The sequence below is a fragment of the Exiguobacterium sp. FSL W8-0210 genome (assembly GCF_038006045.1).
Lineage (GTDB): Bacteria > Bacillota > Bacilli > Exiguobacteriales > Exiguobacteriaceae > Exiguobacterium_A.
Map to the genome: position 1 here is coordinate 1 of NZ_JBBOUK010000003.1, position 55,298 is coordinate 55,298.

A 55,298-nucleotide genomic window follows, 5' to 3' on the forward strand; every position below is an offset into this window, starting at 1 on the left:
CAGTAGAGCATGCTCTTTTTTTATGTGACCACAATTCGTCTGAATGTCTTTGGAGATAGTACTACTTTGTTGGGTGTTCAGCCATACTGATCTAATATAGATGAATGTTGAAAAACGGTATACATGTATACATGTATACAAATCTACATGCATACAAATCTACATGTATACAAATCTACATGTATACATGTATACATGTATACAAATCTACATGTATACATGTATACATCGGAAATGGAAACATCTGAAATATGGCTTTAAACCAACGTTTGTAGTGAATCATCAATTCTTAATTTGTATACATGTATACAAATCTACATGTATACAAATCTACATGTATACAAATCTACATGTATACAAATCTACATGTATACGCGTATACAAATCTACATGTATACATTTCTTTTAATGAGCATAAACGCGAAAAAAAGCTGTTGTTAAGCGGTTTCTTTTATGAAAACATAGGATTATGAAGTTCTTTCCCGTAGGAAAAAACGGCATAAAAAAATCTGATAACCTGCCCGTTATCAGATCCAAATCATCTGACTTAGTAGTCAGACTGTGTATTTAACAACGCTTCACCCTAAACCAGCCATCATGAATAGATTTGTAGAAACCTAGATTCCTAAAAACATAATACGATGAACTGATCCTTTTTCATGCGTTGTTCAAAAGAAAAACGTGACGAACAAAGGCGTCTTTCTTATGCAATCATTTTAGCATTGTTCTTTCTTCTCGACAATGTTCATCGTATTTCAGATAAATGGATACGCAACAATTTACGATGAGCCATAGAACAGAAGGGAGGAGGATGTGGCATGGAAGTATTGAGAAATCTTTATCGAGACCAATTGACGGAAGCTCCGAAACGGGCCTCTCAGGTCGAGAGAACCGGATACAGCAAAGACCTGGGATGGATTTTTGTCTGTCAGGAGTTCACACAACCACGTGCCATCCGTACATACCGCTCACTCTTTGGGGCAAAAGAAAAGTATACATATTTCACACCGAACACTTTTTATCGCAATGACCAACGTCATGCGGGCTCTTTGCGTTGGCTGAACGCCATGGTGATTGACATCGATGTCAAGACGTCGCAGAATGCAGGGATGATTTTTCCGGACGTTATGGACCGGGTGACGAGCGCAGGCCTGCCGACACCATCACTCGTCGTCAAGACGCCGTCAGGTGGTTTTCATGTGTATTGGTACTTGAGAGAGCCAAGACGCGCATTCCCAAAAGTAGTGGACCATTATAAACGCGTCCAACGAATGATAGCTGAGGAGATGAACGCGGATCTTCAAGCGATAGGTGCTGAACGTTGGTTCCGATTACCGACAGAAGAGAACACCGTTTTTCGTTCGGGAGAACGCGTGTCTTTTGACGACCTTTGCGAATGGTTGACCGAGCAGCAAGAGAATCAGTCAAAGAGAGGTAATGTGGCTTTAGGCTCGACGGATTTATTATCTCACCCAGCAATCCTAAAGCTATTAGAAGGAGTGGAAGAGGGCCAACGTGACAATACTTGTTATACCCTTGCTCTCGCTTACAAGGCTGCAGGATACGAAGAAAACCTAACCCTGTCGTTACTTTATCAATGGAATGAAAAGAATAGGCCCTCACTTCGCCAAATTGAAGTTAAACGTAAAGTAAAGAGCGCTTTCAAATCTGGTTCTCCGCTCGGTCCTTCATCATATTGGATCGAGACATTGTCTGGGATCGAGTTCAAGTACCAAGTCTGGGAAGGTGCAAAACCGCGTGAAGAACGTACATATAGTCATCTAGATGAATGGAAAGAAGACGTCCTTGCAGTTTTACGCAAAAACGGAGGGTGTATTTGTGGTGCGCAACGAACGCTTGTTTCTTTAATCACATCATCAGTAGACCCTTCCAAGTGCTTGTCATACGCAACATTCAAACGCCTTGTTGCTGTTATGGTGGAAGAAGGACTAATAACAAAGGAAGTAGAAGGAAGGGGAAGATGTGCCAAGACAACGATAATGTTGGTTAAGAAAGATAATGTAGTTCTTTTCCCTGGTGCAATCGAATTTAATGAGCTCAACTCCAATACATTTATAGATACGGTGGTGGGTGGGTCTCTACTCCCCCTTGCAGTACTTGAAATAACTACGCTTAGGAGTGATTAGATGTCTTTGATGTTATCTGCTGTTCGTATTCGTAATTTTCGATCTTTATTATCTGCTGACTTTTCTTGTACTTCCTCTTCTGAAAGTGTATTGATTGGTGCCAATAATGCTGGTAAGACGGCTTTTTTATCTGCTATTAGAGCGGTTTTTGATTCAAGATTTCCTGTATCATCAGAAGATATTTACCGTGCTTCAGGTGATCGTCTTTCTGATGTAGGAGTCTAGGAAAGCAATTATTGACGTTTTGATTCTTCCTTCTGTTGATTCTTTCGTGGATAGCGATAGAATTTCTCAGATGCCAGTTGAGTTTAGCGCTGAATGGCAAACGCACTTTGGCAAGTTTATTTCCGTGGATGATGATTTTAATCAATCCGTTTCTATTAGAGCCACGATTATGTTTAATCGTTCTAAAGGTGAGTTTGAAGTAGAGAGAAAAACCCTGTTGGATTGGCCTGAGAATGAAAATATTGAGGAGTATAATGATTATTTTAGAGATGTTCCTAGAGAGAACTTTTTTGAAGCATTACCCGTTTTTTATTTAGATGCTCGAAGAGATATTGTCGCGGACATGAGAGATAAGTTTTCTTACTTTGCTAAGTTGGTTAAAGACATTAAAATCGATCCAGATTCATTACTTAGATTTGAGGAAGAGCTACAATCAATTAATTCTCAAATCGTTAATGAAAGTGATGTATTGCAGCACTTATCTGAAAAGCTTGGGATGGTCTCTCAGACTTTGGATGCCGATGCTTCAAAAATTCTTATCCATCCTGTAACTCAAAAAATGAATGACTTAGGAAGAAATTTGGTAATCAATTTTCAAGATGAATCTTCAGACGTATTTCCTATGAATAGTCATGGTATGGGTACACGAAGTTGGGTTACATTTTTAACTTTACTATCTTATGTAGACGGGCAGATAAAGTTGAGAGGTTCTGAGGATAAATGTTACCATCCAATTATTTTGTTAGAGGAGCCGGAGGCACACTTACATCCCAATTCTCAACGAAATATCTATAAACAAATCAAGTCTGATATGCTACCCAATAGGTAGACAGATGAAATAACAAATCTGTTTATTCTATTGGGGAGTGTTTTTTTATGGCGAGAAGTCGGCATTCAATCGAACAAAAACTGGTTGCACTGCGCATGATGGAAGAAGAAACGCATACATGGAAGGAAATCATGGAGACTCATCACGTTTCCGAGAATACCCTCCGGGTGTGGAAAGTGAAATTCGATACCGGCGAGAGTGACGCATTGAAGGAATCGAAGACATGGAAACTGTACACCAATGAACAGAAAATCGCGGCCGTCCGTGACTACCTCGACGGGGCCACCACGATGGAAGTCCTCTCCAACTATCAAATCAGTGATGGATCTGTTCTTCGAAAATGGATTAAGAAGTATACTAGTCATAGCGAGTTAACAGATTCGAGAAAAGGGATGGATCGAGCTATGACAAAAGGGAGAAAGACCACATTCGAGGAACGCATGGAGATAGTCAGGTATTGCCTGGACAACGGACGGCCGAGGTATTCGCCGTGTCGTACCAACAGGTCTATGGGTGGACGAAAAAATATGACGCCGACGGCGTGCACGGGCTCGAGGACCGGCGCGGACGGACGAAGCAAGAAGAGGAACTGACCAACGAGGAGAAGCTCGAACGTCGCATTCAACAGATCGAGCGGGAGAACGAGCGCCTTCGTGCCGAGAACCTGTTCCTAAAAAAGTTGGAGGAAATCGAGAGGAGAGGTTGATCAGCCAGATCAGGCTACAATTGCGATACATGGTCATCGAGGAAATGTCGACGACCGACACGTTCCCGGTCGTGCTCCTGTGCGAGATCGCGCAGGTCTCACGGGCCGCCTACTATAAATGGTTGAAGCGTACCGTCTCGGTACGCGAAGAAGAGAACTTGAGCCTATTGGAAGACATCCGCCTCCTCTACGACCAGGTGAACGGGACCTACGGTTATCGACGGATCACCATGACGGTCAATCGCAGACGACGCCAGCATGGCCTGCCGGCATACAATGAGAAGCGCATCTATCGTCTCATGCGTATCCATGAGATCCGTTCGGTCATCCGCCAGAAGCGAAAACGGCACAAAAAGTCGTCACCACAACATGTGGCAGAGAACCTGATGAATCGGGAATTCAGCGCGTCCCGACCTGACGAGAAATGGTGTACCGACGTCACCGAGTTCAAATTTGGTGACGGGAAGAAGGCGTATCTGAGCGCGATCATCGACCTGTATGACGGCTCGATCGTCGCCTATCGCATCGGGAAGTCTAACAACAACGGGCTCGTCTTCCAAACGATGATGCCAGCAATCGCGGGGCTCCGTACAGGAGCGAGTCCGATGATCCATAGCGACCGAGGATATCAATACACATCGAAAGGGTTCAAACGCATGGTAGAAGACGCGGGGCTGACCCACAGCATGTCCCGGGTCGGACATTGCATCGACAACGCCCCGATCGAGAGCTTTTGGGGTACCCTGAAAGTCGAGATGTACTACCTGCGTGAGTTTCAGGCCTATAGCGAACTCACATCGGCCATCGAGACCTACATATCGTTCTACAACCATGACCGTTTCCAGAAACGGCTAAACGGCTTGAGCCCTGTCGAATACAGGTCTCAAGCCGCCTAGTTTGGTTTTCATTATTTGCCCTGTCTACTTGACGGGGAGCAGTTCACTTTTGTTTTCTGTTTATAAAAATTTTCTAATGAAATTACTTCGCTAACCCTTCTGAAATTAATGCTTGAACATCAGAAGTTAATTTTTCCCCGTTTGACTTGATGATTTCTTTATACCAATAGAAGCTATCCTTTTTTATACGCTCCATTGATGCGTTATCATCAAAATCTCTGTCAATATATATAAATCCATATCGTTTTTGATAACCATTTAACCAGCTGAGTAAATCTGTTAAAGACCAAGGTGTATAGCCAATCACCTCGGAACCATCCGCAATAGCGTTTTGAATCGCCTTCGCATGATCACGCAAATATTTAATTCGATAGTCATCATGAATTCTGCCATCTTCAACCGTATCGAATTCCCCTAATCCATTCTCTGTAATAAGAACCGGAAGATTGTATCGACTTGTAATTCTGGTAATTGCTACTTGTAAACCAGTTGGATCAATGGTCCAGTCCCAATTTGTTGCATCTGTAAACGGATTTTTTACTATTTTGTACAGGCCAGGAACCCCTTTCTCAGGAGTTGTTCCCTTTTCACCCGTGTTATTAAATGCATGGTTCATTTGAACTCCATCAAGTGGATTGGCAACAACTGTTTCTGTCCGGTAGTAGTTTACTCCCATAAAGTCTGGTTTCGCTTTCTCAAGTAACTGCCAATCACTTTCTTCAAATTCAGGCAGTAAATCATTTTCCTCCAAGTATCGCCACATTCTCTTAGGATATCTGCCAAACGCATAGACATCCATCCAAAAATAATTGTTATAATCATTCGCTTCATCTGCTGCTAATACATTTTCTGGCTTAGAATCTAATGGATAGTATGGCGAGTAAGCAAAACTTGGACCAATCTTTCCATCTGGTACATAATCATGAAATACACTAATAGCAGCTGCGCTAGCAAGATTCGCGATATGGTTAGCCTGATACATTCGTTTTCTGTCCTGTACACCCGGCGGATGGATGCCGGCCTCATATCCGTGACCAATAAAGACATTTTGTTCGTTTAATGTAACCCAATATTTAACCCGGTCTCCATACCGTTTAAATAAGGTAATGGAGAAGTTCTTAAAATCCTCAATGACCCTTCTTGATTCCCATGCTCCATATTCCTCCATTAGAGCTTGAGGGATATCCCAGTGATAGATGGTTAATACAGGTTCAATTTTATTGGCGATTAATTCATTAATAATATCATCGTAAAATTGAAGTCCTTTCTCATTCACTTCACCGTACCCTTTAGGATAAATCCGGCTCCATGCTACAGAGAATCGATACGCTTTCAGACCCATTTCAGCCATTAAACGAATATCTTCTTTATATCTGTGATAATGGTCAACTGCAACATCACCGTTTGTTCCTTTTAGTGTCTTGCCGGGAATATGAGAAAAGACATCCCAAACTGAAGGACCTTTCCCATCCTCATTCCATGCACCTTCTATTTCATAAGCTGCAGAAGCCGCTCCCCATAAAAAGTCTTTAGGAAATGCTTGTTTTTTGATATGTTCCAATTTAATATCCTCCTCTTATGATGCTAATTGGCTTAATACGAAAGCTAATGCCTTTTCAGGATTCCTAGTCAAATCTATATATTCTTTACCACCTGTAGATACCAATTTGATTCCTAAACGATCTGTATCCTTTTTTAGCACTTCATAGTTTGATGCAACCTGTGGAGCTAAAATAACTAAATCATAATCTTTCAAAATATCATTATGTGATCCATAGGCTCCTGCCGCAGCTGAAATAGAAACATTACATTCTTTTGCACCCTTTGTTAAGGCATTAGCTAATAATCCGCTTGTACCACCGCCTGCACAAAGGACTAAAACATTTTTCTCATCTGTTATTATGTCTTGTTTAACTTCAAGTACAACTGTTTCGCTTTTCGGAGCAATTACTTCTTTGACAGGATGATTATTTTCTTCAAGTTCTTGTTGAATCTTTTGCTTGTCGTAAACTTTGAAGAATGGATAATAAATAAGAAAGTCTACCACTAATAATAGAATGGCCAAGAGAAAGGCAAAACCGGCAAATCCAGTACCCATGATGATTCCAAGTGGACCAGGAGTTGTCCAAGGCAAGACATACATGAATGAATTCATACCTAAAACATCAACAAAGAATTTAAAAAGCCAAACGTTTACAATCGGTGCAAGTATAAATGGTACAAAGAAAACGGGATTTAGAACGATCGGTGCACCAAATAATACTGGTTCATTGACACCAAAAAGAACCGGGATGGAAGAAGCTTTACCAACAGCTTTTAGTTGTTTTGACTTTGCTAAGAAAGCGAACATTAAAGTAATAACTAAAGTTGCGCCAGTTCCGCCTAAAGTAGCAACGAATTGTTGAACACCAGGTGTTAAAATATTTACTGCTTGTTCCCCGTTTTGATACATTTGTAGGTTTGCTTGAATATTAACGTAATAAATTGCCGCAACAGCTGGTTCTACAATTGAAGGGCCATGTATGCCGATAAACCAGAATAATGCTATCGCACCATAAACAATCGTGAGACCTAAATAACCATCGGCTGCTGAAAAGAGAGGTTTGAAGAGTTCTATAACTGCCTGTGCAAAGTTTATTTCGAAAAAGCTTCTAAATGCCAGGTCAAAAAGCCAGAAGAGGATCGTTGTAACTGCAAATGGAATTAAATCCTTGAACGTTTGGGCAATATTTGGCGGAACTTCTTCAGGTAATTTGATTGTCACGTTATTTTTGATACATACTTTATAAATATTAGCTACAGTAAAAGCAGTAATAAATGCTGTAAGTAATCCGGTTGATCCCATATATCCACTTGCAAAACCACCGTCAATTGGATTAGCAGCTAACAGCAAAAATCCAACAATAGCCGCTAGCATCGTAGATATATTACTTATCTGATTATTCTTTGGCAATTCCCGATTAAATGAGTCAGTTAAATGTTTTGCTGTAGTAGCCGCGACAACTAAGCCCAATATTCCCATTGAATATGCATACGGTTTCATTAATATTGTTTCAATTTCTTTGCTCCAATAAAAACCAAAAATATTCGGCACGTATGCTACCAGTAAAAAGATACTTGAGAATAAGACAATCGGCATTCCAGAAATGAAGCCATCTCTAACCGCTCTTAAATAGATATTCCGAGAAACCTTTTCGAAAAAAGGTTTCATTTTTTCTATTTGTGTAATTAAGGAATTCATCATGGAGTTCATAGATAATCATCCCTTCGTATAAATGTCAATTAAATGTTCAACAATATCACTTAATAGTAAGGTAGTCATTAAATGATCCTGGGCATGTACCATAATAAAGCCTAACTCAATGGATTCCCCGCCAGCCTCTGCTGCTAGTATTTGGGTTTGGGAATTATGTGCTTCTGTTAAGCTTTCCTTCGCCTCTTTCACTAGTCCTTCTGCAGCAGCTAGGTTGCCTTTTTTTGCTTCATTAACAGCTTGTAATAATTTGGAACGTGCTTCACCGGCGAATGCAACAATTTCGAAACCTACCATGCTCACTTCTTCTTTATTCATATCTAATCCTCCTTAGTGAAAATAATAGAAATGTTTTGTTTTTGTTCTATTATGTTCTTTTTTGTTTATTTTTGTTTACATTCAAACTATATATCAGGGATTATTTTTTTGTCAAGCGCTTTCATTGGCTGTTAATACATTATTCACACATTGCATCACCCTATTATTTTGTTTGACATTTATCGTTTCAGGTGATAAATTCTAGGAAAAGGAACAAAATCAAACATTTTAGAACAAATCGAGAAGGGAGTGACAGTGTGCTTAAAGAGCAACGCCTAGAAGCCATATTAAATTTAATTAATACTCATGGAATGGTACGCGTTTCAGAAATCACTGAATTATTAAATGTAACAGAAATGACTGTTCGACGAGATTTACAGCTGCTTGAGGATCAAGGTCAAGTTGAGAGAATTCATGGCGGAGCAAAGGCTGTCAATGGATTTTCGGATAAAGAGCTGACTCATATTGAGAAGCAAGGCATCAATATAGAAGAAAAACAACAAATTGCTAGAACGATTGCCTCCTTAGTCGAAGAAAATGACACAATTTTTCTCGGTCCAGGTACAACGATTGAGTATGTGTATGACTTCTTGACGGTATTTCCTGCAAGAATCGTGACCAATTCCATTCATGTTTTCAACCGTTTTAATAAAAACGAAGGTTATGATCTTATTTTAATTGGTGGAAGCTATCGAGCTCGAACTGGAGCCTTTGTCGGAAGCTTCGCGAATAATACATTAAAAAAGATTAATGTAAAAAAAGCCTTTATAGGCTCAAATGGCGTCCATGGGAATGAAGTTTACACATCTAATGAAGAGGAAGGAATTACACAGAGCATTATTTTAGATAATGCCCACGAAAAATACATTGTTGCTGATCATAGCAAAATCTGGGGACAGGACTTTTTTAGCTTCTATCATTTGGATGGGATAACTGCTTTAATAACCGATGATCAAATTCCCGAAGAAAAGAAGCTTAAGCTAGAAGAGTTTGTAAAAGTAATTTATTAAATATGAGGTGAATGGACATGAACATATTATTAGGATCAGATAAAGCTGGGTTAGAGTTGAAAAATCATATAAAAACTTTCTTAGAAGAAAAAAACATCGATGTAATAGATAAAACACCAAATGGAGCCGTTGACTTTGTAGATTCAACTGTTTTAGTCGCAAATGAAGTAAAAAAAGGCAGCGATTCAATTGCTATTCTGATCGATTCCTATGGAGCGGGTTCTTTTATGGCAGCAACCAAAATAAAAGGCATCGTTTGTGCGGAAGTCTCTGATGAACGATCAGCAAGAATGACAAGGGACCATAATAACACTTCTATTATTACGATGGGGGCCGAAGTTGTAGGTAAAGGCTTGGCTGAAAGTATTGTGATGGCCTTTATTAACTCAAAGTACTCAGGGGGACGCCATCAAATCCGAGTAGATATGTTAAACAAAATGATGTAAATCGTATAAACCATTTAGAGGGATTACATTAAAAAAATGAGGGAGAGTATAAGATGATTATTTCATTAGGTTGTGACCATATTGTAACAGATGTAAAAATGGCAGTTTCTGACCATTTAAAATCTAAAGGACATACGGTTGTTGATATGGGGACGTATGATTTTACAAGAACACATTATCCTATCTATGGGAAAAAGGTGGCAGAAGCGGTTACGACCGGAGAAGCTGATTTAGGTGTAGTGATTTGCGGTACAGGTGTAGGAATTACAAATTCAGCCGCTAAAGTACTAGGAGCAAGAGCAGCATTGGTAAGAGACGTTGCCACGGCCAAATATGCTAAAGAAAAACTAAATGCAAATGTCATTGGCGTTGGAGGCAAAATTACTGGAGAACATTTAATCCTAGAGATTGTCGATCACTTTATCGAAGCAAAATATGATGAAACAGAGGAAAACAACCAATTAGTGGAAAAAATTATGTCCCTTGAACCAGAAAATGATCATCAAACAGGAGACATTCACTTTTTTGACGAGTTCCTAGAAAAATGGGATGGGGGCGAATATCACGATTGATGATAAGCAATGAAATGAAAGGCTTTGTTAAACATCCTTGTTGATGCTGCAATTGCCTTCGGGGCATACGTTCAGCCATTTTTTAGGCAGAAAAATGCTGATCACATGGACCAAAGGCAATTTATCAACATTCATCATAAACAGAGCTAAAAAAAGAAAAAACACGAGAAAGAGGCAGTGAAATGATTTTATCAGTCACAATGAATCCCTCAGTTGATATTTCTTACCCTCTTAAACAATTTAAATTAAATGAGATTAATAGAATAGAACATGTGAGTAAAACCGCAGGCGGAAAGGGATTAAATGTTACACGGGTTATTTCACAATTAGAAGAAGATGTTCTGGCTACTGGTGTTATTGGCGGCACCCTTGGTGATTTTATCAACCAAGAATTAAAAAAAGCTGGTATTAAAAATGACTTTTTAAAGACTGAAAAAGAATCACGAAATTGTATTGCCATTCTTCACGAAGGAATGCAAACAGAGATCCTCGAATCGGGTCCAACCCTATCCCTAAAAGAAGGCAAAGCATTTTTAGATAAATTTGAAGGTCTATTATCAAAGACCTCATTTGTTACGATTTCAGGAAGTCTGCCAAAAGGGTTACCCGATGATTTCTACCATCAAATGCTAGTCATCAGTCATAAAAAAGACGTTCCTGTGATACTTGACTCCTCGGGAGAATCCTTAAAACAAGTACTTCTTCATAAGGAAAAGCCCTTTGCCATTAAACCAAACCATACTGAATTGTCTCAGCTTATTGGGAAAGAGGTCAATAATGATAGAAATCTCTTAAAAGAAGTATTATCGCATGAATTATTTAACGATATTGAATGCGTGATGGTTTCAATGGGAAGTAAAGGTGCTTTGGTTAAATATAAGGATCGATTCTATAACGCAATTATACCAAAAATTAATGTGGTAAATCCAGTAGGATCAGGTGATGCGACAGTTGCGGGGTTAGCTGTTTCTTTAAATAGAGGGGAACCCATTGAAACCGCCATCAAAACCTCGATGACGGCAGGGATGCTGAACACAATAGAAGCTGGGACCGGAAGCGTTAATCTGAACCACTTTATGCACTATTTTAATTTAGTTGAGATAAACGAAATCTACTAAAAAGGGAGACTACTACTATGCTATCATTAAAAAAGAATAAATTAGAAGCATTGAAACGATTATCAAATGAAAACGGAGTAATCGGGGCACTTGCGATTGACCAACGTGGATCTCTTAAGAAAATGATTGCTAATGCAAGTGATCAGGAGATTGGAGATGAAGGAATCATTACGTATAAAAAAATGGTATCGGAGGAACTGACACCTTTTGCTTCATCGATCTTACTTGATCCTGAATATGGCTTACCCGCTTCGAAAATAAGACATCAAGATGCCGGACTCATCATGGCTTATGAAAAAACAGGCTATGATGCATCAGAGCCAGGACGCCTGCCTGATTTATTGGAGGAATGGTCTGTTAAACGGCTAAAAGACATTGGTGCCGATGCTATTAAATTTTTACTCTACTATGATGTAGATGAAGAAGAAAAAATTAATGAGTATAAACATGTATATATGGAGCGAATTGGTTCAGAATGTGAGGCTGAAGAAATCCCCTTCTTTTTAGAAATTGTGACTTATGATGTCAATAACGATGATGTAAAAGGAAAAGAATATGCCAAGGTGAAACCTCATAAAGTGATTGATGCAATGAAGGAATTCTCAAAACCACAATACAAAGTGGACGTCCTGAAAGTCGAGGTTCCTGTTAATATGAAATTCGTAGAAGGATATGGAGATGAAGTTATCCATTCTAGGGAAGAAGCGCTTCAATTATTTAAAGAACAAAGTGATGCTACGACGTTACCATTCATCTTTTTAAGTGCGGGTGTTTCAGCGCAGTTATTCCAAGATACATTAACATTTGCAAAAGAGGCGGGATCTACCTTTAATGGTGTATTATGCGGACGAGCAACCTGGAAGAATGGTGTTAATGTTTTCGGTGAAAAAGGTGAACAAGATGGCCGAGAATGGCTAAGATCAGAAGGCAGACAAAACATCGAAGAACTTAATGCCGTTTTAAAAGAAACAGCAAGTCCATGGTTTGATAAAGTAGAAAATATTTAATTAAAAACTCATTGAGTAAAGCAGAGTATATGATATTACTCTGCTTTTACCATTTTTCAATATGGCTAAAAGAAGTATCTAGACATACAAGTACTTAAAAACAATCACTTGAGGGTTTTTAAGTACTTGTAAAAAGTTGATCTTGAGATATCTAGAGTTTTGGTAATATCCTCGACTGTCATTCTTGCTTCATACATCATTATGGCTCTGGCCATGACCTGTTCATCAATCGGTTTTCTTCCACCCATTCTTCCTCTGGCTCGGGCAGCCTGAAGTCCAGCGTTTGTACGTTCGCGAATCAGCTCACGTTCCATTTCTGCCAATCCAGCCATCATGGTGAAGAATAGTCGGCCGGCAGCCGTAGAAGTATCGACCCCTAACGTAATGATTTGAAGATTGATTCCGCGATCTTTCAAATCATCAATCAATTCAAGAAGCTTCTTTGTGGTTCTCCCCAACCGATCTAGCTTCCAGACGACCAGGGTATCACCTTCTCGTAAATAATCTAAGCACTTCTCAAATTCTGGTCTCTTTTTTACACTGGAGGCCTTCTCTTGAAAGATTTTAGTACAACCGGCTTTCTTAAGTTCATCTAGCTGCGAGTCCAAGTTCTGATCAAAGGTTGATACTCGTGCATATCCAATTTTCGTCATGAATAACCTCCGTTCATTTGTTTGTTTACTCATCAATCATAACAGAAAACAAACATTGATAAAAAGATAAGTTAAAAGACAATGGGGGCAAAATGAAAAGGGCTGTTTATAGCCCTTTTCATTTTAATGTGTACTAACTATCAAAAATGTCTTTTTAACGTTCGTTATTAAGACCGATATTTTTTCTAGAGTACTTTTTAACTTAGTTATATCGTTGCTTGATTTCAGCAATAAGCTCTGGGAGTTTCCCAGTTAATTTCATGACATGCATTAATCGATTGTTACCCGCTTGTTTGTTGGCTGCGTCAAAATCAACACTTTTGATGAGTTCATCGATATAGGGTACAACGTCTGGTTGCGAAGGCGAATAGGAACGAACTGATTTTTCAAAAAGATCGCTATCTAGACCCCACTCCATAGCTAACGCATTCACGGCCGTTTGCAGTTGAGTGGATTTCCACAGCTCAAATGACTCATCAAAATTCATATTACTAGATAAGTTCCCAGGTACCAACTCGGTATCGACGAACTCCCTTAATAGTTGGGCTTGCTCGTTATCTCCCATGTTACTCAATTCCTGAATCTGTTGATAAATGATACGGAGGGTTTCGCTATCTACCGTTTGGACACCATTTGACGTGGTGATCTTTGAATCAATCAAACTAAGAATGTGAGCGGCATCAATCACTTGGGTACCTGCTAGTTTGGTTTTGCCAACTAACACATTTACAGGTGAAGGTGGAGGAGGACCGCCAGGCTTCCACGTTAAGTTTTTATATGCCCCAACATATTGTAGCCACGTATGTTCATCGATACCAAAAGCATGATCATCCCACTGGAATTCATAGTATTGCTCGACTAAATTCAACTGCTCTGCAGCGTCTTTAAAGGCGAGTAAGAAGGCTTCTTTTTTCACTTCGTCATGTTCAATCGTTTGCCAGTCTGTAGGATCAGGCAAGGTTGGAGTCATTTCGGCAATTTTTATCGCGAACTTCTGTACAGACGTCTCGTAAGGTTCGACAATGGCTTTGCTACTTTTGCCGCCACTACCATACAACCGTAACGCGTCATTAACTAATTCTTGAGTAATACGAGGGTACTGAAAGTTAACGATTGTCCCGAATTCTTTGGCTGGACCAAACAATCGATTGGTTCTCGAGTAGGCTTGAATCAACCCTTGGAGTTCAAGCGGGCGATCAATATAGAGCGTGTTCAGTCGCTTGGAATCGTAACCAGTCAAGAGCTGATCTGCAACAATCACAAGATCTATGTTCTTAGGGTTTCTTCCGCTTCCGCCTCGAGTGGCACGTTCTACAAGATCTTCAAAATAAGCATCTTCCCCATGCTTCTTATCACCGGCTACAAACGAAATTCCGGTGAATGAAGCGTAGTCCTTAAACATCTCTTTCACAATTTCGGGATCGAGGGGAGAAGGGTCATTTTCATTGCCAAAACTAAACGTCATGGCGATGTTCAAATGTTCACCACGTATTGCCATCTGTTTTTGGAATTCTTCATAATAGGCAATAACACGATTTTTATAGGCAACAGTTAAAATCGCGTTAAATTCTCTTCCTTGTGACTGTAAGTCCCAATTTTTTAGAATTTCTTCTACAACGCGTGGAATATGTGTCTCGTCATGGTAAGTGAGAACTCCTAACTTTTTCGCCTGTTTTTCCACGTCGACCTCGGACAACTCTTGAACTTCGCGTTCGATATCTCTGTCCGCTAAGTCAGGTTTTTCTTCTTTTATTTTTTCGACCAGTTGCTCTCTCAAATCGTCATAGCTTCTAAATTCACCGGTGTTGATATAGTCCACATGGAACCCCAATACGTTTTTATCCGCGATGGCTTCATCAATCGTATACTGGTGCAATTTAGGACCGAACAATTTTTCCGTCGTATTGATCACTTCACTTTTTTCATTTACCTTACCTTTGATTTTGTTTTCATCAAATAGTGGCGTCCCGGTAAATCCAAAGAAGAGTCCATTTTTCTTGAAGTGTCGTTGAATCGTCCCCATCATCTGACCCATTGTCGTTCGATGGGCTTCATCGATAATAAAGATGACTTTTTTATCGGTCAAGCTCGCATCTTGTGCCTCTTCTAATTCTTTCACCAGAGCGTTCAGCTTGAACGTTGTCGTCACGACAATGCCATTTTTAGGAGACTTCAGTATCTTTCTAAGTTGATAGGTATGCTTGGTATCATCGACAGACACCGATTCATACGCTGCATACGCTTTAAAGTTTTCACTGGTACGATTATCAAGCTCACGCCGATCAACGAGAAAGACGACTTTATCGAACCCCGCTCGTGTAGACAAGAATAGAGCGGTTTTAAAACTTGTGATTGTTTTACCAGATCCTGTCGTGTGCCACACAAATCCTCCATGAGGGATCTTTTCTTTATTGTCCCAGCCAAAAGCTGCACCTTCCACGGCTTGCAACGCATGCACTTGATACGGACGCATGAGCATATGCCGTCTGTTTTCTTCAAGACGCGCTTCGTCAATGACCAAGTAATCGCCGACCATTTGATGCGCCATCGGAATCATCAGAAACTGTGCGACGACCTGTTCCCATGCGTTCACGACGTGGTTTTCTTTATCAGCCCAATGGAAGACAAAACTCAGGTTAAAGTCATCAATTGACTTCGGTGTGGCGAAATAACGAGTAGCGATTTCAGAAGTAATCACCATCATCTGCGAAAACGCCATGAAATTATGAGTATATTCACCATCGCGATAATAGCGCATGAACTGACCATATGCTTCATCTAGCGTTTTGTCAGTGCGCTTTTGTTCGATATTGATGAGAGGAAGACCATTAATCAGTAACACCAGGTCAAAACGATTGTTATTCGGTGTCTGTACTTCTCTCGCGATTCGGTAGCTTGAATCGCCACCACGTACTTCAGCTTTTTTGAAGATGGTCAAGGTAATTTGTTTTCTCGTTACACTTGGGTTGTTGTCACGATAAATTCCGTCGATCTTACCTTTTGATTCTTCAATGGCCAACAGTTTGGCAGCTTCGTAGCTATTACTGATTTGACTCACTTTTGCCATGATCTGCTTGAACTCGTTATCCGTCAACTCGACACCTTCAAGTTGGTCGGCATTGATACGATTCAGTTCCTTACGCCAATGTTGAATGAGATCAGCAACCGTAACTTGTTGCTGATTCCCATCTAAGAAATCAGGGGCTTCCCACTTATATTTCTGTAGTTCTTTCACAAAGTTCTCTTGAAATGTTTTTTCTGCTGCACTTTTCGGTGCTTTGCTCATGACATCCGCTCCTCTTTAAACAAACATCTCATGTAGGTATGCTTTTTTTAGATTTTGTAATTTTTCGAGCTTATGTTCGTGAAGAGTAATAAGGCGATTGATTTCATTTAAAAGTGTGCCAATTTTAAATTGCTCTTCAAGGTTTTTTGGAACTTTAACCTTTAATTGGGACAATGTTTTTTGACTTACCCCTTTAGCTGTTCCACCACTAGATAGAGCAGATAACTCTGCAAAAACTTTTGGGGAACATAAAAGTGAAGCAAGAAAATCATTGGTAATCTTCTCGGGATTCACTTCAAAAGCAATAGTTCTTTGACTGAGTATATAGCCTTTATTATCCGGAACTTGTGCTACATTTCCCATTGGTGCTTCAGTAGTAAATAATACTTGCCCTTTTTTTAACTCTCGTCCAGTCATCCATTTATCATATAGTTCTTGGTTTCCGTAGTGATTGTCGACGCTGAAATCTATATATCCATTTTTTACATTTAATGCAGATAAAGCGAGGTATCCAGTCGTGCTCCACTCTAAGCCTAGTTTTTTTGGAGTTCTACCGCGGAAGTCAATAGTATTTTTGACATTTTCAAAGAAAGAGCGTTCTTCCCAATCTTCAGTAAATCCTGCAAATCTCCGTTTAGGTACGACCTCATCTTCAGCAGGAAACATTTCTGTAAGATAAGCAGCTTTTAGGGCTTTTGTTTTTTCTAGTTTGCGCTGTTGAAGGGTGATGAAGTGATCTAGAGTTTCGAAAAAATCCCCTATTTTAGTCTGTTCAAAACTAGCAGTTGGAACCATAAAATCAGTTCCACCAACAATGTTCCAGTCAGAACGTGGCATTTTTGTACCCGCTGAAAGATTAGCGACCGTTTGATATTTATTGCTTTGAATAAGACTATAGATAAAACTACTTTTTATTCCATTAGGTCTCAAAACCCACCAGTCGCCTACTGCAATACCTTTAAAATCAGCTAATAGCCAGTTTTGAAGATATGGCCGCAGTTTTCCATAAAGTACATCGCCGGGTTCAAACTCAATTCCTTTTTTCTGACTTTCCTTTAGAAAGATATTTTTATTTAGTTTTCCAAATCCAGATACAACATCCTCATACTCTAATCGCGGCAAGATATTTTCTTCCCCTGTCGTTGATACTCTCGTCACTATTGCGGAGAATATTTGTTGTTCCCAATGTCCAGAGTTTTGAAATTCTTTGAATCGCCGCTTTGGTAATAGATTTGTTTGCTCTGTCATGATTTCACCACCAGTTCACTCATCAATGCTTCAAACGCTGATTCTAAGTCGCGACTTTCTTCATCGATGGCTGACAGCGTATCAGCATAGCGATCATGCAACATCTGAAGCGTGTCTAATTCCTTTTTTAATGGTATTTCTATGAGACGAACTAAGGAATTAACTGTATTGCCAAACCACTTTTCATACATCAAGGTGTCAATTTCGTCGTCTGTCAAAGTCAAGATTCGTTCTTGTGCTACTTCCTTGAGCGTTTTTTCATGTGCTTTTACTTCTCTACCAAGCGAAGCTTTCTCAGAAAGTAACTGTTCAACATGTTTAAGTTGTTTATATTCACTTGAGTTTTTGACCACTTGTTTCAACTCCGCTTTGAGCGCCTTACTATCAAAAGCTTCACCGGCTTCATTCAATGTATCACCTAATGCACTGGATTCCTCACTATCCTCAGCCTTCGCAGCTTCGACTAAATCAGCTAGCTCCGCTTCAATTTCTTGCATACGTGATTTCTTGGATTCAATTTCTTCTAGCTCATCGCGATATAGCTGTTTTTCAACCAATGCATTCGGTACGATGCTGCCGATCCAGCCGTCGCGCTCGACTCGTTTTGTTTTACCAGAGCCCTTCGTCACCATATTCGGTTCACGTGTACGACCAGCTTTATAGAAATCACTTAAAGCAATAACTTCTGTGTCGTGAGACAAGGATTCTTTCCAGATTTCTGCGATGATTTGATAGCCGTCATAGACATTAATATTGTCAAATGCTGAAAGGATTTCTTTGATTTCGATCAACATGTTTTCCATCAACTGCGGCAACGTACTGATACTCTCTACACTTCGAATTGTATCGAAATATTTATGGATATAATTCGTTATTTCAGCTTCAAGTTCTTTTGATTTTTCAAGGACATATGGATCATCGAATACAAGAGTAGAGATCTCCTTAACGGGTTTCACCAACTCCACGTAACCCTTACGAACTTCTTGTAAAGACGCATTCAATATATCTGGTACTGTGGACTGCAGTACTTTCAAGCCATCAATGTTCTGTTGAGGAATTCCACCAAATAAGTGTGCGTCTACGTCTTGTGGGATTTCCTCGTCAATCGCTTCGACATAACGTGGGATGTTCATATTGTATTGATTTTTAAGAATTTCTTCGCGCTTCACTAATCGGCTATAGCCCGTTTCTTCTCTACGTTCAACGTACGTATCGACGATTTTAGCGATATCTTTCTCGAGTAGAACGTTCTGTTTTCCGACCTTAGTGAAACCGCGAGAAGCATCTATAACGAGTACAGGTTCGCCGGTTTCTCGATTTTTTTTCAAGATTAAAATGGCTACAGGGATTCCTGTATTGGTAAATAAGTGACTTGGTAACCCGATAATGGTATCAATGTAGTTTTTCTCGAGTAAACGTTCCCGAATCTCACCTTCTGCGCCTCCCCGGAAGAGAACACCGTGAGGCAATACAATCGCCATCGTCCCATTTTGACCTAAGTGAAACAGCCCATGTAATAGGAAAGCAAAATCTCCTTTGGAGTCTGGCGGAAGTGCACCTGCGACCTCAAAGCGAGGATCACTTACCTTAAGACCCGCTGCGTTCCAGTTCTTCACAGAATAGGGTGGGTTCATGACGACAGCATCAAACTGTACACCTTCATTCGGACGTTCAGGATCTTCTGGCCAGTCTCGCGAGAGAGTATCGCCATTATTGATGACCATTTTTTCTGGACGGACTCCATGAAGTAATAAGTTCATACGAGTCAAATTATAGGTCGCTGTATTTTTTTCCTGTCCGTAATAAGCGAGATCTTTTTGAACCTCTTCACTTAAATGTTTCTTGACCGTGAGGAGAAGTGAGCCTGAACCGACGGTAGGGTCATAGATTGACTTTATATCGGTCTTTTTGGCGATGATTTGGGCCATGACTTCACTGACTTGTCGTGGGGTATAGAATTCTCCTGCTTTCTTTCCTGACTCCATGGCAAACTGACCGATGAGATACTCATACGCATCTCCTAATACATCACCTTTTTGTAGAGCGACCATGTTTAAGTCTGCAAATAGCAAAATCAATGCTTTGATGTTTTTACTGCGTTCGTTTAAGTTGCTACCTAGCGCGGTATTCGTTAAATCTAGCGTAGAACTTGAGAACAACCCTTTGAAGTCACTCGCATCATCAGATACGGCAATCGTGCGCTCAAAGTTATTTAAGCTATCCGTTACTTTTTGAACTTCAAAGTCCCCGGAATTGATGTCTTTAATCCAAGTTTGATAGAGGTATTCTGGCGCAACATAGTAGCCGAGAACGTTTTGAATCATTGTATCTAACTGTTCTCCAAATTCGGTGTGCGCCTTTGAGTACTCTTCTACTAATTCAGTTTGACTCATGTTATCTAAACCACTCGTTACTTTGAATGTTTCTAAAGTCTTGTCACTCAAGAACTTATAGAACATCAATCCGAGCATGTAATCTTTATAACGACTGGCGTCCATTGAGCCGCGCAGTTCGTTTGCACCGTCCCATAATCTACGCTTTATTTCCTCTGATGTGATCACTTTATATCCTCCAATATGTTTTAAATTTTTTCTTTATTTATAAAAAGATGGCGCTTATAGGTGCCCAAGCCTTCTTTTTTATTATAGCAGTCTAGTTTAGATGCGATAAAACTATATTAATGATGCTTTTTACTTTGGAAAGTCGAGGAGCGACACTTCGTTTCGTAACGCAGACTTCGAACAACCGCCAGGGCGTTAGTCCATCGATTGTTCCACGTGAATGATTGCCTCGAATGGAACATGGATGACTCCGTCCCGCTGATTGGCCAGTTCGACGGTCCGCTCCATGTAGTTCGTCCGGTGCACGAACCCCTTGAATCGTTTCATCTCCCGCTCCTCCATATATCTCACCTCCACTATATCCCCACTGAAGATTGCGTCATTCAGCACATTCTCATAGACCGATAGGACCTGTTCGTCGATATCGGGCATCTCAATCTTTTGAATTTCCTTATAATACTTCGTCAGTAGGGCTCTGTGTTCGGGCATGAGAAATGGGATCCATTTCAGTTCGCCTCTATCGCGATACATCGTCATAAAAATCATCCTCCCAATAAAACGAACATTTGTTCTTATTTTATACCCGGTTTGTCTCGTTTGAACAGCCTTTTTCATGATCGGTGATCCGTGCGTCCTGTTTCCGTACTCTAGCTCGCTGGTCGTCGGTGCAAGGGACGTCAAAAAAATGACGCGCCCTCCGGCCCGTCTTCCTTCGCTTTTGGCTCAAAGCAAGGCTTTTCGCTCCTTGGCTACGGAAGCCTGTCCCTTAGTTCGCTCTACGCATTTTTTTGAGGCTCTCCCTGCGGTCGCCCTTGCACCGTCTCCCGACGCTCGCTGCGTTCCCGTCAACAGGACGCACAACGGTGTTCGTTCTGAGGTCGGCTTATCCGAAAGGGGACAAACCATCATGGAACTATCGTCAATCATCGAGGTCATCCGTATCAAGCAAGAGGTTCGAGAGGAAATGGTTGCCCTCGAGCATGCCGTCATCCAATCACCCGACAACGCCCGACAAATCGGGGCATCCTTTATCGGGGATGATGACCGTGAGGTGTTCCTCGTCATCATGTTGAACACGAAAAATCGGGTCATCGGCGTCCATCGGGCGCACGTCGGGAGCGTCAATTCGAGCGTCGTCCATCCGAGAGAAATCTTCAAATGCGCCATCTTGAACAATGCCTCGTGCATCATCGCCTGTCACCAACATCCGAGCGGGGACCCGAGCCCGAGCCGGGAGGACATACTCGTCTCCGAACGCTTACATGAGGCGGGCGACCTCATCGGTATCCCGGTGCTCGACCATCTCATCCTCGGTGCGGACGAATCATATGTCAGCATGAAACAGCGAGGTTACATGGGTTGAATGGAAAGGAGCGGGGCCGGTGAACCGGTCCTGGTCCGTCCGGAAAGGGCAAGGAGGAAAAACATACGTTTTTCTTTGACGGGACCAGCGACTCGCGTTGCTGTCGCCTGGATCCATAGAGCGGGATCAGGGAAAAGGTCCGTTTTCGCATGACGAAAACGAGATGGTTCGTGTGTGAAGGTTGGACGTTGTTTTGGTCTGTCTCGTAAGAAGATTGTTTGATGAAATAGTAGAAGTGAAAACACGGTTTGTTTATTGAAAATGACCATGTTTTCTAAACAAGCCCTAGGGCTTGTTTGAAACAACACCAGGGCTTACGTGAAATTAGGCGAGATGTTGCCTGCTTGGATGCGAGATATCATTAGGCTATCAAATGGAGAGGATGATTCAGATGGATAATTTCCAACTAGACCAACAGACGATGGACGAGATGACGGAGGTGTTGCTTCGACGCCTTCCTGACCGGCTTCAAGAAGATTTTGACGACTTAAAACTTGTGAGCATGGATCTTCTTTGTGATGTGAAGGAAGGAGAACGCTTGACCCACCTCACCGTCTTTTTCAATACCAATATGATTCGACGGAATCGTCGTACATAAGAAAAAGGAATGGTTGTATACATGTAGATTTGTATACGTGTATACATGTATATGTGTATACAGTTTTAAAAAGTCTTCATTTCTGTAGGTTCATGAACAAGGACTGAACTGGCTCTGGACGGGGAATCGTTCTATAAAGAACCGGAAGGGGGGAGACGTTGTGAATAAGATGCTACTTGATGACTATGCATTCGAGGGATTGGATCCGTTCGTCCGGACCGTGTTCTCGGAACTGATGGAACATCCCAAGTGGATGCGTGTCGTCGACAGGGAACATGGCGTCGAAAAGGTCGTCCGGTTCGATGAAGGACGGAATTCACCTTACTTCCGGGTGGTGATCTATCTGGATGCAGAAGAGCGTCCGATCAAGATCGTGTATCTATATGGGACATGGGTGGTGGCGGATGGGGACGTCAGTTTCGTCGTCTCAGAGCTATCCAAGGGTGTATTCGAATATGAAGTGATGCATGTCCATTGGCTCATCAAGTATCGCTTCGAGGATTGGGGAGTCTCCGAGGACGGCGCATGGGAGAAGGAATGGTGATCCGGGCTCATGCGTGAGCGTCTAGCGCCAGGAGGCGAAGTCGCTCATCGCACCGCTGCCTCCCTGACGGCCCGATAACAAGAGCTGCTTTAAAACGCATCTCTATGTTCCTGGCCCTTTCTGACGGGAGGCACGGAGCGTAAGGACAACGTCAAAACCAAGAGCATGGGCGCGTCTAATGCCACGCGAGGAACACCATTCGGCCGAATGGTGTTTTTGTTTGGTATCCATTCAGTAAATTGTGATCGATTCGAAATTGATTAAAGTAACAGCTTACTTTAATACAATGTTCATGGTATTATTTAATGAAATCATCGTTGTGTTAAAGGGGGATATGTATGTATACGATTGACGAAGCATTTGAAATCTTATCGAAGAACAAGCTCACAAGCCATAAGGAGACGGTCCGCAACTGGGTACGAAAAGGCGTGATCCAGGCAGAACCGCTCGAGTCGCGTAAAAAAGGCTATCGGATCAGTGAGGATTCGCTCGAACAGTTCATCAAAGAACGGATGCCCGAAGGGTGGGAGATGTATCCGGAGTCGGTGAAAGAGGAAGTACGGGATGTCATCAAGAATGAAGAAGAGGCCCCGTATCACGTTGAAGTCGATGTAGAAGCGATTAAAGAACGGGCCCGCGAGGAGATGTGGTATGAGCTTCTGGATAAATTCGTCTTTGAAGACTATTTTGTCCTGAAGAAATCGGAGGTCAAGGCTGCCGTCGAGCATATGCGTTATTCAAAAGAGTTCGAAGCCGAGGTGTGGGAACGTTGCTCGAAGCACACGTGGGGTCACGCGACACCGCGTGTCCCATACCTGCTTGACTACTTCATGTTCGAAGGAGAGCGAGTCCCTTTCAACAAAGATTTCGGTGGAAGAGATGAACAGATCATCCACGCGTTGATCGAGAAAATTCGGATCGATAAAGTGAAAGGACGGAATAAATAAAAACGAAAGAGCAGTCTCTCCTGTTTCGAGACTGCTCTTTCGACATGGTCGATACACAATATAAAATACAGATAGAGGTTTAACATCACATATCTAAGTATTTAGTCAATTGAAGGCTACATTCACCCGATTATATTGATTAAGGCATGATGTTTCCTTCGACTGGAATCGGATGCTCCTTTAACATTTTCGCAAAATGGTAGAGGTTGTAGGCCAAAAAGCGTCCATTCTTTTTGGTGAAGGCGTTTTCGCGACCGGCGTCGAGATACGATTCGCCTGGACCAGCTTCTCCGACCCAGTATGCATCGACATTCGGTGGGACGGTGAAACCAATATGGGAAAGACCATAAAGAACCGAGGCGCAGGCGTGCTTTGCCCCGTCTTCGTTCCCCGTCACGACGACTCCGCCGACTTTATTATAGTAGATGGCTTGACCGTGTTCATTTTTCAAGCCGCTCCCACCGTATAACCGTTCGATGACTTGAGTGGCGATGCTACTCTTCTCCCCGAGCCAAAGCGGTGTCCCGATAACGAGGATATCAGCAGCCTTCACCTTTTCGAAAATGCTTGGCCATTCGTCACCGTCACCCTCATCTTCCGTCACACCGAACGCAACGTTATAGTCGACGACGCGAACGATTTCGGAATCGACACCTAGTTTGTCAAAGTGGGGGATGATGTCTTTCATCAAGCCTTCCGTATGCGAAATCGTGTCCCCGCCTTTTAGCGAACAGTTCAAAAATAGTGCTTTCATGTAACATTCCCCTTCCATGATGTTTAGACTTCACAAATCCCTTCACTGTTTTCCAGTTTTGACACGAATTCTAATTTATTTTGGAAGATGATGATCATGCCAAATCATCTGTTCATCCTGCGTTTCAAGACTACATGATTATGCTACCCGAAATTTAGGTGAATATAACATGTGTCCTCACCTATCGAGGACGATTAGATGGTAGTCACACTCTTCTGTTTTGAACAAGCAAATTTTATCATGTGAGCAAAGAAAAAAAGTGTTAGCTCTCTTACATTCATTTACAGATAGAACGGGTAATCTAAAAAGAAAGAAAAAGTTCTATATCCTCTGAAAAGGAAGTGAAGCGTCATGTCGATCTCAACCCAACAACATTTGATTGAAAAATTTAACTCGGTACGTACCGCTACGATGAATCTAGTGTCAAACATGGAAACCGAAGATTTTGTCATTCAAGGCTCTTCGTTCGTCAGTCCTACAAAATGGCATTTGGCGCATACTACATGGTTCTTCGAACAATTTGTTTTGAAAGAATACATTGAAGATTACATTCCTTTTGATTCAACCTTTTTTCATCTGTTCAACTCTTACTATGAGTCGGTCGGTAAGCCGCATCCACAGGCGAAGCGGGGAAACATATCAAGACCAACCGTTTCCGAGACATTGTCATATCGTCGACATGTTGATGCTCAGATGGAGTTGCTTTTTAAGAATGATAAGTTGCAAGGAGAAGTTTTTGAATTGGTCGAGATTGGACTTCAACATGAGCAACAGCATCAGGAACTCATTCTCATGGATATTCTTTATAATTTTTCATTTAACCCTATCCGTCCCGTCTTCAATCGAGTAACTGTTCGGGAACGTGGGCAAGCACCGGTGCTCGAGTTCCATACGTTTGACGGGGGGATGGCTGAGATCGGGCATGATGATGCGGGCTTCTCTTTCGATAATGAACGGCCACGACATAAAATCTATCTACATCCATTCAAATTGGCCAATCGTCCAGTGACCAATGCGGAATACCAGTTATTTATTGAAGCCGGTGGTTATAAGAAAGCAGAATTCTGGTTGTCGGACGGTTGGAATTTCGTGAAAGAAAACAAAATAGAGGCACCCGCCTATTGGCAGCAAGACGATGCGGAATGGAGTACTTTTACATTGAACGGACTTCAACCGCTCGACCCATCCGCTCCGGTATGTCATGTGAGCTTTTATGAAGCGGACGCTTATGCGAGGTGGGCCGGCTATCGACTTCCCACGGAGCAAGAATGGGAAGTGGCGCTTGGGGACCTTCCGACAGAAGGGCAGTTCATGGAGGACGGCTATTTCCATCCGGATTCTCAGTATGAAAGCAACAAGTTCATGAAAGCATTCGGAGACGTGTGGGAGTGGACACAGAGTCCATATATGTCGTATCCGCGAAGCAAACCACTTGAAGGTGCTCTTGGAGAGTACAATGCGAAATTCATGTCGAATCAGATCGTCTTAAAAGGTGGGGCTTGTGTCACGCCTCGTACACATATCCGAGCGACTTACCGTAACTTCTTTTATCCTCATATGCGTTGGCAATTCAGTGGTATCAGATTGGCGGACAACGTATGAATCGACGCCTAGGCAATGAAATTACCGTACAATGGCAAGCGCCAGTGACGGAGTTGGTGGCAGGGTTGATACGTCACCCTAAAACAATCTCATCTAAATTCCTATACGACGAAACAGGGTCACGATTGTTCGAAGACATCACACGTCTTCCCGAATACTATCAAACGAGAACAGAGACGGAAATTCTAAGGTCTTCGGTTGATACACTTCGCCTATTTTTTGATCGACCGACGACGTTAGTCGAGCTGGGAAGTGGAAGTAGCACCAAAACGAAAATTTTACTCGATGAAATGAATGCGATTAAAGCCTATGTGCCAATTGATATCTCAACAGATTTTTTAATGGAGACGGTACGAAAGTTGAGTCAAGATTACCCGCACATCGATATGGCAGGGGTTAGCGCAGACTACACAAAATCGTTTGAGATTCCGAAGCTCGATACAGAACGGACAGTCGTCTTCTTCCCTGGTTCAACGATTGGTAATTTTGAGCCTGCAGCTGCCGTTGATTTTCTTTGTCACATTCGGACGCACCTTTCGAATGGTGACTTATTGATCATCGGAGTAGATCGAAAAAAAGAGCGATTAATCATCGAGGCCGCATATAATGATTCGTCTGGTGTGACGTCAGCGTTCAATAAAAATTTATTAACGCGTATCAATCGTGAGTATGGATGCAGAATTGATGAGACGACTTTCGAGCACGTGTCATTTTACAATGATAAGGCTGGAAGGATTGAGATGCATCTTCAAAGTATGATTGACCAGACAGTAGAACTTGCTGGAGAAATAATCACGTTTGAAGAGGGGGAGACGATTCACACAGAGAATTCATATAAATTCGATATGAACGATATTGAAACAATGAGTGTGAAAAGTGGACTTCAATTGAAACGTGTTATCTCGGACGAGTTGAACTACTTCAGTGTTTGTATAATGGAAGTGGTCCATCAATAGAAGAAGCGGGGTGCGAGCGCTATGAAGCAGTATGATTTGATTGTGGTTGGAACCGGATCTGGTGGTTCTGTCGCTGCTACAAAATGTAGACAAGCAGGCTGGAAAGTCGCGATTATCGATGAGTTACCTTACGGAGGAACGTGTGCCTTACGTGGATGCGACCCAAAAAAAGTACTGGTCGGGGTGGCTGAGTTGATTGATTGGAGTCGACGTATGGACGGACATGGCTTCAGTGGGGATTTCTCGATAGACTGGGCTACCTTATTGGAATTTAAGCGTTCTTTTACTATTCCTGTGCCTGAAAAGCGGGAACAAGGGTTAAAGAGACGAGGGATTGATACGTTCTTTGGAAAAGCTACATTTGTGAGCGAATCAATGATCCAGGTCGGAGATGTAATTCTTGAGGGGAAACACATCCTACTGGCTACAGGAGCTAAACCGATGCAGTTAGGCATTAAGGGAGAAGAGTTACTTCTTCATAGCGATCATTTCTTAGAAATTGAAGACTTGCCAAAACGGATTGCGTTCGTAGGAGGTGGATATATCTCGTTTGAGTTCGCTCATATTGCTGCGAGAGCAGGTTCAGAAGTCCATATTTTTCACAAAGGAGAATCTCCACTCGGGCAGTTCGACTCAGACTTGGTCGACTTGCTAGTAAAGGCGTCGGAAGAAATCGGCGTGAACGTGCATTTGGATACAAAAGTGGCAGAAATTGAACGAAGTGACAATGAATTCAATATTAGAACGATTCGTGCGGACCAAGAAGAGAGATGGACAACTGATCTCATCGTGCACGGTGCCGGTCGAGAACCAGCGCTTGATATGGAGCTTGAGAGAGGGAGCGTAGGATGGGGAAGCGAGGGCGTGATTGTCAACGAATACCTTCAAAGCGTCACCAATCCACGGGTGTATGCGGCAGGAGATGTAGCAGCAACAATGTCTCTTCCTTTGACTCCAATGGCGAGCAGGGAGTCTCATCTTGTAGCATCGAATTTATTAAAAGGTAATCACAAGAAATTAGAGGAAATCGTTACGCCGACGATTGTTTTTACAATTCCCAAACTCGCTAGAGTAGGAATGAGTGAACTCGAAGCGAAAGCTTCGGGAAGAAATGTGACAATCAATTATAAAGAAACGACCGACTGGTATACGTATAAACGAACGAATGAGAAAGTGGCGGCGTTCAAAGTGATCATTGACGAAGAAGAAGATGTGATTCTTGGGGCGCATGTCATCGGTAGTGGAGCGGATGAACTAATCAACGTATTGGCGATGGCGATTCGATTCAAACTATCGGTTAAAGAAGTCAAACGAATGGTTTTTGCGTATCCTACTTCATCTTCCGACATCGCCTATATGCTATAAAAAGAGAAAACAACCAATTTGTTGGTCGTTTTCTCTTTTTATCTGTCATCTTGACTGTCAAATCGATTCCAAAATCCCGGTCAAGTCGTCATAGATCGCATCTGGTCGCACATCCATCGCTTCAATCGGCTTGCCATCCCGATTGATCCAGGCTGTCCGGAAGCCAAAGTTTTTGGCACCGATGATGTCCCACCCGTTCGAGGACATGAACAGCACCTCGTCTCGTTTCAAGTCGGTCGTTTTGAACCAATGCATGTAGGCGGCCGGAGATGGCTTGTATTGTTTGACCCCGTCGATACTGACGAGTTCGTCGAACAACTCGGTGAACGACGCGTTCGCGATCAATTGCTCAAGCATATCAGCGGTCCCGTTCGACAACACGACCGTCTGTTTGTCTTGCAGTTGTTTCAACACGTCTTCGACCTCTTCGTACGGAGACAGCTCCGCATAGGTGGCAATCAACGCGTCTTCGGTCTCGGTCGTCCATGTCACTTCGGCCGCCGACAAGGCGTACCGGAGCGCGTCGCGCGTGACGTCGGAGAAGTCTTCATAACGGCCCGAAATCTGACGAATAAAGAAATATTCGAGTTGTTTCGTCCGCCATATTTGACTGATTTGGTCACCTTTTCCAGGGAACTGTTCGTCACACGCCGCCTTGACCGAATGGACGTCGAACAGCGTCCCGTATACATCGAACACGAACGCTTGAATCGTCGGTTTCATCGAATCCCTCCTAAAGGTCGTCTAGCGCCTGCTTCACTTTGTCGGCGTGAATCGATAGGCGCAGTCCCTTTTTGATATACCCTTCTTTCTTCAAGTTAGACATGATGACGCTGGTCGTCTCGCGTGTCGTCCCGACCATGGCCGCGATATCGGCATGGGTCAGTTTGATGTTGATTGTCTGCCAGTCTTTCTTTCGCACCCCGCTCTTCTCGCTCAGTTTGAGCAAAAGGTAGAGGATTCGGTACTTCACGTCGGTCAAGGCAATCTTTTCACTGAGCGCGTATAAGTCTTTCAGCCGCTCAGAGAGGATATTGATCAGCTTCAAGGCGATTTTCGGACTCTTCTCGATCAACTGCTCGAACTCATCGACTCCGATCGTACACAAGTACGTGTCGGTCATCGCCTCGGCGTACAAGTCGTCATCGGTCAACGAGAGCGTCGCCGTCTCGCCGAAGATGTTGCCGCTCGTCAAAATATCGACGGTGAACTGCTTGCCGTGTTGGTTCATCCGGTAGAGTCGGACCTGGCCTTCTTTCAACAAGAACAGCGCCGGGATCGGGGCATCTGGTGAGACGATGATCTTCCCTTTTTTGACCGGGCGCATCTGGCTCATCGCGTCAATCACTTTCAACTCTTGCATCGGTAGCTCGTCGAACAAACTGATGTGCGAGAGCAATGTTAATTTGTCCATCGGTGTCACCTCACTTTTTAGTAATCTGTCTTACCGTCTCCTTAGATTGTAAACTATATAATGAAGAAAAGGGGGGAGTCCCATGCTTCAACTGTACACGATCGACGGCTGTTCACGTTGCCATCGGGCCAAGCAACGCCTGAACGAATTGGCCATCCCGTTCATTGAGAAGAACCTATTCGAGGAGCCCCGTTATGTCGAGGAGCTGCTGCGTCTAAACGGTGAGTTCGTGACGCCGGCGCTCGTCGACGGGGCGCGCGTCTTCACCGGACAAGCGTTATGGGACGAGCTGGAGTTGATTAAATGAACAGGTCAAAAAGGGAGCGACAGGGCTCCCTTTTGTCATGATGTGACGAATGCGGCCAAGAACTCGGTGACTTCCCCTGGCGTCTTCGCATTCGCACTATGAAGATGTCCAATCTTTTCACCGTTCTTATACACGAGCAGGCTCGGGATACCCATCACTTGCTCACGTTCGGAGAGGGCGGGCAGCTCGTCCTTATTGAGCGTATGGAGCGGCACATCACCGAGTGTCGAGGTGACATCCGGCATGAAGGCGTCGAGCCGTCTGCAGTCCGGGCACCAGTCCGTGTAGAATTTGACGATCGTATGGTCCTTCGATGAGACGAGTTGTTCGAATTGTTGTTCTGTTGTGATGTTCATCTGTGTTCCCCCATTAGCGTATTGCCGCTTTCGGTGCGACTTGTTTTTCAGTGCGTAGTTTGAAGACGATGGCTAAGACGAATGAGAAGAATAGATGCGTGACGAGGCTCATCAATTGATCCGGGGCGAACGCGTTCGCAAGGTTCGTCCCCATGCCCATCATGAGCGGCATGACGACGAGCGGTCCAACGATCCAGATACCGATGCCGAACAAGACGGCGAGCGTCCAAAGGTTCGAGATGACCAAATGCCCGAGTCCGAACGTGACCCCGAAGATGACGCTGATCATCATATGGACGATCCAACCGACGACGAGGCTCTCACTGCCGACCATGCCCGCAATCATGCCAATCATGCCCATCATCTGCATGAATAGCCCGAACAAAATTCCGCCGATCACTCCACCGATCACGCCGTTTATTACATATCGTTTCATTTTCCTCACTCCTTTAGGTTTAATATAATAAGTGTATAGCGAATTGTTTCATATTTCTGTAACCGGTCTTACAATCGTAAAAAAAGACGCCGGATCGGCGCCATCTCGTCATTTGAGATTCTTTTTGATGTACTGGACGATTTTCCGGAGCTCGGTCGCGGTCGGGCGGCCGAATGGGCTCGTCTGGATCTGTTGATACAACAGGCGGCCGTTCTCGTCGATGAGGAAGTAGGCCGGTTCCCCATGCTCGCCGTGGTCGTTATATGGAGCATCGGGGCCATGATACTTCACTCCGTAATCGCTTAACGATTGAAGTGAATCATCATGGAGAACAGGGAAACTGAGCGCATTATCTTCCACCATTTTTTTCAAATCTTCTATGCGATCAGTCGAAATTGTTACGAGTCGAATTCCTTTCTTCTGAAAGTACCCGTGTTGACTTTCTAGCTCTTTTAAGTCTTGGACACAGACCGAACACCAAGAACCACGGAAGAAAATGATTAAATGCCAATCAGTGCTTTGGGACATCGAGTCTTTCAAGGAGAAGTCTCCCCCTGTGACTCGAGAGAGAGTTATCTCTGGAGTTTTGTTTAACAATTCAAGTGAACTTGCCATTATAAAGCACCCCTTTACTGAATAGATTATCCATTTAAAAATATAACATATGTACTGACATAAATAAAGTAAGCTGAATCACACATGCTTCTTACCTCTTCGAAAGGATCTTTCGAGGCTCGAGGCGTTGCACAAAAATAGTAAATCTAATTTTATATCGTTTGTTTGTGGTGCCTAAGTGTTTATTTTCGTAACTACATAGGGTCTACTTTTCCTTTTTCATATGCTAAATCTCTTTCTAATCAAATTCATAATGTAAGATAGATTACACTTATAAACTTTCTAATTGAAGTACTAATTATCAACATGATAAGGTACGGTCAATATCAAATGGTGGTATTGATTTTAATTTAAGTTTAGGAGTGGTTTAACGTGGTCGAACAAATCAGAGCAGTATCTAAAGGGATGTACACAGAAGGGATTTCTCACAATCATGAAGTAATTATTGATGAGCCAAAGAATATGGGAGGTACTGATCAAGGTGCAAATCCGTTGGCAACACTTTTGATTTCGTTGACAGGTTGTGAGAATGCGATTGCAAACTTTGTGGCGAAGGAAATCGATTTTGACTTACAAGGGATTGAGTTCGAAGTGAAAGGCGACATTGATCCAAGAGGAATGATGGGGGAAGAAGGAATCCGTCCGTATTTCCAAAAAATCACTGTGGATGCCAAGGTAAGCACTAGTGAAACAGAAGCACGTGTACAAGAACTTCAAAAGATAGTAGACGCTCGTTGTCCGATCTATACCACTATGGTGGCAGCGGATGTGGAAATGGTCGCCAACTGGTCAAAGGCTTAAATAACAAGCAGGGAGAGACTTCGAACGAAGTCTCTCCCTTTTTTAAAACAATCTTTATTTATAGAGAACATTGTCTGGAATAGTCTACAATTGTCGTTCGGTGACGAATTTTATTGTTTTTGAAAGCGACTTTTTTTCTTCAACGAGCAGGACATCATGCCAACGCTCCTCAAGAGACCTTAAAATTGGGTTCTCTAATCGATTGTTTTTTTCAAGGTCATGTAATGGGTGAACGGTCCTCTCGGGATCGAAGTGACCGCTGATCAACAGCTGGTTGGGTAGTGCGACAGTATAGGCGACGAGTGCATCTTCACTGAAGTCATGATTGTTGGCGACACCGAATGACTGGAACCCGAACCCTTTATCATGAATATACATGAGCGGCTCATCGACACGATCCACCTTCAGGTTCGTCTCGAGGGCCGCTTTTGCGTTCAAGTAAGGTTCTACTTCTTCTGGAAACACGTTTTGTAATGCATGCAATCGTTCATAGAGACTGAGGTCGACGTCTTTCCATCCCATGCGTCGGTCCAGTTGTTTAAGATATTCGAGTGGCGTCTGTTCTTTCTCCTGCTCCAAGGTGTGAGCTTTCTCGAGATGAGACTCGATGTGATCGAGGAAAGCTGCGGATGTCTGGTGGACTTCCTGCAACAGTTGTTCCTTGTCGAGGAGTTCCTTGTCTTTCGTCCAACCGGCCAGATAGGAGAGCGAGAAGTCGTCCGTCGGGAACCCGAGCTGATGTGAGACGACATAGGCGACCATCTCGGCTTGGAACTCCTTCTCGGGTGCCGTGAGTGGTTTGTTCCGCTCAAAGTTCCGCTCTTGGTTGTGTAGCTCTGCGTGGGCGAGTTCGTGAATCAGGACGTTGACGTCCTCAATCGATGTGTTCCGCGGGTTCAAGGCGATCGCATGTAGCTCCGGATAGTAACAACCCTTCGCAGTCCCGATCTCATCGAGCGGTTCCTCCAATAGCGTCACATTCCGGGCATCCGCGAGCGTCGTTAAGGCGTCACGGATGTCTTGTTCGTTCTCAATCCCGCCGTCCCGGTGATACCGTTTGAAAATGTCCGAGACCTCGATTCCTTTTTCGCGCGCGTCGGTCTGCGTGTACTCGAACACGTGACCGATTTTGAAGTACATCATCTTGCGTGACGGGATGCGTCCTTGCTTCACGCCGTCCTTGATTGGCTTCGATGCCTTGCTGAGCGGCACCCACTCATCTTTATGCAGGGCGTACGTCACTGGACTTGGGACGAATACTTTGATGCCACGTTCACCTTTTTGAACCTGTGCGCCTTGCTTCTCCCAGAACAGATAAGAGCCGACCGCGACTGCTCCGGGGAATTGGGACTCGATCAAGATCGCGTTTCGCATCGAGTACTGATGAAACTTGCCGAGAAACTGGAGATGTTCCCGAATTTTCTCCGGACTCTCGAAGTAGCTGTCAATCTGTTTTCCCATCTGTTCTGTCAAGGCCTCGAGATCGGCTTTCCGTTCTTCGTTCGTCTTCATCTTGGCCATCGTGTCAGACTCCTTCCTTCAACAAGTCGGTGACAGATTCATCACTATCCACAAATTCGTTCAGTTCATGTTCAAGTTGTGGTGACGTTTCCGGGATATCGAGTAACAGCCGTGTCCGTTCGAAATTGACGGGAAGCAAGACGATCTCGTCTTTTGCAATGGCAGTTAAAAGCTGCTGCTCAGATATTGATATCGGGATGTCGTACTGTTTTCCATAGATGAGGACCGTGACGGTTTTCGGTTGAAGCGTCAACAGTTGTCCCATCGTGAAGGGACGGTCAAGTGGTCGCATAAGGTTCATCCTCTCCCAAAAGTTAAAGTGTCCTTCTTCTGTTTTTGATGCTCGATGCGTTCCTGGACGACACGTTCCGCCGTCGCGAGGAACGTCGGCTTGAACTGATCCGTCGTCATGATGTCCTCGATGCCCTCGGTCTGCATGAGCGCCTGCAGGAGCTCTGTCAGGATTTGCCCATGACGGTCAGAGCGGTTCGCGGCGAGTCGTATCCGTTCGAGTTCCGTCGATATCTGCTCGTTCACCAACTCCTCGATATGGTGGGAAACCTGTGTGCTGATCGAGCGGGTGAGGAACTGCATGTCCCACTTCTCGTCGGCCAGTTGTCTATGCTCGTCTGCGATATGGTCGATGACCTGACCGAGGTGGCCGAAGCGTTTGTCGTCGGCGAACTCTTCCAAATACACGACCGTCTCCTGCTTCAATCGAAGACGGATCTGTCTCAACTCTTCCATCGTCCTCCCTCACTTTCCATATTCGAGGTCTCGTTCCAACTGTTCGAAAGCACGTTGGTTCTTTAAGTGTTCGAATTCGTTGTTCATGTGCCGCTCAATCCGGTAGAGTGATTCGTTGAACATTTTTTGTTGGTTGAATGCACGTCTGACCGGATGTTTTGGAGCTCCATTTTTCTCAACTATCGTTTGTTCTTTTGACAAGTCGCGCATCTCGGAGAGGATGGTATTCCCCATCCGGGTGTAGAGGTCCTGTCGTTTCGTCGTCCGGTACCGCTCGGCCTTCTCCGTGTCGCCGTAGCTGCGACGATGGAACGACACCTCCTGTTCGAGTCGCTCGTTGAAGGCTTGAAACTCTGATTTGAAGTGAATGTCGATGTAGCGGTCGGTCAGACGGTCGAGCGACTCACGGAGCGGCTGCATCCCGTTCATGTTGTAGCGCCATTGACGTTTGTCTTCCGGCAAGCGTTCATAGATGTCCTTGAATTGACGGACGAGGTCGGGATGCAGGACACGGTTCTGGAGCGTTGGAATCTTCCGGTTCCGTTTATGCGCGACCAGTTCGTCTCTTATGAACGCGTTCAGCTTCTCCTGTTCTTTCGTCCGGTCGGCGAGGGAATGGATGACCTTCGACTTCATCAGCTCAATCGATTTCGGTTTTCGTTTGCCACGCTCACGCATGTGGCTCGTCTCGACGATGGCGACATGCACGTGGATATTGTCGGTGTTGTAATGCACGGCACCGGTCCAGTAGGCATGGACCATCTTCTCTTTTTGAAGCATCGAATCGACCGCGTTTCGTGTCGCCTGGATCAATCGTTTCTCGTCGACGAGATCGTCGTGAAGTACACCGGTCTCGCGAAGCCAGGCGTTATCGAACGAGATGACGTCCTGCCAGAGGATGCTCCCGTTCTCTTGCGCGTGTTTGAAGATGTCACGGACGGTGCGACGCTTTTCGTCGTTCAATCGATCTTCCTCGCGTGTGAACAAACCGCTCGATTTCGTCTCGTCTTCCATATAGTCGTGATACGTCTCGAACTGTTCCCGAGTGTCTTTCGCGTCCGGTCGATTGATGTAGTCTAGGTACGTCGTGTAGCGACGCGACTTCTTTTTCGTGCCCGGCACCTTGAACTTCGACTTGATGACGACACCCGGCGTCTCACGCATCCTGCATCACCTCACTCAACAAACGGGTCACCTGGGCGAGCTCGTCCGCGCTCCGTTTCAGGTGGAGTGTGTTCGCTTCGAGTTGTCGTTCGAGCCGCTCGACCTGCGTCGATTGGATGCCGTTCACGCACCAGGAGGCAATCAGTTCTTTCAAATATTGTTGCCGGGAGCGGTTGTGTTCCTTCGCCCACTCATCGATTTGCTTCACGATGACGGGGTCGATGTCGCGGAGTAACAGATCCATCTGCCTGACCACCTTTCTAGAGGCTATATTTTGCCGACGTCCTAAAAGTTCGTTCAAAGAGCATAAGGGGAAACTGCTATCACTTCCCGTGATAGCCCAGGCAGAGCCTGGGGTTTCCGTGATATCACCAAAAGTCCAAAAATGGCACGAAATGTGCCAGTAAAACCAGCGATTTGGCACGAAATGTGCCACTTAAATCGACAGTTCCCGGAGCCGCACGCGCAGTTTGTCGTGCTTTTCTTCGAGTGCTTGAACCGACTGTTCGATCTTTTCAAGTTCGAGTGTGAGCTCGTCGCGCTTCCGGACGAGGTCGAAGATCTCGTTCTCCTGTTCCACCTGCTCATCGAGCGAGAGGTAGGGGAGTTCGCCTTCGAGCTCTTCTTTGTCACGGTCGAGCCGGTTAATCTGTTGCCGCTGCGCTTCGACCGACTGCTGCGCCATGTCTAACTGTTTCTCGGTCTCCGCGAGCTCATCCTCGACGAATAGTCTCGTGAAAGTTGTCTCATCAGATGAACTGTGGTTCGCCTGTTCGATGGTCCGGCGGTCGGCATAGAGAGACGTCAAAAGACTGTTCTCCCGTTCCTCAGGTGTGAGTTCATCGATTGATTGTGACTCGTCCACCCCATAGATTCGGAGGGCGAGTTGGTCGAAGTCTCTCGGCACGTCCTTCAATTCGAGCACGTATTGGTCGTTCCGTTCGTAGAGTAAATCAACTTCCTTCTCGGAATCCGGACGTGCCTTGTAGACATAGCGGAAGACATGATTGTTTGTGTTACCCGGTGTCTTATCGAGCGAGAGCCGAATGCGCATTGTCTTCGTCTCCGTATCGTAACTGGACGCGTGGAGTGTAACGGTCTCTCCATTCGAGAGCCGGATTAGCTCGTTGATCGGCGTTTCATTGACCGGTGATTCTTCGGCGAAGAAGAACGACGAGGTACCGAAGAAGAGGAAGCCGATGACAAAGAATACGCCGAGTCCGAGGTAGAAACGGGAGACGTTCTGGGTGAGGCGTCGTCGCGTTTGTCGCCGCATCTAGATTCCTCCTTTTGGTGTCAGGTCTTCCATCTCGGTGACAATCAAACGTCCGTCGATGGACTCGAACATCAGGGCCAACAGTTCTTGCGTCGTCTCTTCATAACCCGTCTCGGTGATCCACAGGTGCTGTTCGAACCGTACGAGGCAATCTTCTCCGGAGACAGAAGGGAACACCTCGATGTCGCGGACGGTCGTCTCGAACGTGCTGACGTCGCTCCCATCAGCGGCGAAGAGTGTGGCCGCGAGTTCCTCCGACATGACGTCCTTCGACTGTCGTTTCTGGGTCGTGTAACTGTCCTTCGTGATGGTGAAGGCGTACTCGACGAAGCGCGTCGCGCGTGTCGTCAGCTCCTCCATTCGTTCCGTCTCCTTCGAAGCGACGACTTGTTCGGTGTCCGCTGACGTATCCTCGGAGGTTGCCGATTCAAGGGAAGTGACGCTCTCATTTTTCGTCTCACTAGGGTCTGAAATACTCGTGACAGCCGTCGCTTGTTGATAGAAAAAGGCGTTCGCCGCGATCGAAATAAGAAGCAGTACCCCGAACAGATACGCGAGGTGACGTGCGGTGAAGTTCATTCTTCCTCCTCCTTTCCATACATCCATGACTCAAAATCCGAAGACCGGGGCGGGGTCGATATGACCGGACCATTCACCCGTCTTGATCTCGAAATGTAGGTGGTTCCCGCTCGAACGGCCGGTCGTGCCGCAGTACCCGAGCGCCTGCCCAGCGTCGATCTGTTGCCCGGTCTGGACGCCGAGACGACTCAGGTGCGCGTACGCCGTGATGTAGTTGTCGTGTCGGACTTGGACGAGATTGCCGTACGGTCCGCGGTTCCCGCTATAGATGACGGTGCCGCTCTTGACCGCGTGGATCGTGTCGGACGGGGTGCAACTGAAGTCGATACCGGTGTGGTTATCCCGTTGTCCGAAGACGACGCGCCACCCGAAACGCGATGTCACGTTGAGCGGGATGGCGAGCGGGGAATGTAACCCCGACAACAGTTCTTTCGTGATGACCCCGTCGGCGACGGCGACCGGCGCAAGATATTTCAACACCGCATCGACATACTCGATGTCCCCATAACAGGCACCGTGCTGGACCGCGCTCGGACGATGACAGCGGTAGATGCCGGTGTGTTTCACGCGTTGGTACATCATTTGGGAGAACGAGATGGCGAGCTCTTTCGAGTACCGTCCTCCGTTCTGTTGCACATAGTCAATAAAGCCGCCTCCGAAGTTGTAACTCTGTAGCGTGAGCTGCACGTCACGGTTCGCCCGTTCGAAGACGGCGGCGAAATGTTCGACGCCGTAGACGATGCTCTCCTCGGGGGAGGTGATGCATCCGATGCGTCCACACTTCGATTCGCTCGCCTGCATCGGGTCGTTCCCGCGTCCGCCGCTCTCCTGCATCATGAGCGCGAGTACGAGGTTCGTCTGTTCGGCCAGTCCGTGCTTCGACAGTTCCGATTCGACCAAGCCCCGATATTGGAGCACCTGGTCGCTTACCTGTAGACCTCCTGCGGTATTGAACGTGACGTCGGTCGGTTGTTCGTTCTGGACACCTGTGAGCGTGTCGAGGATTCCGACAACGAGGATGACCAGGAACAACACGAGTGCCGCGATGCCGAGCAGGATGAGCCGCCACTTGAGCGTCGCGAGCTGCCATTTCGCCGTGACGGCGAAGCGGGCCGTCCGTTTCGCGGCCGCCCACATCAGGCACCCCCACCGAACAAGACGAGTTCTTCGGGTGCGACATCGACGTCAAAGATGAGGTTCTGCACGCCGGAAATGCTGAGGACGACACGCCCCGTCTCGAGCGAGGGAATGATCCGCATCTCGGAATTCGAGAGTTGGCCATCAAACACCGTCTGGATGATTGGGATGCTCTCCGCGTCCTGTTCGCCGATGATCTTGTATTGCGTAAGCTGGAAGAGCGACTTGACGTTCTCCGCGTTCTCGGACTTCGATCCGGCCGGCACGAAGTCAGTGATCAGATGCGACACGAAGAAGATGCCGCCGAAGTACTTGCGCGCCTCGCGCATACAGCGTTGCAGATACAGGATGGCCGGTTGCGCGATGTCGCGCGTGTTGATCAAGTGGTGCGCCTCGTCGATGACGATGAGGTACTTGCATGCCTCCTCGGTCCGGAGCACACCCTGGTTATAGGCTTTCAGTTGACTCGAGCCGTTAGAAATCATCCCGTCCCACAGCATGTTCATGAGTGAGAAGACCTGCGCCTGGAACACCTCGTCCCGCAGGCTCGTCAGGTTCCGGAGCGGGAACGACACGATGAGCTCCTCGTCGAACCGGTCGATCGAGGAATGGCCGTCGAAGATGTTGCCGTAGTTATGGACGAGGTTCGTGACCGCGAGCTCGATGTTCTCGAGACGTCGGACGCGGTTCGGACTGATCGCCTCCTTGATCGAGGTGCGTGTGTCGTCTGTGTAGAGCTCACGACGCACGAGTTTCAAGAAGTCAGAGAACGTCGGGTACCGGTTCGCCGGGTGCGTCGTGATGGGCAGTTCGCCCTGTTCGTCCCAGAGCCCGTGGCGGACATATAAATCGCGAAGCAAAATCTCGAACTCGTTCGTCTCTTCCTGCGTCGCCGCCGGGTTGATGTAGTGATAGAACACGGCCATCTTTGAGAGGTGCTGCATGAACGAGAGCGCCTCGTTGGCACTGCCGTCGTTGTTCGTCACCGTCTTATAGACATGGAGCGGGTTGATGAGACCGGCCGAACCGTCGAGCGCGATCTCTTTTCCGCCGAGCTGGCGCACGAGGTCGGAGAACTCGCCCGTGACGTCGAGGATGCGGATTTTGTTCCCTTTGATTGCCTGGTCGAGCACCGTTTTCTTGAGGAGCGTCGACTTCCCGGATCCCATCTTGCCGATCATGAGCGCGTTATAGAACTTGCGCTGTTTGTCCTTGTGGAACAGGTCAAAGATGACGCTGCCATTCGTGTCAGTCGTCCCGTAATATGTGCCGGTCGCGTCCTGGAGCGACGTGAAGTGGAACGGGTAACCGCCGGCGATGGAGAGGGACGGGATCTCTTTCCCACGGCGCCGGTTCGGTAGTCTCTGTTGCTGGTCATAGCTTGTGAACAGGCTCTGCCACTCCCATTCCTGTTCGTTCAGGAAGATCGTCGAGCGGAAGTTCCGCGCCTCGAGTTCTTCCATCACTTCCTGCACCTTCACCTCGAGCGCGTCGAGCGTCTTCGCCTTCACATAGAGGCGCAGATGCAGATATTTCATCGTCTCGCCCTGGGTGATCTGTTCGTAGAGCTCGTTCAGTTCCTTGTACGTCTCCCGGGCGTCGATGCGGTCGATGTTGTCCTTTGCGTTCTCAAAGCGTGTGTTCTGTTCGGCCATCGACTTGTTGATGGTCTGGATGATCTCACGCTTGTCGGCCGTCCCGATGTCGAGCGTCGTCAAAACGCCCGGCATGTTTAAGATCGGTTCGAGCCAGTAGTCATAGACAAGTGACTGATATTTATAGACGTGGAGGCACGACAGATAACCGTCACCGAGCCGGACGAAGTTGGCGTCGAACTTGATGCCGCCCTGCGGCTGGATCTTGGCGATGACGTCGGGGTTATAGCCTTTCTCGATCTTGACGGTCTCCGGGTCCTGTTGTCTGGCCATTTTCTCACGTAGGCGCTGCCACATGCGCGTCACTCCTTTCTTCAGGTGTCGAGTTGCGGTTTCGTGTTCGGATTGTTCAGTTGGTAGAGCACATGGACCTTCTGGTCGAGCGTCAGCTCGCGCATCGGGTTCGAGCGACGGAGCAGTTTATAGAGGTGCGTCTTCCGCTCGCGTAGCGTCCGCTCGTCGTCGGCATAAAAAAAGAGGAGATAATCGCGATTCGTGCGATGCTCCTCGAGGTATTCGAGCTCCTGCTTCTTCTTTAATAAGAAGGGCAGGTAGGCCGGTGTCTGATTTTGTCGAATCTGTCGTTCGATGCTGATCTTCTGCCGCTCGAGACTGAGTGGCGTGTTCAGCGGCACGACCTTGAGCGGGTGCGTGTACGCCTGCAGGAGATAGGCGAGCGAGAACACGTCATGGTCTTTTTCCTCCTCATTCAAGGAGTAGATGTCCTTCGAGGTGAGCTGGACCATGTCGAGATAGGTCCCGTCGCGCATCTCGAACGCCTCGGTCCCGGTGATGTCGACGACCGGCATCAGTTCGGCGACCGTCGGTTTGATGACGACCTTGTCTTTGACCTTCCGTTTTTCGACCACGTCCTGTTCGTCGAGCCAGGTGCCCGTGCGTCTCGGTTCTTGTAGCGACTCCTCGATAAAAGCCATCTCAATCACGTCCTTTCGTGTGCGCGTCGAGTGCGAGATAGGTGTCTTTCCGTTTGATGAGCGCGTAATAGAGCGCATGGACCATCCGCTTCTGCGGGTTCGTCGCCGGCCGGAGCACCATGAACAGCCCGAAGACGACGAGAAATACCGTGAACGGAATGTGCAGCACCGACGGGATGAACGGGAGCGTCACGAGGCGGAGCACGATGAGCCCGACGAGGAATAGGAAATCATGCAGATAGAGCATCTTGTTGATCTTGAGCTCGGTCGTGACCTCGTTCGGGATCCGGTATTTGCGCATGGGTCATCACTCCTTCTTCTTGGTGTAGTCAGGTTTAGGCGGCGAGGTCGGATAGATCCGTCGCGACTCTTCCTGGTGCTGGCTATGACGGTGAGTCTGACTCTCACGCACCTGTTCGATGACCTCGGTCTCTATGTCGAGCGCGGTATCCTGATGGATGGTCCGGCGGGCGCGTCCTTGGCGTTTCTCCGTTGATACATCACTCGAATCCATCGTAGATGAAGAAGACGAGGATGAGCCGCTTGAAGGTGGTACCTCATGAGGTGTCGGTGTCGTCACGTCATTTCTGTCTACTGATTCATCGTGACGATGGCCTGGTCCGGATGCGTTATCGATAGAACGAGTGACCGGTTCGATAGGCGACGAACTAGGGCTTGGAGAATGACCAGAACTTGAATGATCGTGAATCGACTCCGGTCTTGGTGTCTCCGATGACGTTGTTTTATGGTCGAGTCCACGTTCGACATTCGAATTAGGATTCGTCGCATGGATCGATTCGGGAGACGGGCGGCCCGACGCTTCGTTCACGTGTGGAGACCCATGCACTTCAAGCTCAGATTCTTGACCGTTGTTTGGTTGCGCATCGTTCTTCGGATTTGTCGGTTTCTCTTGGTCAGTCTGATTACGACTTGCAGTTTGGTTCTCCTGAGCGACACCATCTGGATCGGTTTGTCTCTCGGTGTCCATCCGCTGTGAAGCTTGGTCCGCTGCACTAAGTGTTGAACCGTTATGCGGCATGGCATTTGAATCCACCCGTGTCGTCGCGGCCTCATGGAGTGAGGGCATCTTTGGTGCGCCCTGTGCGGCACGCGCGACCTTTGAGACCGCGTGGGCACCGACCGAGGTCACACCTTTCCCGGCGGCATAGGCGCCGAGGGCGACACCCCATCCCCGTTTGAGTCCGGCATCGATCCCGAACAGCCGCTCGACCATGTTTGGCCCGTCAATCAATGCGACCGAGAAGGCGATGAGGGCGATCAGATAGGCGAAACCGTCCAACGTCTCCGCCAGATAGGCGGTCCCGATCGTGTACAGTTTAATCGAAACGAAGATCAGGATAATCACGAGGAACGTGTTCAAAATGCTTTGGATGACCTTCTTCGTCTTTTGACCACTGTGAAGATCGGCCGGTGCGACGAGAATCGCCAGGACATAGTTGAAGGCAAGCTCGAACGACAGACGCGCCAGTTTGTAGGCGATCGAGAACAACGTGAAGCCCATGATCCCGAGTGTCACGAAGATGGTCAACCAGTTCGGCTGATAGCGGTAGTAATACTGGTTGTTCCACTCGACACCACTTTGGTCGAGTTTTGAGCTTCCCATCGTTTCACCATTCCAGGTTAGTTTGGACTGAGAGATTTGTTCGCCAGTACTTCCCAAGCGAAACTCATTACTATCGAATACCTCGTTGATATCAATATTTCGTAAATGACTTTGAGGCAGAGAGTTCAAAGCCGCACTTTCCAAACCAGAAAAATCGTTTCGGTCATATTCAATCAAATCATGAATGTTTTCTCGTAAAATCTGATTTGATATCGATTCACTGGAAGAGTTTTCGTCAGAGTTTTGAGCTGTGAAATCAATCGCGGTATCACTGAACTCACTTACTTGCGTCATCGTTGGAGATAATAGTCCGAGAATGAGCAACGTGATAAACAGATTGATTAAAAATCCTTCTCGATCAAATTTCTTTTGAAAAATGATGAGATAACCCGTGAATAGGAAGCTAGCAGCTAAAAGAACGTACAAAAAAGGTTGAATCGTAGAAACGAATTCAACCACTTGAGAGTTATTAAAAAATGTTTTCGTTAGTAGTATGCTGTCAGTCACTTTTTCAAGTCCATCAATCAATACTGCTAAGCCACGTATTAAAATCCAACCCATTGAGCGGAGGGCATCCAGTACCAGTGTACTGAGACTAAGGATATCAGTGAACTCTTGTAGCTTATTTACAACTTCGTTTTCACCCATAGAATCCCTCCATTCAGAGGCTATTTAATGAAGTTAGTGACTTGATCCTTTAATTCATCTTCTGTAAGGGCAGATACATTTAATTCACGGCTGATTTCACCATCAGTTATCTCGTACAATCTGCCACCTTTAAGTTCAGGATGTTCTTGGGTAGAACGTTCTTCAAGATCTTCCCCATTAGGCTGAAACGGATTGAATAAGAGAACGTCTTTCTTTTTTTCCGTGGCGACTTCTCGCACAGTATCAACGTAAGCCCCTTCATTACCTTGACTATCGCTGTCTACAAGAACGTAAGCACTTTCTTGGCCAGTTTTAATATCTGCAATTTCTTCAACAGAAGTCGTAGAAAGATAATTCGAACTCTCGGCACCGCACGATGCTAAAAGTAACGAACTCCCGAGTAGGGCACCAATCAAGATTTTCCTCATAACGTTTACCCCTCCGTCAGACGATTTTCCCCTTTAGTAGATCCGCGATTTTCAGGTTGACGCGGAAGTCGAACTTATCTATTAGTGTAACAGTTTTTAGGGTGTCTGAGGTGTCGTCTTGATAGACGGTCAGAAAGCCATCAGTCGTCTGGATATTGAGCACGTCGCCCCGTTCGAGGCGGACGCGCTGCGTCTCGATGATCCTCGCGACGACACGCAATTCGTTCTGGATTCGCTTCTCTCTCGCACTCACGGCCATGGGTTCGGCCTCCTCTCTACGGTGTACCTTGCTTCAGTTTCTCGAGTCGTTTCGCGATCATCGTGCTCAAAAAGCTCTTCTGGCTGTCGGTGACGTTGTAAATACCTAGGTTCAGGTTCGTCTCGAACTCAGGGAGGGAAAGGCCTCCGATGTCATGCCCTTCGAACATCGAGCGGAGGATGCTGTCCTGCAGCACGTCACGTACCGTCAAGGACTTGTCGTCCTGATTCGAAGGCGCGTTGGTATCCGTCTCGTCTTCTTTCTTCGCGAAACGGATACGGATTTGCTCGAAGTCGAGACCTGCGTGACGGCAGGGGATGTCGATATCATGCAGGGAACGGTCCGTGTCGAAATCGTCCGCCAGGTATTCGTAGCGGTACTTCATCGCAGTTTTGCCGCTCAGAAAGATCGGATACGACTTTATGCGTCGTTTCTTCGTGTCCTGACGCTTGATGACACGGATGATGAGCATCTCGCCCTCTTTGAGTCCCATGACCTCGGTCGCCGTCATGAGCCGACGGCCGTCCACGTTCTCCGTCTTCGATTTCTTGAGCGAGAACGTTTGACCGGACCGCGATTTCGTGACGATGGTCGCCTCACCGAGCTTCTTTGAGATCAGTTCGGCGGTCGACTCGTCCGCGGTCAACAGGTAGTGCGTGTTCCCGCAGTTTCCGTCGATTGTCTTCCAATCCTCTCCGTATAGGTTCTCGAGTTGGGAATAGGCTTGGATGACGAGATTGAAGCGCATGTTGCGCCCGAGACAGACGGTGATGATGTTGGCCATGCCTTCAATCGGCGGCATGTTGCCGAATTCATCGAGTAAGAAGACGACCTGACGCTCGCATTTGCCTTGTATAGTCTGCGAGGCGACCCGGGCGAGCGCCGTGTACACCTGTTTGATATAAAGGGATGCGATGACATTGAATGTCGGATCATAGTCCGGGACAATCAGGAACACCGCCACAGGTTGGAGTTGATGCATCACCTCACGGATTTGGATAGAACCGTCGATAGAGCAATCGAATTGTCCGGTTTCCTCGTCCTGCGCTTCCAACTGAATCGTTGAAGTACCTGACTCGGTCGAGATTTGAACGGTGTTTCCAGATTGAAGTGACGACGTATGATACACGATGAAGCTGCCATCGTCATCGGTCGTGAGCGAATGGCTTGTCCCATCGGGGAATTTGAACGTGAGTCGTGTCAAAGGTTCAGTCCGTCCACTAATCCAGCGGTTGAATCCGATGCGTCGCATGTCGAGCGAGTTCATCGACGTCAGCTTTCCGGTCCCGTTCAAGGTGAAGATGCCGAGCTTCGCGTTCGTATTGGCCAGGATACTTGCCCGTGTCTGGCCTCCGGAGAAGTGAAGCGTCGCGAATTGAAGCCGGGCCGGGTGGTTCTCCGGGAACCGCTGAAAGAATTCGTCGAGTGCCGAGATTTCCTGTCCTTGTCGCGTCACGACCGTCCGTGAGCCGAGGTCCGAGAGCATGAGGGCGACGTTGTACATGTTGATCTTCTCCGGCGTGTCCTTCGCCTCCTCACAGAGCCCGAGGATGAGCGCCGTACACAGGTCGATCGACGAGTTGGCCCAGAACGGGTCACGTGCCTTCGGGTCATGGTACAACATGAACGCGACCGAGCGCGCATACTGTTGGGCGAGCGAATAGTTCTCCTCGAGAAATGCGTCGATCGTCAGTTGCAACAGGTTGTACGACATTGATTGGAGCGGGTTCATCAGGTTCAACACCTCGACCTGATAGCCGCGTTGCTCGAGCGTCTCCTTCGAGGCGGCGAAGAGTTCGCCTTTCGGGTCGTTGATGATTAGGCTCGCTTGGTCACGCGCCCGGCTGTACAGGTCGATTGTCGAGAAGACGAACGTCTCGCCCTTCCCGGATCGGGTCGTCCCGATGACGAGGTTGTTGACGGGCGAATCATCGATGAACAGCTCGTTCTTGACCCGCCCGACGGGGACACCGCCTGATCCGTCATAGCGTTTCTTCCGGTCCGGGACGCGACGGTACTGTTGCTTCAATTCATCGAACGACGTGAAGCGGGCGCTCCCTTTCTGGTTATTTCGCAGATCCCGGAAGTTCAGCCATATCTTGCCGAACACGACCAGTCCGATGAACAGACTGAACGCCATCAGTCCGACCAAGACGGTTGAAGAGGGAAGACTCACCTCCACGAACAAGGAGGGTGAGAGCGTCGGAATCGCCGCTCCGGCCAAAAGCCCTTCTTTTAGAATTGGGGTCATGATTTGTCGAATAGTGTTGTAGACCCCGTTCAGCAGATAAAAAATCCCGACCGGCAACACCAACAGGCAGAACAGGGCGGGGAAGAGCAGACGTATAGGAAATCGTGGTGATCGAGATTCAGTTCTCAATTATTTCACCTACCTTAATTTAAATAAAGAATTGTTTCCAGATCAGTTTCTTCTGCAGCGATAGCGGCTTGAATCTTCTCACGAGCTGCGGTGTCCTTGCTAGAAGTTTTCTTTAGTTTCTCGTTCAGTCCGTCGATTGTGGCCGTAATGTCTTGGTATTTATCAATCTTTACTTGTACGTCAGGTTCGTTTGTCTTGGACGCCCATTCGTTTGCAGATTCGATGTCTCCGAGGGAAAGATAAGCGGTCACTTTCGCAGAGACGCGGGGAGCGGTCCATTCGACATTTTCCGTCTTGGCCACGGTGTCATGATTCCGTTCCAGTGCGGCGATATCGAACGCGCCCTCATCGGTCGGATGTGACGCTTGGAAGTCCCGGAGCCGTTCCAATTTCTCCTTATCGGATAGGTCGAGCCCGGCCAGCTTCGTCTCGATCAGAATCGGGTCATCCGTGAGCTCGAGCGCTTTCTGGTCTTCTCCTTCCGCGAGATAGAGGTCGACCAGTAGGGCGTTCTCTTCCTCGGACCGGTCTTTCCGCTCTAGCAGTTGGATAAGTGATGATTCTTCACCTTGGAGCGCTTGTTCGTAGGCATCCAGCCATGTCTGTTCGATACCGGTCACCTGTTCAGCATGTGCCTCCTTGTCGATGAGCCATTGCGTGGCAGTAAACAGTGAGGTAAATAAAATCCCGGCCGTGGCCGCCCCGTAGATGAGGCGGCGCTGTAGTCGGGTCAGGCGTGACTGATAGATCGATGACATGATCGGGTTCGATCTGACGGAATGGTGCTTATAGTCTTGCGGTGTCTCGGACTCGATCTCGTCGAGGATCCACATCTTCTTCGCGTTATCCTCTTTCTTCGTCCGGATCCGTTGTACCCGGTCTTTCACTTGATGATACAGGTTCGGATAGGTGCCTTCGGTCCCAAACGTAAACGTCCCCCGATAGAGCAACTCATCTTTTTGGTCGAAGAGCCGGAAGTCACCGGAACAGCTCGTCCCTTCCTCGCTACGTGCCTGATGTAGATCATGTGTTGCCACGACGGCCTCGGCGAAGGTGAGCCGCTCATAGTTCTGAATCCGTGTGTCCGGTACGTCGGTGAATCGTACAAACAGCATTTCGTCTCTCCTCTCGTTTCAAGCAACAAAAAAAGCCTTCCGATTGGAACGCTCCGTGTGTGTGCATTAGAATTTGATGTTCTGGTCGACCATCTCGGCGAGCGTGAACGCGCCCATGACGATGATCAGACCGACGGCGCCCCCGACGAGCCACCCGACGGCCTTCGAGCGGCCGCGATCCCCGCCGAAAATAAAATAGAAGCCCCCGATCGCGAAGGCGATGGCCGCGGCGATGACGGCGAGCCCCTGGAAGAACTGAAGCAAGCTGAGCCCTGTCTCATTGAGTCCCATGTCGTTCCCTCCTTAGTCCTGGTGCGCCGGCGACTTGAAGCTGAGCTTCGCCTCGAGCGCCTCTAAAATGAGTTCCTGGTTGTCCTGGATGACCTGTTGATGCTGTTCGTCGAGCCACTCCTCGTAGTCTTTCCCACGGATGCGTAAGAGTTTCTCGGCGAAGTTACGGTTCTGTTTCTGTTCTTTTGATGCCACAGTACACACTTCCTTCCCTTGATCTCGTGATGTGCAGCAGCACATCATTAAGGACAGTCGGATTCGGTGCGGTGGGTTTCTAGCCGTTCCCCCACGAACTCCGCTCCCCGCTGAGATGAGAAGCTGTACAGGGTTTTTCGATGACCCGGAACGATGCGGTGACCTTGTGGCGAGTTTTAGGCGACTCTCGCCGAACCATCTGTGCGTAGATCCCGCTCACCCGGTCACTGGTGAGGGACACGCCGGTATGTGATTGGATTGGACCATCCTTAAGGATGTTCTGCTGCGTCGATGTCGATTACTGTCGGACTTTTTTTCGCTTCTTGACGTGGATGAGCTCGTCATCCGGATTCTTGCGCTTGGCGAGCACGTGAGCGTCACAAACGACCGTGCGGATCCGGTAGTAGAGTTGCGTCAGCTGGACCGCCTCGCCGCTCGCCTTCTCGATGCCGATGAAACCGTGCAGTTCATAGGTCTTCCCGTCGAACGTGCGGACCGAGTCGGCCTGCGGCAACTCCTTCAGGTCGAACCGGCGTCGTTCGAGCTTGGTGACGGACCGCTTCGCCCCGTATCCAAAGTCGATGGCGTCCCACGGCACCGTCGCGAGCGTATGTCCGAACGCTCGAGCTAGGTGATCAATATCCGCAATCGACGGCACCGAACGGTTCTGTTCGTACTGACTGATGGCGGGTTGCGAAATCTCTCCAAATGTCTTCTCTGATAGTTCGACCTGTGACCAGCCCGAGAGCCGGCGGTTCTCCTTCAACCACTCCCCGAATCGATACATAAGCCTTCCCCTTTCTGTAAACCAGAGCGGCGACCAAACAGATGTTTCCTTTTGTTGGTTCCAATATAGCAGGATTAAGTCTAAAAATCATCAGTTTTCTGATATGTCAGAAATTTTACAATTGACGATTCTTGTCGAATGCGCTCTATATAAGGGAAAACGAGCAACAGAAACTCAATATTTTTAATTTTGTAGCACAATTGTAAAAAAATAACGCATTGTAGATAGAAAATAATGACAAGTATTTTGATTTCGAGAGATTGTGGTAGGGTAGAGGAATAGAAGAGTTAATAAAGAATAAGTGATGAAGAGAGTACTTTGATCGTGGGGTGAGCAAGTGGAATTGAACGAGGCAATCATCGAGCGGATGAAAGAGCTCGCAGCGGAACGCAACATGACCATCCATCAAGTCATTCAAAAAGGTGGATTGAATCAGGCGACAATTTCAGAGTTAATGAGCGGACGCACAAAACATCCTAAAGTAAGTACAATTCAAAAGTTTTGCGTTGGGTTGAATATTTCATTAAATGACTTTTTTAACGATAAAAAGTTTGATAGTTAATGTATTAAACACCAGTTTCTAAGCACATGAAAATCCTTTTATATAACCGAATGTTAATCGTAAAACATTCGGTTATACATCCTAATTAGGGGACATTTTTAATGTTTATCGTCCTGATGTTTTTTTAAAGTTTTTCCCGCTTTACTTTTTTGTTTCTTCGAAGACGTTTTACTACCTAATGTCTTCCCAGCCTTTCCTACCTTTCCTCCGGAATGTTTTGTCATTTACCCACCTCCTTTCTATATTTTGTTGTATAGACAATAAGACTAAGATGTTTTTTTAAGATGCCTTAGGACTTAATAATTCCTTCTTTGTGAAGTACATCTACAAAATTTGTTAACTCTTTGTTCAATTCATCAATGAACGATTTCAAATGTGTATTTAATCCTTCTTTGCGTATTTCTACAGGAATGAGGGTGAAATCAAACCATGCTTGAGGATTCACTTTATTCTTCCCTAATAGCTCAAACAAATCCCAATCCTCAAATATAATTCGTTCAAGCTCATATAAACTTATAAATTTGAAATTCGAGCACAGATGGTTGTATTGATCTATGTCCAAATCCAGTTCTTGTGCAACTTTTTTATATATTTCTTCTCTACGAATAAAACTATCTTCTAACATAATCACTATTCCAAATGTATCACTTAACTCAAAGGTTTTTTGTTCGTCAAAGGGATAATATTCTTTGCCAAACTTCATGGTAGCATTCCGGTATAACTGAATCATGTTTTCACTTAATCGTAAAATGGTTCTTTCAATGTCACCTTCGTTGAGATTACGTAATCCTCTTTGAGGCACTATTGATTTACATTCAATTAGCAGTGCTAAGTCCTGTTTCCTTAACATCAAATCGACGGTTCTCTTTTGATTTCTTTTAAAGTTATATGGATATTCTTCGATACACTCTTCAAAGAAACTACCTAGACTTACTATGTGTGTTAAATATGACTCGAGAACGTACTTACCAAACTTTGATCTCAGATCATTATTCCCTGCTGTAAGCCTTGTCAAAAGGGAGGTGGTAACTGCTTCTGTCAACGTATGGGGTAATGGGAAGTATCTTTTTTCTTGATGGAGAATAAATGGATAGGTATAAAGATAGTTATAACTAGTAACGTAATGTTCAGGTCTATTTATAAGTTTTCTTTGTAAATCTATAAATTCTTGTCTGTTGAGCTCTAAGAATTTAATTACTTGTGAGAATTCTCTATAAATTACATTATGAAAGTCGTCATGCAATATTGATTGCAATGAATTACCTTCGGGATAAAATAGATTGACTATATTACTTAATTGAAGAAAATCTTCATAGTTCTGATTGAATTTCCCGAAGAATTCAGTCTTCATGTCCACAAAATCATTTGAGAAATTAAAAAAATAGGAGTATCTATAATATTTCATATATTTATTCTCTTGAAGAATGAATTGAGTTAAACCTACAACAATTAGAAAGTCCCTTAAAAAATTTGAAGAAGACTGGCTATTGGTTTTTCCCCCATGTTGAGATCCTCTAACGCTTGTCATGATTTCTGAAAATCTCTTTTTACCATACGTGTTTAAAAAGTTCTGATTGTTGTACTCGTTAATAGTAAAAATTGAGAAAAGCGCATACGTATTTAACTCCCACGGTAACCACTTACCTCTCAAAAGGGTGGGGTCAATTAGACCGCTTGGAGACATAATTTTATTTGAGTGATGCTGAGCCTCCTCCATTTTTGCTTCAAAGGAAAATCTTTTCAAGATTAAAGGAATTCGTTCATATTCCAAAATAATCACCTCTTTGCAATTATACAATAGACTTTTGAAAACAGATTATGCTCTCTCAATATATCCTCTGCGGTGAGCAGCATTAAGTTAATGCGCGCTTTTGGACACAGTATGAAACGAAGCCTGTACAGCTTTATCACGCCAGCGACCGTAGAGATGATAGCTTGACCTGGTAGGCGGGGTAAAAAGTAAAAACGCTCAAGTTTAACGTTTACGTCGACTTAAGCGTTTTTGATTAACGATTTAATTAGATTTTAGATATCTCTTCAATTCATTATAAAAATTTTCTCTGGTCCCGGCTAAAATAACGACAATCCATTCCCCGTCTTTGCCCTCTTCAAGGATATAGGCAATCTCGTAAACGGTGCCCTTATATCTAAAATCATAGCTTCGAATTCCGGATAAATCACCCGTCTTAAATTCTCCGATTTCAGGGTTGCTTGAGATTTTTTCTAAAGTTAATTTGTACAAATCTTGAAGTTGTTTGTCGTTCTTTTTGAGACTTTTAAAGTATCTTTTTGCTGCGGGAGAATATTTAATAAACAAGTTATCACTCAATTCAAATCAGTCCTCGTCGTCATCTCCGAATAAATCATCTATTGAAGTCGGTTCGGATTCTAATGCTTCCTTAACCATTTGTGAAATAGCCGGACGAATCATATTTTTACGGCGTTGAAACTCTTTCAAGATGTCGTTCCCGGTAAAGCCATCTTCAAGAACATCTGCTAATATTTCGTCTGAAAAATCATCCGTATGTGTTCTTACTGGTTTGATTTGAATAACCCCGTCATTCAGTTCCATAATAATCTCTTTTTCAATACCGATCGCATCAAAAAATTCTTTTGGAATGGCGATTTGTCTTTTGCTGGAGACGGCAACCTTTTTCGTTTTCGTTGCTAACATGGTTTATCTCTCCTTTTTTCACTTTACCATTTTCATTATCGTGTGATTTATTATCGCTCGGTTTTTTAATTTGTTTGTTTTTTTTTTGTTGGCTGATTGCTTTATGTTTCATTTACACAGTAAGAATTCTTACTCTTTACTTACAATAACTATATACCACTATCTGAATTAATTCAATCTTTAACATGAAACAAATCTAATCATTCGTATACATGTATACAAATGACAAAAAGTTTGATACGTTGAAGTTACAAATAAAAAAGGAGGCACTAAAATGACCAATCAGCTTGATCTCTCACAGCAGGAAGCGATTGTTGTGACGTTCGGAAACTTTAAAGGCGGCACGGGAAAGACGACGAATAGCACGATGCTCGCTTACGCATTGGCCAAGAAAGGCTATCGTGTATTGCTCTGTGACCAAGATCCGCAGGCGAATGCGACTACCTTGTTCTTGAAAACGAAGGCTGCACGAGAAGATGATTACATAACCTTCGAGAAAACATTGATGGCCGCAATGCAAGAAGGCGATTTAAGTAGCATTGTCACAGAAGTTACGGACAATCTGTTTCTACTTCCCTCGTTCAGTGATTTCGCACAGTACCCGAAGTTTCTTGAGAAGAAGTTTGAGAAAGAAGTGGACCGCGTGACGTATCTGTCTACTTTGCTTGAACCTCTGAAGAGCGAGTTTGATTTCATTTTTGTGGACGTTCCTCCCACTATCTCCATCTATACTGACTCTGCCCTCTATGCCTCTGATTTCGTTGTCGTTGTACTTCAGACACAGGAACGAAGCTTGCAGGGAGCCGAGGTGTTCACACAGTACCTGCAGACATTGCTGGATGACTATGATGCTGATTTTGATATTCTTGGAATCCTACCGGTTCTTCTCAAAAATGGTGCAGCCGTAGATATGGCAACGCTTGAAAATGCCAAGAATGTATTTGGATCGCATAACCTTTTTGAAGGTGTGATCAAGAACATGGAGCGTTTGAAGCGATATGACATCACTGGGATTGTCGAGGAAGATATGCATGATAAACGTGTCATGGAGACATACGCGAAAGTCGCAGAGGAGTTCTTACACCGTCTCGAAGCAGAAATGAATTACGTGGAACAGGGGTGAATAATATGTCAGATTTGATTCAAAAACCAACGAAAAAGCGGTTGCTGGACCGTAAGGGTGCAGCGGCGCCGCAACAAACATATAAAGCTGAAGTATCTGAAGACAAAACAGTGGAATCTAAATCTACTGCTCAGAAAGAAACCTCAAACAAACGATCAGCTAAGAACTCCGTCAATATGGGTTCCAGCACTGTTCGTGTATCAAACCTTACAAAAAATAAATTGTCAGCGTTAGTGACAATGGGCAAAGCTGATTCGGCAGATGCGATTATTTCTACGATGATTGACGAGTATCTTGAGCTATTCTCTTCCAATGAGAGAAAAGAATATGAGCTGATTCGAGACGTTTTGATGATGAAGCACAGTAAATAAAAAAGGCAGTCCATAATGAACGAGCATGCTCCAGTTAATCTGTACCCCATGTAAAGGACATTAATAAAAAAACTTATGCTGCTTCAAGGAGATGATTCCTGTACTGTACGGGAGTCATCTTTTTCATGTTCCATTGATAACGATGATGGTTGTAATAGTTAATGGCTTTTCGGATTTCACGCTGTAGTGAATCGAACGTGGTACAGGCCTTTAACTCGACGATATCCTTGAAATGCCCAAAGAATGATTCCTGGACAGCGTTATCCCAACAGTTGCCCCGTCGGGACATGGATTGACCTAGCTTCATACGCTTCACCTCTTTCTGGTAGGTCGGGCTCGTGTAGTGCCCTCCTTGATCTGAATGGATGAATGCGTCCTTGTCCAAGCGAATCCTCCGGTTCTTCCGTAAACGCTTCAACGTGTCCAATACAATGTCGAGATTGATGTTCTCAGAGAGTTGATGCGCCAATACCTCATTGGTCGAACCATCCACGATGGTCGAAAGATAGGCCCGCTTACCGTTCCCGTAAAATATGTAGGTGATATCGGTGAGAAGCACCTTATAGGGCGTGCCCTGTTTGAACTCGCGTTTGAGGTGGTTCGGCACCACCCGGTGCTCGGCGGTCGCCTTAATGAGCCGTTTGTATGGTTTCGCCTTACGGATTGGACACACGATGTTGTATTTCCGCATGATACGTCGGATGCACTTCAGGTTCATCGTCACACCGAAATGACCAGACAGCACCATCTTGATCTGCCTAGCACCCTTCTTGCGCTTCTTGAAGTGGAACGCCTTCAGAACGAAGTCACGAAGAGCCATGTCTCTCGATTCGCGCTCCTGTCTGATCTGTCTCCTCCGTTCCGAGAAATAGGCGTGGTATCCCTGACGTGACACCCCGGCCACCTGACAGAGATGGCTGACCATCCCCTTCATTTTGTGCTTGATGATGACACCTTGAATCAGCTCATATTTTTGCGATGTGCTTAGTCCAGCTTTCCTCTCCCTTCCGCCAGGCGGATCTCCTTTAATAGTTCGACCTCTGCTTTCAACAGCTTGTTTTCGGCCTCGAGCTTCGCGTACCGTTCTTCTGTAGACAGTTCTCTATCTCTCCACCTTCCTGAATTACTTGATCGTGTATCGCGTAGCCCCATTACCCCATCTTTTCGGTAAGCCCGTGTCCAGCGATTTTTACAAGAACTCATACGCCGTTCACCGAGTACCTCCACATCGAATCCACATCCCCGGAAGATTTCCACAGGGAACTTCCCTTCCAACGTCTGTGCTATAAAGAGTTCCTTGAACTCATCTGTATACGTGATCCCTTTCGGGCTCACAGATTTAACGTAAGGATTTGCGGCTAGCGCATCTATTTCTTTTGACGTAAACATCTTCTTCGACACTCGAATTCACTCCCAATATGATTTAGTCCAGTGTACACAAAAACCCTGAGCAGTAGACTTTTTTTTAGTGTCTACTACTCAGGGTACAGTTTA

The 55,298-nt window shown here is 45.6% G+C and carries 58 protein-coding genes and 1 pseudogene; 21 read left to right on the forward strand and 38 right to left on the reverse strand.

Annotated elements, in window-relative coordinates; genetic code table 11:
- The first annotated feature begins 818 nt into the window (after window positions 1-818).
- The 4 genes and pseudogenes from MKY22_RS16725 (at window position 819) to MKY22_RS16740 (ending at window position 4,803) form a co-directional block, all read left to right on the forward strand.
- Window positions 819-2,147: a primase C-terminal domain-containing protein gene (locus MKY22_RS16725; protein WP_341090455.1), complete on the forward strand. Its 1,329-nt coding sequence runs from the start codon at window positions 819-821 to the stop codon at window positions 2,145-2,147.
- Window positions 2,148-2,372, forward strand: coding sequence for an AAA family ATPase (locus MKY22_RS16730; RefSeq protein WP_341090457.1), 225 nt, complete (start codon window positions 2,148-2,150; stop codon window positions 2,370-2,372). It begins immediately after the preceding gene.
- Between the two features lie 70 nt (window positions 2,373-2,442).
- Entirely contained in the window at window positions 2,443-3,201 is a 759-nt protein-coding gene (locus MKY22_RS16735) for an AAA family ATPase (protein ID WP_341090460.1), read from the forward strand.
- 47 nt (window positions 3,202-3,248) lie between these two features.
- Window positions 3,249-4,803: pseudogene (locus tag MKY22_RS16740) on the forward strand (IS3 family transposase).
- 82 nt (window positions 4,804-4,885) lie between these two features.
- Here the strand turns inward: MKY22_RS16740 and MKY22_RS16745 are convergent.
- Genes MKY22_RS16745 through MKY22_RS16755 form a run of 3 tightly spaced genes read right to left on the reverse strand, consistent with a single transcriptional unit; the run spans window position 4,886 to window position 8,374 of the window.
- Window positions 4,886-6,364, reverse strand: coding sequence for a glycoside hydrolase family 1 protein (locus MKY22_RS16745; RefSeq protein ID WP_114167513.1), 1,479 nt, complete (start codon window positions 6,362-6,364; stop codon window positions 4,886-4,888).
- A 15-nt stretch (window positions 6,365-6,379) separates the two neighbouring features.
- A complete protein-coding gene (locus MKY22_RS16750; protein ID WP_341090629.1) occupies window positions 6,380-8,044 on the reverse strand; it encodes a lactose-specific PTS transporter subunit EIIC in 1,665 nt (554 codons plus the stop codon).
- An 18-nt stretch (window positions 8,045-8,062) separates the two neighbouring features.
- Window positions 8,063-8,374, reverse strand: a complete 312-nt coding sequence (locus tag MKY22_RS16755) for a PTS lactose/cellobiose transporter subunit IIA (protein ID WP_341090470.1) — start codon at window positions 8,372-8,374, stop codon at window positions 8,063-8,065.
- A 257-nt stretch (window positions 8,375-8,631) separates the two neighbouring features.
- Here MKY22_RS16755 and MKY22_RS16760 point away from each other — a divergent pair, with 257 nt between their 5' ends.
- The 5 genes from MKY22_RS16760 (at window position 8,632) to lacD (ending at window position 12,527) form a co-directional block, all read left to right on the forward strand.
- A complete protein-coding gene (locus MKY22_RS16760; RefSeq protein WP_341090472.1) occupies window positions 8,632-9,384 on the forward strand; it encodes a DeoR/GlpR family DNA-binding transcription regulator in 753 nt (250 codons plus the stop codon).
- Window positions 9,385-9,401: 17 nt separating this feature from the next.
- The gene (gene lacA, locus MKY22_RS16765; RefSeq protein ID WP_114166640.1) at window positions 9,402-9,830 is read left to right on the forward strand and encodes a galactose-6-phosphate isomerase subunit LacA; all 429 of its coding nucleotides are present in this window, start codon (window positions 9,402-9,404) and stop codon (window positions 9,828-9,830) included.
- A gap of 53 nt (window positions 9,831-9,883) precedes the next feature.
- Window positions 9,884-10,402, forward strand: a complete 519-nt coding sequence (lacB, locus tag MKY22_RS16770) for a galactose-6-phosphate isomerase subunit LacB (RefSeq protein ID WP_211780998.1) — start codon at window positions 9,884-9,886, stop codon at window positions 10,400-10,402.
- A gap of 182 nt (window positions 10,403-10,584) precedes the next feature.
- On the forward strand, window positions 10,585-11,520 hold the full coding sequence (locus tag MKY22_RS16775) for a hexose kinase (protein WP_341090482.1): 936 nt from the start codon (window positions 10,585-10,587) through the stop codon (window positions 11,518-11,520).
- A gap of 17 nt (window positions 11,521-11,537) precedes the next feature.
- Window positions 11,538-12,527, forward strand: a complete 990-nt coding sequence (gene lacD / locus MKY22_RS16780; RefSeq protein ID WP_114166634.1) for a tagatose-bisphosphate aldolase — start codon at window positions 11,538-11,540, stop codon at window positions 12,525-12,527.
- A gap of 104 nt (window positions 12,528-12,631) precedes the next feature.
- Here the strand turns inward: lacD and MKY22_RS16785 are convergent, their stop codons facing one another.
- The 5 genes from MKY22_RS16785 to MKY22_RS16805 form a co-directional block, all read right to left on the reverse strand.
- Window positions 12,632-13,180, reverse strand: a complete 549-nt coding sequence (locus tag MKY22_RS16785) for a recombinase family protein (protein ID WP_211781000.1) — start codon at window positions 13,178-13,180, stop codon at window positions 12,632-12,634.
- 202 nt (window positions 13,181-13,382) lie between these two features.
- Window positions 13,383-16,466, reverse strand: coding sequence for a type I restriction endonuclease subunit R (locus tag MKY22_RS16790; protein WP_341090486.1), 3,084 nt, complete (start codon window positions 16,464-16,466; stop codon window positions 13,383-13,385).
- A gap of 15 nt (window positions 16,467-16,481) precedes the next feature.
- A complete protein-coding gene (locus MKY22_RS16795; RefSeq protein WP_341090488.1) occupies window positions 16,482-17,714 on the reverse strand; it encodes a restriction endonuclease subunit S in 1,233 nt (410 codons plus the stop codon).
- Entirely contained in the window at window positions 17,711-20,275 is a 2,565-nt protein-coding gene (locus MKY22_RS16800; protein ID WP_341090490.1) for a type I restriction-modification system subunit M, read from the reverse strand. The genes MKY22_RS16795 and MKY22_RS16800 overlap by 4 nt, the downstream gene beginning before the upstream one ends.
- Before the next feature lie 195 nt (window positions 20,276-20,470).
- Entirely contained in the window at window positions 20,471-20,764 is a 294-nt protein-coding gene (locus MKY22_RS16805) for a YolD-like family protein (RefSeq protein ID WP_341090493.1), read from the reverse strand.
- A gap of 418 nt (window positions 20,765-21,182) precedes the next feature.
- Between MKY22_RS16805 and MKY22_RS16810 the strand changes: the two genes are divergently transcribed.
- The 4 genes from MKY22_RS16810 (at window position 21,183) to MKY22_RS16825 (ending at window position 23,727) form a co-directional block, all read left to right on the forward strand.
- The gene (locus MKY22_RS16810; protein ID WP_131486123.1) at window positions 21,183-21,638 is read left to right on the forward strand and encodes a JAB domain-containing protein; all 456 of its coding nucleotides are present in this window, start codon (window positions 21,183-21,185) and stop codon (window positions 21,636-21,638) included.
- 391 nt (window positions 21,639-22,029) lie between these two features.
- Window positions 22,030-22,236: a hypothetical protein gene (locus MKY22_RS16815; RefSeq protein WP_131444104.1), complete on the forward strand. Its 207-nt coding sequence runs from the start codon at window positions 22,030-22,032 to the stop codon at window positions 22,234-22,236.
- Window positions 22,237-22,396: 160 nt separating this feature from the next.
- Complete coding sequence (locus MKY22_RS16820) at window positions 22,397-22,780, forward strand: hypothetical protein (RefSeq protein WP_341090506.1); 384 nt, start codon at window positions 22,397-22,399, stop codon at window positions 22,778-22,780.
- A gap of 338 nt (window positions 22,781-23,118) precedes the next feature.
- Window positions 23,119-23,727 carry a helix-turn-helix domain-containing protein gene (locus MKY22_RS16825; RefSeq protein ID WP_341090508.1) on the forward strand — a complete coding sequence of 203 codons (609 nt, stop codon included), beginning with the start codon at window positions 23,119-23,121 and terminating at the stop codon, window positions 23,725-23,727.
- A 139-nt stretch (window positions 23,728-23,866) separates the two neighbouring features.
- Here MKY22_RS16825 and MKY22_RS16830 read toward each other — a convergent pair whose 3' ends face one another.
- Window positions 23,867-24,481 (reverse strand): flavodoxin family protein, encoded by a 615-nt coding sequence (locus tag MKY22_RS16830; RefSeq protein ID WP_341090510.1) that lies wholly within the window; start codon window positions 24,479-24,481, stop codon window positions 23,867-23,869.
- Between the two features lie 351 nt (window positions 24,482-24,832).
- Between MKY22_RS16830 and egtB the strand changes: the two genes are divergently transcribed.
- From egtB to MKY22_RS16845, 3 genes are read left to right on the forward strand one after another with little or no spacing between them, the layout of a single operon-like run.
- On the forward strand, window positions 24,833-26,083 hold the full coding sequence (egtB, locus tag MKY22_RS16835; RefSeq protein ID WP_211781006.1) for an ergothioneine biosynthesis protein EgtB: 1,251 nt from the start codon (window positions 24,833-24,835) through the stop codon (window positions 26,081-26,083).
- Window positions 26,080-27,039 (forward strand): L-histidine N(alpha)-methyltransferase, encoded by a 960-nt coding sequence (gene egtD / locus MKY22_RS16840; protein ID WP_341090515.1) that lies wholly within the window; start codon window positions 26,080-26,082, stop codon window positions 27,037-27,039. The genes egtB and egtD overlap by 4 nt, the downstream gene beginning before the upstream one ends.
- A 21-nt stretch (window positions 27,040-27,060) precedes the next feature.
- Entirely contained in the window at window positions 27,061-28,404 is a 1,344-nt protein-coding gene (locus MKY22_RS16845; protein WP_341090516.1) for a dihydrolipoyl dehydrogenase family protein, read from the forward strand.
- Between the two features lie 57 nt (window positions 28,405-28,461).
- Here MKY22_RS16845 and MKY22_RS16850 read toward each other — a convergent pair whose 3' ends face one another.
- Together MKY22_RS16850 and MKY22_RS16855 are read right to left on the reverse strand one after the other, a co-directional pair.
- Window positions 28,462-29,127 carry a haloacid dehalogenase type II gene (locus MKY22_RS16850; protein WP_211781009.1) on the reverse strand — a complete coding sequence of 222 codons (666 nt, stop codon included), beginning with the start codon at window positions 29,125-29,127 and terminating at the stop codon, window positions 28,462-28,464.
- A 10-nt stretch (window positions 29,128-29,137) separates the two neighbouring features.
- Complete coding sequence (locus MKY22_RS16855) at window positions 29,138-29,818, reverse strand: Crp/Fnr family transcriptional regulator (protein WP_211781010.1); 681 nt, start codon at window positions 29,816-29,818, stop codon at window positions 29,138-29,140.
- Between the two features lie 82 nt (window positions 29,819-29,900).
- Between MKY22_RS16855 and MKY22_RS16860 the strand changes: the two genes are divergently transcribed.
- Window positions 29,901-30,125, forward strand: coding sequence for a glutaredoxin family protein (locus tag MKY22_RS16860; protein WP_211781011.1), 225 nt, complete (start codon window positions 29,901-29,903; stop codon window positions 30,123-30,125).
- A 35-nt stretch (window positions 30,126-30,160) separates the two neighbouring features.
- Here the strand turns inward: MKY22_RS16860 and MKY22_RS16865 are convergent, their stop codons facing one another.
- The 3 genes from MKY22_RS16865 to MKY22_RS16875 form a co-directional block, all read right to left on the reverse strand.
- On the reverse strand, window positions 30,161-30,532 hold the full coding sequence (locus tag MKY22_RS16865; protein ID WP_211781038.1) for a thioredoxin family protein: 372 nt from the start codon (window positions 30,530-30,532) through the stop codon (window positions 30,161-30,163).
- On the reverse strand, window positions 30,495-30,917 hold the full coding sequence (locus MKY22_RS16870) for a hypothetical protein (RefSeq protein WP_211781012.1): 423 nt from the start codon (window positions 30,915-30,917) through the stop codon (window positions 30,495-30,497). The genes MKY22_RS16865 and MKY22_RS16870 overlap by 38 nt, the downstream gene beginning before the upstream one ends.
- Before the next feature lie 108 nt (window positions 30,918-31,025).
- Window positions 31,026-31,532, reverse strand: a complete 507-nt coding sequence (locus tag MKY22_RS16875; protein ID WP_211781013.1) for a peroxiredoxin family protein — start codon at window positions 31,530-31,532, stop codon at window positions 31,026-31,028.
- Window positions 31,533-31,937: 405 nt separating this feature from the next.
- Between MKY22_RS16875 and MKY22_RS16880 the strand changes: the two genes are divergently transcribed.
- Complete coding sequence (locus tag MKY22_RS16880) at window positions 31,938-32,333, forward strand: OsmC family protein (RefSeq protein WP_211781039.1); 396 nt, start codon at window positions 31,938-31,940, stop codon at window positions 32,331-32,333.
- Between the two features lie 84 nt (window positions 32,334-32,417).
- On the opposite strand, the gene MKY22_RS16885 is transcribed toward MKY22_RS16880, so the two are convergent.
- From MKY22_RS16885 to MKY22_RS17420, 19 genes are all read right to left on the reverse strand, one after another.
- Window positions 32,418-33,854: an ImmA/IrrE family metallo-endopeptidase gene (locus MKY22_RS16885; RefSeq protein WP_341090524.1), complete on the reverse strand. Its 1,437-nt coding sequence runs from the start codon at window positions 33,852-33,854 to the stop codon at window positions 32,418-32,420.
- Between the two features lie 4 nt (window positions 33,855-33,858).
- Entirely contained in the window at window positions 33,859-34,146 is a 288-nt protein-coding gene (locus MKY22_RS16890; protein ID WP_211781015.1) for a hypothetical protein, read from the reverse strand.
- 5 nt (window positions 34,147-34,151) lie between these two features.
- On the reverse strand, window positions 34,152-34,601 hold the full coding sequence (locus tag MKY22_RS16895; protein ID WP_341090531.1) for a hypothetical protein: 450 nt from the start codon (window positions 34,599-34,601) through the stop codon (window positions 34,152-34,154).
- Window positions 34,602-34,610: 9 nt separating this feature from the next.
- Window positions 34,611-35,765 carry a MobP2 family relaxase gene (gene mobP2, locus MKY22_RS16900; RefSeq protein ID WP_341090533.1) on the reverse strand — a complete coding sequence of 385 codons (1,155 nt, stop codon included), beginning with the start codon at window positions 35,763-35,765 and terminating at the stop codon, window positions 34,611-34,613.
- Window positions 35,758-36,009 (reverse strand): hypothetical protein, encoded by a 252-nt coding sequence (locus MKY22_RS16905; protein WP_341090535.1) that lies wholly within the window; start codon window positions 36,007-36,009, stop codon window positions 35,758-35,760. The genes mobP2 and MKY22_RS16905 overlap by 8 nt, the downstream gene beginning before the upstream one ends.
- A 192-nt stretch (window positions 36,010-36,201) precedes the next feature.
- Window positions 36,202-37,041: a hypothetical protein gene (locus MKY22_RS16910; RefSeq protein ID WP_341090537.1), complete on the reverse strand. Its 840-nt coding sequence runs from the start codon at window positions 37,039-37,041 to the stop codon at window positions 36,202-36,204.
- Window positions 37,042-37,620, reverse strand: a complete 579-nt coding sequence (locus MKY22_RS16915) for a hypothetical protein (RefSeq protein WP_341090539.1) — start codon at window positions 37,618-37,620, stop codon at window positions 37,042-37,044.
- A gap of 30 nt (window positions 37,621-37,650) precedes the next feature.
- A complete protein-coding gene (locus MKY22_RS16920) occupies window positions 37,651-38,757 on the reverse strand; it encodes a lysozyme family protein (protein ID WP_341090541.1) in 1,107 nt (368 codons plus the stop codon).
- Window positions 38,757-40,709 (reverse strand): VirB4 family type IV secretion system protein, encoded by a 1,953-nt coding sequence (locus MKY22_RS16925; protein ID WP_341090543.1) that lies wholly within the window; start codon window positions 40,707-40,709, stop codon window positions 38,757-38,759. The genes MKY22_RS16920 and MKY22_RS16925 overlap by 1 nt, the downstream gene beginning before the upstream one ends.
- 17 nt (window positions 40,710-40,726) lie before the next feature.
- Window positions 40,727-41,347, reverse strand: a complete 621-nt coding sequence (locus tag MKY22_RS16930; RefSeq protein WP_341090546.1) for a hypothetical protein — start codon at window positions 41,345-41,347, stop codon at window positions 40,727-40,729.
- A 1-nt stretch (window position 41,348) separates the two neighbouring features.
- Window positions 41,349-41,648, reverse strand: coding sequence for a DUF5592 family protein (locus MKY22_RS16935; RefSeq protein WP_029336108.1), 300 nt, complete (start codon window positions 41,646-41,648; stop codon window positions 41,349-41,351).
- Between the two features lie 6 nt (window positions 41,649-41,654).
- Entirely contained in the window at window positions 41,655-43,619 is a 1,965-nt protein-coding gene (locus tag MKY22_RS16940; RefSeq protein WP_341090566.1) for a pLS20_p028 family conjugation system transmembrane protein, read from the reverse strand.
- Between the two features lie 20 nt (window positions 43,620-43,639).
- Window positions 43,640-44,047 carry a hypothetical protein gene (locus MKY22_RS16945; RefSeq protein ID WP_341090568.1) on the reverse strand — a complete coding sequence of 136 codons (408 nt, stop codon included), beginning with the start codon at window positions 44,045-44,047 and terminating at the stop codon, window positions 43,640-43,642.
- Between the two features lie 16 nt (window positions 44,048-44,063).
- Window positions 44,064-44,306, reverse strand: a complete 243-nt coding sequence (locus tag MKY22_RS16950; protein ID WP_341090571.1) for a hypothetical protein — start codon at window positions 44,304-44,306, stop codon at window positions 44,064-44,066.
- Window positions 44,307-44,322: 16 nt separating this feature from the next.
- The gene (locus MKY22_RS16955; protein ID WP_341090573.1) at window positions 44,323-46,557 is read right to left on the reverse strand and encodes a VirD4-like conjugal transfer protein, CD1115 family; all 2,235 of its coding nucleotides are present in this window, start codon (window positions 46,555-46,557) and stop codon (window positions 44,323-44,325) included.
- 143 nt (window positions 46,558-46,700) lie between these two features.
- Window positions 46,701-47,723, reverse strand: coding sequence for a hypothetical protein (locus MKY22_RS16960; RefSeq protein ID WP_341090575.1), 1,023 nt, complete (start codon window positions 47,721-47,723; stop codon window positions 46,701-46,703).
- A gap of 144 nt (window positions 47,724-47,867) precedes the next feature.
- Window positions 47,868-48,092: a hypothetical protein gene (locus MKY22_RS16965; protein ID WP_012390467.1), complete on the reverse strand. Its 225-nt coding sequence runs from the start codon at window positions 48,090-48,092 to the stop codon at window positions 47,868-47,870.
- Window positions 48,093-48,104: 12 nt separating this feature from the next.
- Complete coding sequence (locus tag MKY22_RS16970) at window positions 48,105-48,287, reverse strand: hypothetical protein (RefSeq protein WP_131508568.1); 183 nt, start codon at window positions 48,285-48,287, stop codon at window positions 48,105-48,107.
- A gap of 298 nt (window positions 48,288-48,585) precedes the next feature.
- Window positions 48,586-49,074 (reverse strand): helix-turn-helix domain-containing protein, encoded by a 489-nt coding sequence (locus MKY22_RS17420; RefSeq protein ID WP_445298388.1) that lies wholly within the window; start codon window positions 49,072-49,074, stop codon window positions 48,586-48,588.
- A 367-nt stretch (window positions 49,075-49,441) separates the two neighbouring features.
- Between MKY22_RS17420 and MKY22_RS16985 the strand changes: the two genes are divergently transcribed.
- Window positions 49,442-49,636, forward strand: a complete 195-nt coding sequence (locus MKY22_RS16985; protein ID WP_341090610.1) for a helix-turn-helix domain-containing protein — start codon at window positions 49,442-49,444, stop codon at window positions 49,634-49,636.
- A 98-nt stretch (window positions 49,637-49,734) separates the two neighbouring features.
- On the opposite strand, the gene MKY22_RS16990 is transcribed toward MKY22_RS16985, so the two are convergent.
- From MKY22_RS16990 to MKY22_RS17005, 4 genes are all read right to left on the reverse strand, one after another.
- A complete protein-coding gene (locus MKY22_RS16990) occupies window positions 49,735-49,860 on the reverse strand; it encodes a hypothetical protein (RefSeq protein WP_255418328.1) in 126 nt (41 codons plus the stop codon).
- Between the two features lie 65 nt (window positions 49,861-49,925).
- Window positions 49,926-51,407: a hypothetical protein gene (locus MKY22_RS16995; protein ID WP_341090616.1), complete on the reverse strand. Its 1,482-nt coding sequence runs from the start codon at window positions 51,405-51,407 to the stop codon at window positions 49,926-49,928.
- A gap of 243 nt (window positions 51,408-51,650) precedes the next feature.
- Window positions 51,651-51,965, reverse strand: coding sequence for a type II toxin-antitoxin system RelE/ParE family toxin (locus tag MKY22_RS17000; RefSeq protein ID WP_341090618.1), 315 nt, complete (start codon window positions 51,963-51,965; stop codon window positions 51,651-51,653).
- A 6-nt stretch (window positions 51,966-51,971) separates the two neighbouring features.
- Entirely contained in the window at window positions 51,972-52,310 is a 339-nt protein-coding gene (locus MKY22_RS17005; RefSeq protein ID WP_341090620.1) for an AbrB/MazE/SpoVT family DNA-binding domain-containing protein, read from the reverse strand.
- Between the two features lie 274 nt (window positions 52,311-52,584).
- Here MKY22_RS17005 and MKY22_RS17010 point away from each other — a divergent pair, with 274 nt between their 5' ends.
- Both MKY22_RS17010 and MKY22_RS17015 read left to right on the forward strand, forming a co-directional pair.
- Window positions 52,585-53,433: a ParA family protein gene (locus tag MKY22_RS17010; protein ID WP_214791240.1), complete on the forward strand. Its 849-nt coding sequence runs from the start codon at window positions 52,585-52,587 to the stop codon at window positions 53,431-53,433.
- Between the two features lie 5 nt (window positions 53,434-53,438).
- Entirely contained in the window at window positions 53,439-53,804 is a 366-nt protein-coding gene (locus MKY22_RS17015) for a DUF5388 domain-containing protein (RefSeq protein WP_341090626.1), read from the forward strand.
- A 73-nt stretch (window positions 53,805-53,877) separates the two neighbouring features.
- Here MKY22_RS17015 and MKY22_RS17020 read toward each other — a convergent pair.
- Window positions 53,878-55,205, reverse strand: a protein-coding gene (locus tag MKY22_RS17020) for an IS3 family transposase (protein WP_341085916.1) whose coding sequence is annotated in 2 segments (ribosomal slippage) — window positions 53,878-54,806 and window positions 54,806-55,205 — 1,329 coding nt in all. Because the reading frame shifts where the segments join, the coding sequence is not laid out codon by codon here.
- Window positions 55,206-55,298 lie beyond the last annotated feature (93 nt).

Excerpts from the sequence above, each read along its gene's own strand:
- MKY22_RS16725 (WP_341090455.1), top strand. The coding sequence starts at position 819 with ATGGAAGTATTGAGAAATCTTTATCGAGACCAATTGACGGAAGCTCCG.
- MKY22_RS16730 (WP_341090457.1), top strand. The coding sequence starts at position 2,148 with ATGTCTTTGATGTTATCTGCTGTTCGTATTCGTAATTTTCGATCTTTA.
- MKY22_RS16735 (WP_341090460.1), top strand. The coding sequence starts at position 2,443 with ATGCCAGTTGAGTTTAGCGCTGAATGGCAAACGCACTTTGGCAAGTTT.
- MKY22_RS16750 (WP_341090629.1), bottom strand. The coding sequence starts at position 8,044 with ATGAATTCCTTAATTACACAAATAGAAAAAATGAAACCTTTTTTCGAA.
- MKY22_RS16755 (WP_341090470.1), bottom strand. The coding sequence starts at position 8,374 with ATGAATAAAGAAGAAGTGAGCATGGTAGGTTTCGAAATTGTTGCATTC.
- lacA (WP_114166640.1), top strand. The coding sequence starts at position 9,402 with ATGAACATATTATTAGGATCAGATAAAGCTGGGTTAGAGTTGAAAAAT.
- lacB (WP_211780998.1), top strand. The coding sequence starts at position 9,884 with ATGATTATTTCATTAGGTTGTGACCATATTGTAACAGATGTAAAAATG.
- MKY22_RS16775 (WP_341090482.1), top strand. The coding sequence starts at position 10,585 with ATGATTTTATCAGTCACAATGAATCCCTCAGTTGATATTTCTTACCCT.
- lacD (WP_114166634.1), top strand. The coding sequence starts at position 11,538 with ATGCTATCATTAAAAAAGAATAAATTAGAAGCATTGAAACGATTATCA.
- MKY22_RS16785 (WP_211781000.1), bottom strand. The coding sequence starts at position 13,180 with ATGACGAAAATTGGATATGCACGAGTATCAACCTTTGATCAGAACTTG.
- MKY22_RS16790 (WP_341090486.1), bottom strand. The coding sequence starts at position 16,466 with ATGAGCAAAGCACCGAAAAGTGCAGCAGAAAAAACATTTCAAGAGAAC.
- MKY22_RS16795 (WP_341090488.1), bottom strand. The coding sequence starts at position 17,714 with ATGACAGAGCAAACAAATCTATTACCAAAGCGGCGATTCAAAGAATTT.
- MKY22_RS16805 (WP_341090493.1), bottom strand. The coding sequence starts at position 20,764 with ATGCCCGAACACAGAGCCCTACTGACGAAGTATTATAAGGAAATTCAA.
- MKY22_RS16810 (WP_131486123.1), top strand. The coding sequence starts at position 21,183 with ATGGAACTATCGTCAATCATCGAGGTCATCCGTATCAAGCAAGAGGTT.
- MKY22_RS16815 (WP_131444104.1), top strand. The coding sequence starts at position 22,030 with ATGGATAATTTCCAACTAGACCAACAGACGATGGACGAGATGACGGAG.
- MKY22_RS16825 (WP_341090508.1), top strand. The coding sequence starts at position 23,119 with ATGTATACGATTGACGAAGCATTTGAAATCTTATCGAAGAACAAGCTC.
- MKY22_RS16830 (WP_341090510.1), bottom strand. The coding sequence starts at position 24,481 with ATGAAAGCACTATTTTTGAACTGTTCGCTAAAAGGCGGGGACACGATT.
- egtB (WP_211781006.1), top strand. The coding sequence starts at position 24,833 with ATGTCGATCTCAACCCAACAACATTTGATTGAAAAATTTAACTCGGTA.
- egtD (WP_341090515.1), top strand. The coding sequence starts at position 26,080 with ATGAATCGACGCCTAGGCAATGAAATTACCGTACAATGGCAAGCGCCA.
- MKY22_RS16845 (WP_341090516.1), top strand. The coding sequence starts at position 27,061 with ATGAAGCAGTATGATTTGATTGTGGTTGGAACCGGATCTGGTGGTTCT.
- MKY22_RS16850 (WP_211781009.1), bottom strand. The coding sequence starts at position 29,127 with ATGAAACCGACGATTCAAGCGTTCGTGTTCGATGTATACGGGACGCTG.
- MKY22_RS16855 (WP_211781010.1), bottom strand. The coding sequence starts at position 29,818 with ATGGACAAATTAACATTGCTCTCGCACATCAGTTTGTTCGACGAGCTA.
- MKY22_RS16860 (WP_211781011.1), top strand. The coding sequence starts at position 29,901 with ATGCTTCAACTGTACACGATCGACGGCTGTTCACGTTGCCATCGGGCC.
- MKY22_RS16870 (WP_211781012.1), bottom strand. The coding sequence starts at position 30,917 with ATGAAACGATATGTAATAAACGGCGTGATCGGTGGAGTGATCGGCGGA.
- MKY22_RS16875 (WP_211781013.1), bottom strand. The coding sequence starts at position 31,532 with ATGGCAAGTTCACTTGAATTGTTAAACAAAACTCCAGAGATAACTCTC.
- MKY22_RS16880 (WP_211781039.1), top strand. The coding sequence starts at position 31,938 with ATGTACACAGAAGGGATTTCTCACAATCATGAAGTAATTATTGATGAG.
- MKY22_RS16885 (WP_341090524.1), bottom strand. The coding sequence starts at position 33,854 with ATGGCCAAGATGAAGACGAACGAAGAACGGAAAGCCGATCTCGAGGCC.
- MKY22_RS16890 (WP_211781015.1), bottom strand. The coding sequence starts at position 34,146 with ATGCGACCACTTGACCGTCCCTTCACGATGGGACAACTGTTGACGCTT.
- MKY22_RS16895 (WP_341090531.1), bottom strand. The coding sequence starts at position 34,601 with ATGGAAGAGTTGAGACAGATCCGTCTTCGATTGAAGCAGGAGACGGTC.
- mobP2 (WP_341090533.1), bottom strand. The coding sequence starts at position 35,765 with ATGCGTGAGACGCCGGGTGTCGTCATCAAGTCGAAGTTCAAGGTGCCG.
- MKY22_RS16905 (WP_341090535.1), bottom strand. The coding sequence starts at position 36,009 with ATGGATCTGTTACTCCGCGACATCGACCCCGTCATCGTGAAGCAAATC.
- MKY22_RS16910 (WP_341090537.1), bottom strand. The coding sequence starts at position 37,041 with ATGCGGCGACAAACGCGACGACGCCTCACCCAGAACGTCTCCCGTTTC.
- MKY22_RS16915 (WP_341090539.1), bottom strand. The coding sequence starts at position 37,620 with ATGAACTTCACCGCACGTCACCTCGCGTATCTGTTCGGGGTACTGCTT.
- MKY22_RS16920 (WP_341090541.1), bottom strand. The coding sequence starts at position 38,757 with ATGTGGGCGGCCGCGAAACGGACGGCCCGCTTCGCCGTCACGGCGAAA.
- MKY22_RS16925 (WP_341090543.1), bottom strand. The coding sequence starts at position 40,709 with ATGTGGCAGCGCCTACGTGAGAAAATGGCCAGACAACAGGACCCGGAG.
- MKY22_RS16930 (WP_341090546.1), bottom strand. The coding sequence starts at position 41,347 with ATGGCTTTTATCGAGGAGTCGCTACAAGAACCGAGACGCACGGGCACC.
- MKY22_RS16935 (WP_029336108.1), bottom strand. The coding sequence starts at position 41,648 with ATGCGCAAATACCGGATCCCGAACGAGGTCACGACCGAGCTCAAGATC.
- MKY22_RS16940 (WP_341090566.1), bottom strand. The coding sequence starts at position 43,619 with ATGGGTGAAAACGAAGTTGTAAATAAGCTACAAGAGTTCACTGATATC.
- MKY22_RS16945 (WP_341090568.1), bottom strand. The coding sequence starts at position 44,047 with ATGAGGAAAATCTTGATTGGTGCCCTACTCGGGAGTTCGTTACTTTTA.
- MKY22_RS16950 (WP_341090571.1), bottom strand. The coding sequence starts at position 44,306 with ATGGCCGTGAGTGCGAGAGAGAAGCGAATCCAGAACGAATTGCGTGTC.
- MKY22_RS16955 (WP_341090573.1), bottom strand. The coding sequence starts at position 46,557 with ATGACCCCAATTCTAAAAGAAGGGCTTTTGGCCGGAGCGGCGATTCCG.
- MKY22_RS16965 (WP_012390467.1), bottom strand. The coding sequence starts at position 48,092 with ATGGGACTCAATGAGACAGGGCTCAGCTTGCTTCAGTTCTTCCAGGGG.
- MKY22_RS17420 (WP_445298388.1), bottom strand. The coding sequence starts at position 49,074 with ATGTATCGATTCGGGGAGTGGTTGAAGGAGAACCGCCGGCTCTCGGGC.
- MKY22_RS16985 (WP_341090610.1), top strand. The coding sequence starts at position 49,442 with ATGAAAGAGCTCGCAGCGGAACGCAACATGACCATCCATCAAGTCATT.
- MKY22_RS16990 (WP_255418328.1), bottom strand. The coding sequence starts at position 49,860 with ATGACAAAACATTCCGGAGGAAAGGTAGGAAAGGCTGGGAAGACATTA.
- MKY22_RS17005 (WP_341090620.1), bottom strand. The coding sequence starts at position 52,310 with ATGTTAGCAACGAAAACGAAAAAGGTTGCCGTCTCCAGCAAAAGACAA.
- MKY22_RS17010 (WP_214791240.1), top strand. The coding sequence starts at position 52,585 with ATGACCAATCAGCTTGATCTCTCACAGCAGGAAGCGATTGTTGTGACG.
- MKY22_RS17015 (WP_341090626.1), top strand. The coding sequence starts at position 53,439 with ATGTCAGATTTGATTCAAAAACCAACGAAAAAGCGGTTGCTGGACCGT.